46 protein-coding genes, 5 tRNA genes and 1 pseudogene (1 of these 52 running past the window's edge) are annotated in these 57,671 nt (G+C 72.9%); 39 read left to right on the top strand and 13 right to left on the bottom strand.

All coding sequences use genetic code 11. The features are described 5' to 3' along the window. On the bottom strand, positions 1 to 3,351 hold the 5' portion of the coding sequence (locus ACFYOU_RS32495; RefSeq protein WP_391310778.1) for a nitrate- and nitrite sensing domain-containing protein. The gene continues 759 nt to the left of window position 1, outside the view; only the first 3,351 of its 4,110 coding nucleotides appear in the window; its start codon is at positions 3,349 to 3,351; its stop codon lies beyond the left edge, outside the window. Positions 3,352 to 3,960: 609 nt separating this feature from the next. Here ACFYOU_RS32495 and ACFYOU_RS32490 point away from each other — a divergent pair. The 9 genes from ACFYOU_RS32490 (at position 3,961) to ACFYOU_RS32450 (ending at position 7,936) form a co-directional block, all read left to right on the top strand. Continuing rightward, entirely contained in the window at positions 3,961 to 4,149 is a 189-nt protein-coding gene (locus tag ACFYOU_RS32490) for a hypothetical protein (protein WP_385491422.1), read from the top strand. Between the two features lie 166 nt (positions 4,150 to 4,315). After that, complete coding sequence (locus ACFYOU_RS32485; RefSeq protein ID WP_389766675.1) at positions 4,316 to 5,113, top strand: fumarylacetoacetate hydrolase family protein; 798 nt, start codon at positions 4,316 to 4,318, stop codon at positions 5,111 to 5,113. After that, on the top strand, positions 5,106 to 6,581 hold the full coding sequence (gene gltX, locus ACFYOU_RS32480; protein WP_391310775.1) for a glutamate--tRNA ligase: 1,476 nt from the start codon (positions 5,106 to 5,108) through the stop codon (positions 6,579 to 6,581). The genes ACFYOU_RS32485 and gltX overlap by 8 nt, the downstream gene beginning before the upstream one ends. Before the next feature lie 16 nt (positions 6,582 to 6,597). Beyond that, a complete protein-coding gene (locus ACFYOU_RS32475) occupies positions 6,598 to 7,323 on the top strand; it encodes an HAD-IA family hydrolase (protein WP_391310773.1) in 726 nt (241 codons plus the stop codon). 89 nt (positions 7,324 to 7,412) lie between these two features. Then, a tRNA-Gln gene (locus tag ACFYOU_RS32470) sits at positions 7,413 to 7,484 on the top strand. A 21-nt stretch (positions 7,485 to 7,505) separates the two neighbouring features. Further along, a tRNA-Glu gene (locus tag ACFYOU_RS32465) sits at positions 7,506 to 7,578 on the top strand. Positions 7,579 to 7,666: 88 nt separating this feature from the next. After that, positions 7,667 to 7,739: transfer RNA gene (locus ACFYOU_RS32460), tRNA-Glu, on the top strand. 31 nt (positions 7,740 to 7,770) lie between these two features. Beyond that, positions 7,771 to 7,842, top strand: a tRNA-Gln gene (locus ACFYOU_RS32455). A 21-nt stretch (positions 7,843 to 7,863) separates the two neighbouring features. Next, positions 7,864 to 7,936 (top strand) — tRNA-Glu (locus tag ACFYOU_RS32450). An 80-nt stretch (positions 7,937 to 8,016) separates the two neighbouring features. On the opposite strand, the gene ACFYOU_RS32445 is transcribed toward ACFYOU_RS32450, so the two are convergent. Continuing rightward, positions 8,017 to 8,685: a MerR family transcriptional regulator gene (locus tag ACFYOU_RS32445; RefSeq protein ID WP_391310771.1), complete on the bottom strand. Its 669-nt coding sequence runs from the start codon at positions 8,683 to 8,685 to the stop codon at positions 8,017 to 8,019. An 82-nt stretch (positions 8,686 to 8,767) separates the two neighbouring features. Between ACFYOU_RS32445 and ACFYOU_RS32440 the strand changes: the two genes are divergently transcribed. Continuing rightward, positions 8,768 to 9,253, top strand: a complete 486-nt coding sequence (locus ACFYOU_RS32440; RefSeq protein WP_389766669.1) for a DUF4188 domain-containing protein — start codon at positions 8,768 to 8,770, stop codon at positions 9,251 to 9,253. Between the two features lie 106 nt (positions 9,254 to 9,359). Here ACFYOU_RS32440 and ndgR read toward each other — a convergent pair whose 3' ends face one another. Beyond that, positions 9,360 to 10,076, bottom strand: coding sequence for an IclR family transcriptional regulator NdgR (gene ndgR / locus ACFYOU_RS32435; protein ID WP_010984119.1), 717 nt, complete (start codon positions 10,074 to 10,076; stop codon positions 9,360 to 9,362). Positions 10,077 to 10,263: 187 nt separating this feature from the next. Here ndgR and leuC point away from each other — a divergent pair, with 187 nt between their 5' ends. The 4 genes from leuC (at position 10,264) to ACFYOU_RS32415 (ending at position 13,740) form a co-directional block, all read left to right on the top strand. After that, positions 10,264 to 11,694 (top strand): 3-isopropylmalate dehydratase large subunit, encoded by a 1,431-nt coding sequence (gene leuC, locus ACFYOU_RS32430; RefSeq protein WP_391310768.1) that lies wholly within the window; start codon positions 10,264 to 10,266, stop codon positions 11,692 to 11,694. 5 nt (positions 11,695 to 11,699) lie between these two features. Beyond that, positions 11,700 to 12,293: a 3-isopropylmalate dehydratase small subunit gene (leuD, locus tag ACFYOU_RS32425; RefSeq protein WP_389766667.1), complete on the top strand. Its 594-nt coding sequence runs from the start codon at positions 11,700 to 11,702 to the stop codon at positions 12,291 to 12,293. A 370-nt stretch (positions 12,294 to 12,663) separates the two neighbouring features. Beyond that, entirely contained in the window at positions 12,664 to 12,891 is a 228-nt protein-coding gene (locus tag ACFYOU_RS32420) for a hypothetical protein (protein ID WP_389766666.1), read from the top strand. A 171-nt stretch (positions 12,892 to 13,062) separates the two neighbouring features. Then, complete coding sequence (locus ACFYOU_RS32415) at positions 13,063 to 13,740, top strand: HU family DNA-binding protein (protein WP_391310764.1); 678 nt, start codon at positions 13,063 to 13,065, stop codon at positions 13,738 to 13,740. 169 nt (positions 13,741 to 13,909) lie between these two features. On the opposite strand, the gene ACFYOU_RS32410 is transcribed toward ACFYOU_RS32415, so the two are convergent. Further along, positions 13,910 to 14,113, bottom strand: a complete 204-nt coding sequence (locus ACFYOU_RS32410; protein WP_385491448.1) for a hypothetical protein — start codon at positions 14,111 to 14,113, stop codon at positions 13,910 to 13,912. Between the two features lie 10 nt (positions 14,114 to 14,123). Then, positions 14,124 to 14,804: a 2-phospho-L-lactate guanylyltransferase gene (gene cofC, locus ACFYOU_RS32405; protein ID WP_391310762.1), complete on the bottom strand. Its 681-nt coding sequence runs from the start codon at positions 14,802 to 14,804 to the stop codon at positions 14,124 to 14,126. Between the two features lie 210 nt (positions 14,805 to 15,014). Here cofC and ACFYOU_RS32400 point away from each other — a divergent pair, with 210 nt between their 5' ends. The 3 genes from ACFYOU_RS32400 (at position 15,015) to ACFYOU_RS32390 (ending at position 18,067) form a co-directional block, all read left to right on the top strand. Next, positions 15,015 to 15,818 (top strand): 1-acyl-sn-glycerol-3-phosphate acyltransferase, encoded by an 804-nt coding sequence (locus tag ACFYOU_RS32400; protein ID WP_391310760.1) that lies wholly within the window; start codon positions 15,015 to 15,017, stop codon positions 15,816 to 15,818. Then, positions 15,815 to 16,825, top strand: a complete 1,011-nt coding sequence (locus tag ACFYOU_RS32395) for an NAD(P)H-dependent glycerol-3-phosphate dehydrogenase (protein WP_391310758.1) — start codon at positions 15,815 to 15,817, stop codon at positions 16,823 to 16,825. Before ACFYOU_RS32400 ends, ACFYOU_RS32395 begins: the two co-directional genes overlap by 4 nt. A gap of 90 nt (positions 16,826 to 16,915) precedes the next feature. Continuing rightward, positions 16,916 to 18,067, top strand: a complete 1,152-nt coding sequence (locus tag ACFYOU_RS32390; RefSeq protein ID WP_391310756.1) for a D-alanine--D-alanine ligase — start codon at positions 16,916 to 16,918, stop codon at positions 18,065 to 18,067. A 42-nt stretch (positions 18,068 to 18,109) separates the two neighbouring features. Here the strand turns inward: ACFYOU_RS32390 and ACFYOU_RS32385 are convergent, their stop codons facing one another. Both ACFYOU_RS32385 and ACFYOU_RS32380 read right to left on the bottom strand, forming a co-directional pair. Further along, positions 18,110 to 18,598, bottom strand: a complete 489-nt coding sequence (locus ACFYOU_RS32385) for a DUF3515 family protein (protein ID WP_391310754.1) — start codon at positions 18,596 to 18,598, stop codon at positions 18,110 to 18,112. Between the two features lie 20 nt (positions 18,599 to 18,618). Continuing rightward, entirely contained in the window at positions 18,619 to 18,852 is a 234-nt protein-coding gene (locus tag ACFYOU_RS32380) for an Lrp/AsnC family transcriptional regulator (protein WP_103548548.1), read from the bottom strand. A 263-nt stretch (positions 18,853 to 19,115) separates the two neighbouring features. Between ACFYOU_RS32380 and ACFYOU_RS32375 the strand changes: the two genes are divergently transcribed. Continuing rightward, positions 19,116 to 20,081, top strand: coding sequence for a thiamine-phosphate kinase (locus ACFYOU_RS32375; RefSeq protein WP_389766655.1), 966 nt, complete (start codon positions 19,116 to 19,118; stop codon positions 20,079 to 20,081). Between the two features lie 40 nt (positions 20,082 to 20,121). Then, positions 20,122 to 20,970, top strand: coding sequence for a bifunctional hydroxymethylpyrimidine kinase/phosphomethylpyrimidine kinase (thiD, locus tag ACFYOU_RS32370; protein ID WP_391310751.1), 849 nt, complete (start codon positions 20,122 to 20,124; stop codon positions 20,968 to 20,970). A 103-nt stretch (positions 20,971 to 21,073) separates the two neighbouring features. On the opposite strand, the gene rpmB is transcribed toward thiD, so the two are convergent. Continuing rightward, positions 21,074 to 21,259, bottom strand: coding sequence for a 50S ribosomal protein L28 (gene rpmB, locus ACFYOU_RS32365; protein WP_015036441.1), 186 nt, complete (start codon positions 21,257 to 21,259; stop codon positions 21,074 to 21,076). Positions 21,260 to 21,528: 269 nt separating this feature from the next. On the opposite strand from rpmB, the gene ACFYOU_RS32360 reads away from it, so the two are divergent. Next, positions 21,529 to 23,265 carry a DAK2 domain-containing protein gene (locus ACFYOU_RS32360; RefSeq protein WP_391310748.1) on the top strand — a complete coding sequence of 579 codons (1,737 nt, stop codon included), beginning with the start codon at positions 21,529 to 21,531 and terminating at the stop codon, positions 23,263 to 23,265. Between the two features lie 20 nt (positions 23,266 to 23,285). On the opposite strand, the gene ACFYOU_RS32355 is transcribed toward ACFYOU_RS32360, so the two are convergent. Continuing rightward, the gene (locus ACFYOU_RS32355; RefSeq protein WP_391310746.1) at positions 23,286 to 26,330 is read right to left on the bottom strand and encodes a tetratricopeptide repeat protein; all 3,045 of its coding nucleotides are present in this window, start codon (positions 26,328 to 26,330) and stop codon (positions 23,286 to 23,288) included. Further along, positions 26,327 to 28,177, bottom strand: coding sequence for an HSP90 family protein (locus ACFYOU_RS32350; RefSeq protein WP_389766647.1), 1,851 nt, complete (start codon positions 28,175 to 28,177; stop codon positions 26,327 to 26,329). Before ACFYOU_RS32350 ends, ACFYOU_RS32355 begins: the two co-directional genes overlap by 4 nt. Before the next feature lie 368 nt (positions 28,178 to 28,545). On the opposite strand from ACFYOU_RS32350, the gene recG reads away from it, so the two are divergent. The 8 genes from recG (at position 28,546) to mutM (ending at position 36,748) form a co-directional block, all read left to right on the top strand. Beyond that, positions 28,546 to 30,864, top strand: coding sequence for an ATP-dependent DNA helicase RecG (recG, locus tag ACFYOU_RS32345; RefSeq protein WP_391310743.1), 2,319 nt, complete (start codon positions 28,546 to 28,548; stop codon positions 30,862 to 30,864). A 94-nt stretch (positions 30,865 to 30,958) separates the two neighbouring features. Next, positions 30,959 to 31,561, top strand: coding sequence for a 16S rRNA (guanine(966)-N(2))-methyltransferase RsmD (gene rsmD / locus ACFYOU_RS32340; protein WP_389766644.1), 603 nt, complete (start codon positions 30,959 to 30,961; stop codon positions 31,559 to 31,561). 26 nt (positions 31,562 to 31,587) lie between these two features. Beyond that, positions 31,588 to 32,082, top strand: a complete 495-nt coding sequence (coaD, locus tag ACFYOU_RS32335) for a pantetheine-phosphate adenylyltransferase (protein ID WP_387002143.1) — start codon at positions 31,588 to 31,590, stop codon at positions 32,080 to 32,082. A gap of 671 nt (positions 32,083 to 32,753) precedes the next feature. Then, the gene (locus ACFYOU_RS32330; protein WP_391310739.1) at positions 32,754 to 33,920 is read left to right on the top strand and encodes an ATP synthase F0 subunit B; all 1,167 of its coding nucleotides are present in this window, start codon (positions 32,754 to 32,756) and stop codon (positions 33,918 to 33,920) included. A 188-nt stretch (positions 33,921 to 34,108) separates the two neighbouring features. Then, positions 34,109 to 34,762, top strand: a complete 654-nt coding sequence (locus tag ACFYOU_RS32325; RefSeq protein ID WP_391310737.1) for a YceD family protein — start codon at positions 34,109 to 34,111, stop codon at positions 34,760 to 34,762. A 2-nt stretch (positions 34,763 to 34,764) separates the two neighbouring features. After that, positions 34,765 to 34,938, top strand: coding sequence for a 50S ribosomal protein L32 (rpmF, locus tag ACFYOU_RS32320; RefSeq protein WP_006139588.1), 174 nt, complete (start codon positions 34,765 to 34,767; stop codon positions 34,936 to 34,938). A 19-nt stretch (positions 34,939 to 34,957) separates the two neighbouring features. Next, positions 34,958 to 35,779 (top strand): ribonuclease III, encoded by an 822-nt coding sequence (gene rnc / locus ACFYOU_RS32315; protein WP_391310736.1) that lies wholly within the window; start codon positions 34,958 to 34,960, stop codon positions 35,777 to 35,779. Between the two features lie 93 nt (positions 35,780 to 35,872). Further along, positions 35,873 to 36,748, top strand: a complete 876-nt coding sequence (gene mutM, locus ACFYOU_RS32310; RefSeq protein ID WP_391310734.1) for a bifunctional DNA-formamidopyrimidine glycosylase/DNA-(apurinic or apyrimidinic site) lyase — start codon at positions 35,873 to 35,875, stop codon at positions 36,746 to 36,748. An 18-nt stretch (positions 36,749 to 36,766) separates the two neighbouring features. Here the strand turns inward: mutM and ACFYOU_RS32305 are convergent, their stop codons facing one another. Next, the gene (locus tag ACFYOU_RS32305; protein WP_391310731.1) at positions 36,767 to 38,185 is read right to left on the bottom strand and encodes a CAP domain-containing protein; all 1,419 of its coding nucleotides are present in this window, start codon (positions 38,183 to 38,185) and stop codon (positions 36,767 to 36,769) included. Positions 38,186 to 38,321: 136 nt separating this feature from the next. Between ACFYOU_RS32305 and ACFYOU_RS32300 the strand changes: the two genes are divergently transcribed. From ACFYOU_RS32300 to ACFYOU_RS32285, 4 genes are all read left to right on the top strand, one after another. Then, entirely contained in the window at positions 38,322 to 38,603 is a 282-nt protein-coding gene (locus ACFYOU_RS32300) for an acylphosphatase (RefSeq protein WP_391310729.1), read from the top strand. Positions 38,604 to 38,985: 382 nt separating this feature from the next. Beyond that, the gene (locus ACFYOU_RS32295; RefSeq protein WP_385491498.1) at positions 38,986 to 39,195 is read left to right on the top strand and encodes a hypothetical protein; all 210 of its coding nucleotides are present in this window, start codon (positions 38,986 to 38,988) and stop codon (positions 39,193 to 39,195) included. Positions 39,196 to 39,531: 336 nt separating this feature from the next. Further along, on the top strand, positions 39,532 to 43,119 hold the full coding sequence (gene smc, locus ACFYOU_RS32290) for a chromosome segregation protein SMC (RefSeq protein WP_391310727.1): 3,588 nt from the start codon (positions 39,532 to 39,534) through the stop codon (positions 43,117 to 43,119). Positions 43,120 to 43,341: 222 nt separating this feature from the next. After that, positions 43,342 to 44,754 (top strand): sugar porter family MFS transporter, encoded by a 1,413-nt coding sequence (locus ACFYOU_RS32285; protein ID WP_389766629.1) that lies wholly within the window; start codon positions 43,342 to 43,344, stop codon positions 44,752 to 44,754. Positions 44,755 to 44,812: 58 nt separating this feature from the next. On the opposite strand, the gene ACFYOU_RS32280 is transcribed toward ACFYOU_RS32285, so the two are convergent. Beyond that, the gene (locus ACFYOU_RS32280; protein ID WP_391310724.1) at positions 44,813 to 46,048 is read right to left on the bottom strand and encodes a GNAT family N-acetyltransferase; all 1,236 of its coding nucleotides are present in this window, start codon (positions 46,046 to 46,048) and stop codon (positions 44,813 to 44,815) included. A 146-nt stretch (positions 46,049 to 46,194) separates the two neighbouring features. Between ACFYOU_RS32280 and ftsY the strand changes: the two genes are divergently transcribed. Then, entirely contained in the window at positions 46,195 to 47,403 is a 1,209-nt protein-coding gene (ftsY, locus tag ACFYOU_RS32275; protein ID WP_389766625.1) for a signal recognition particle-docking protein FtsY, read from the top strand. A 139-nt stretch (positions 47,404 to 47,542) separates the two neighbouring features. Here ftsY and ACFYOU_RS32270 read toward each other — a convergent pair whose 3' ends face one another. After that, positions 47,543 to 48,211: a bifunctional DNA primase/polymerase gene (locus ACFYOU_RS32270; RefSeq protein WP_391310722.1), complete on the bottom strand. Its 669-nt coding sequence runs from the start codon at positions 48,209 to 48,211 to the stop codon at positions 47,543 to 47,545. Positions 48,212 to 48,685: 474 nt separating this feature from the next. Between ACFYOU_RS32270 and ACFYOU_RS32265 the strand changes: the two genes are divergently transcribed. The 6 genes and pseudogenes from ACFYOU_RS32265 to ACFYOU_RS32240 all read left to right on the top strand — a co-directional run. After that, positions 48,686 to 50,158, top strand: a complete 1,473-nt coding sequence (locus tag ACFYOU_RS32265) for a hypothetical protein (RefSeq protein WP_385491791.1) — start codon at positions 48,686 to 48,688, stop codon at positions 50,156 to 50,158. Between the two features lie 279 nt (positions 50,159 to 50,437). Then, positions 50,438 to 51,787, top strand: a complete 1,350-nt coding sequence (locus ACFYOU_RS32260; protein WP_391310720.1) for an ammonium transporter — start codon at positions 50,438 to 50,440, stop codon at positions 51,785 to 51,787. Then, on the top strand, positions 51,784 to 52,122 hold the full coding sequence (locus tag ACFYOU_RS32255) for a P-II family nitrogen regulator (RefSeq protein ID WP_385491519.1): 339 nt from the start codon (positions 51,784 to 51,786) through the stop codon (positions 52,120 to 52,122). The genes ACFYOU_RS32260 and ACFYOU_RS32255 overlap by 4 nt, the downstream gene beginning before the upstream one ends. A gap of 55 nt (positions 52,123 to 52,177) precedes the next feature. Further along, on the top strand, positions 52,178 to 54,754 hold the full coding sequence (locus tag ACFYOU_RS32250) for a [protein-PII] uridylyltransferase (protein ID WP_391310717.1): 2,577 nt from the start codon (positions 52,178 to 52,180) through the stop codon (positions 54,752 to 54,754). A gap of 136 nt (positions 54,755 to 54,890) precedes the next feature. Further along, positions 54,891 to 56,429, top strand: coding sequence for a signal recognition particle protein (ffh, locus tag ACFYOU_RS32245; protein WP_389766616.1), 1,539 nt, complete (start codon positions 54,891 to 54,893; stop codon positions 56,427 to 56,429). Between the two features lie 925 nt (positions 56,430 to 57,354). Continuing rightward, positions 57,355 to 57,549 (top strand): annotated as a pseudogene (locus ACFYOU_RS32240) (hypothetical protein); the annotation flags it as partial. Positions 57,550 to 57,671: the final 122 nt, after the last annotated feature.

Below are 57,671 nucleotides of genomic sequence, written 5' to 3'. Positions count from 1 at the left end.
TTCGAACCGGCCGGTGTCCTGGGCCGGCTGCTCGTACGGGCCGGCCTCCTGAGCGGGGCGTTCGAACTGGCCGGTGTCCGCCGGGCCCCGGCCGTAACCGGGCACGCTCGGCGTGCGGTCCTCGTAGGCGGTCGGCTGGACCACCGGGAACTGACCGGTGTCGGCCGGCCCCTGCGGAGCCGGAGCGGCCGGGGCCGCCGGGGTCCCGAAGACGTCCGAGCGGACGAACTGACCGTCCTGCCCGCCGCCGGGCTGCTGGTGGCCGGGGTCCGGGCGCGGTGCGCCGAAGTCCTGCGAGGACACCCGGGCGTCGCCGTCGGGCCGGTTGAACTCCGGGGCGGGGCCGCCACGGCGCTCGTCCACCGGGGGGAAGGCCGAGGTGTCAACGGGCGAGGCGCCCGGGTACGCGTCGAACTGGGGGAACTGCGAGGTCGCGCCGGGCTCCTCGTGGCCCCGCGGGGCCTCGCCGTTCGCCCGGGGGGCGGCGGGGCGTGCGCCCTCGTCGTCCCAGCCGGGAGTCGGCTGCGGAACGCCGGTGCCCGGCAGTTCGGCCCGCGGGCCGCCGCGGGCCGGGAGCTGCGGACGGTGGCCGTCCTGCGCCGGGCCGCGCTCGGGCCGGCCGTCGCCCTGCGTCGGACGGGCACCGGTGCGGTTGCCGAACCCGTCGAACGTGGGGGCACCGCCGGGGCGGCCGGAGCCGCCACCGCCGGGGCGGCCGTCCGGTCGCGGACCGCCGGGCGCACCCGGTCCGGGCTGTCCGGGCTGTCCCTGGGGACGAGCGCCGGGGCGACCCGGCAGGCCCGTCCCGGTGGACTGGAGTCCGTGCGGACCCGCGCCCTGACCGCCCGGGGCGCCCTGGCCGAAGGGGCCGGCACCCGTGGGCGCCGGACGTCCCTGCGGAGCGCCGGGAGGCATGGCACCGCCCGGTCCACCGGGACCCTGCGGAGCTCCGTCCCGGCCCGGCAGCGCTGCGCGCGGACCGCCCTGGGGAGCACTCACCCCGGGCCGTCCGGCAGCGGGACCCTGACCGCCCCGGCGGGCGGCGGAGGCACCGGCCGACGCCTGGGCGGCGGCGGGACCGCCGGACGGGACGCCGGGAGCACCCGAGGGGCCGGGGCCGCCGGGCATGCCCGGCTTGCCGACCGGTCCCCGCTTGCCGCCCTGGGCGACGTCGACGGGGAGCATGACCAGGGCGGTGGTGCCGCCGGAGTCCGAGGGGCGCAACTGGATGCGGATGCCGTGCCGCTGGGACAGCCGGCCGACCACGAACAGGCCCATGCGGCGGGAGACCGAGACGTCCACGGTGGGCGGCGAGGCGAGGCGTTCGTTGATCGCCGCCAGGTCCTCGGGGGAGAGGCCGATGCCGGTGTCGTGGATCTCGATGAGCACCCGGCCGTCGGGCAGGGCGTGCCCGGTGACCTTGACCTTGGTCTGCGGCGAGGAGAACGAGGTGGCGTTCTCCAGCAGCTCGGCGAGGAGGTGCACGAGGTCGTTGACGACCCGGCCGGCGACCTCGGTGCCCGGCACCGACGACAGCTCGATGCGCTCGTACTGCTCCACCTCGGAGGCGGCGGCGCGCAACACGTCGACCAGCGGCACCGGACGGGTCCAGCGGCGGCCGGGCTCCTCACCCGCGAGGACGAGCAGGTTCTCACCGTTACGGCGCATGCGGGTCGCGAGGTGGTCGAGCTTGAACAGCGACGAGAGCTGGTCGGGGTCGGCCTCGCGGGACTCCAGCTCGGAGATCAGCGAGAGCTGGCGCTGGATGAGGCCCTGGGAACGGCGCGAGAGGTTGGTGAACATCGCGTTGACGTTGCCCCGCAGCAGGGCCTGCTCGGCGGCCAGCCGGACCGCTTCGCGGTGCACGTCGTCGAAGGCCGCGGCCACCTGGCCGATCTCGTCCCGGGAGTGCACGCCGACCGACTCGACGGAGGTGTCGACGTCCTGCGGGTCAGTCTCGGACAGCTGCTTGACCAGCTCGGGGAGCCGGTCCTGGGCGACCCTGGTCGCCGTGTCCTGGAGCCGTCGCAGCGAGCGGATCATGGAGCGGGCCACCACGAACGCGCCGACGAGGGAGACGCCGAGGACGATCAGGATCAGCGCACCGCTGATGATCGCTCCGCGCTCCGACTCCTTGCGCAGCTCGCGGGCCTTCTGCTCCATCTCACCGAGCAGCGTCCGCTCGATGTTCTTCATCGCTTCGATCTTGGTGGTGCTGGAGTCCAGCCAGTCCTTGTACGACCGCTTGGAGGCGGCCTGGAGCCCGCCTTCGGTCGCCAGGACGCGGCGGGTGTACTCCGCGGCCTCCTTGATCGTCGCCTGGCCCTTGTCGATGGGCTTCAGCAGCTCGCCGTCGTCACCTTCGTAGATCTGCTGGAAGGTGGTGAGCTCGGAGTCTTCCTTGTCGGCGACGCTCTTGGCGTAGCGCCGGTCCAGCTCGGTGAGCCGGCCGCGGTCCGTCTTGTTCGGGGGCAGGGCCGCGGCGATGACCGCGCGCTGGACGGACGCGTACTCCTTGGCGGACGAGAAAGCCGCGAGGGCACGGGTCCGCTGGACCATCTCCGGGTTGCTGGTGGCCTGCGCCATGTCCTGCGACAGGGAGAGCAGTTCCTCGATCAGCGAGCTGTACTGGTCGACGGTCTGCGAGTACGAGTTGCGGTCCTTGTACGCGTTCTCGCGGGTGTCCTTCAGGTCGCTCAGCTGGCTGGAGATCGTCAGGACGCTGGAGTGCACGCCTTCGAGGCCCTCGCGGTCCCGGGCCTCGTCGACGGCCTTGGTGCCCTGGAGGAAGGTGTCGCGGGCGCGGTCCGTGCGCTCGCGGGGGCCCTTGACCTCGAAGTCGGTCGGCTTGCCGCCGTGCGCCAGCGGACCGGCGGAGTTGTCCCGCTCGTCCTGGAGCGCGGCGGCCAGCTCGGTCGCCTGCTTGGTCATGTCGGTGAGCAGCTTCATGTTGTCGAGCTGCTGGATGTCGTCCATCGACTGGTTGATGCGCAGGGCGCCCAGCGAGGTCGCGGCGACCACGGGGAGGGCGAGCAGCGAGACCAGACGGGTCGAGATCCGCCAGTTGCGGAGCGCTATTCGCGATCCGGGGCCGGTCGGGGCCTTGGCCTTCGGCTTCGGGGCGGCGGGCGGCGTGCCGCCGGGGCCCTGGGGCCCCTCCTGCTGGCCGCCCGGTCCCGTCGGTCCCGGGTGTCCGCCGGGCGCGGCCGGACGGGCGGCGCCGTCGCCGCTGCTGACCACGGATACGGGTCCCGGGTTCTGGGCGTGCTGGGGCGAGGAGCCACGGTCGGTCCCGCCGCGCGGCTCCGGCTCCGCCGGACCGCTGCCATCCCTCTTGAAACGTCCCTGCACTAGCGTCGCAACCTCTGGACCAGGCGTCCCCCCACGCGGTGGCGGGACGGTGTCGGCGTCAATCAGGGGCGCCGCGCGCTGCCGCACCCCTGTGGTGGTCGTGAGTGACCGGCGCTGTTCTTCGTTCCGCCGCTCACTCGGCGCTTCGTTGCGCCCCCTGTGCGCCGGTCTGGTTCCTGCGGCGGTCCGTGGAATTCCAGCACAGTGCAGGATCTCCAACAAGAGCAGAGGGTGAGGCCGTGGTCTCGGTGACACGGTGTGCGTCGCCCGTGACAGGACGTAGAAGCCCATCCGGGGCATAACGGGCATACTGCGGTGACGCGCCAGCATTGCCCGGGTGTCCCAGTCGCCATGATCGGGAGCGGAATGAACGCTTCAGGTGATAAATGTCCGATTCATGGGTGCGAGGCCCCCCTGTGAAATGCCGGAAATGTCCAGCAACTCGTGAGCAAACTCACACCCCTGCCTCGGCGTTATCGGGCCCCCGTCGGGGAATTGCGCGTTTAGCCTGACGCTTTACAACGATTGCACAAATGACAACCCGCGCGCCGGGAGCGCCCCGTGGCGGTGAATCGGCGCCCCGAGTCCAGGACAGGGTCCGCACCCCAAATGAAGACCACGATGCCGTCGCGCACCACCGCCAACCCCCGCCGTACGACGCTGGCCCACCTCGAAGACGCCAGCGGTCTCGGCCCGGCCGAGGTCCCCACGCACTCCCTCGACCTGCCGACGCAGACGGCCAACCCGCGCCGCACGATCCTCACCGAGGTCCCCGAGCCCGCCGCCCCGACCGCCTGAGCCCGGCCCGCCCCCCGTCGAGGGGGGCGCACCGCCCCGCGGGCCACCGGCCCTTCCCCGTGCCGGGTCGATCACCCGGCAGCGAGTGGCCGCCGAGCTCCGCGGGGAAGCCGCGTTAGCCTGGACCCCCGATCTCCAGCCAGCAACAAGAGGGGCGCAAGGCACCGTGCGCATCGCCAGGTTCTCCATCGACGGCCATGTGGCCTTCGGCGCCGTCGAGGGTGACGGCCCGCCCGGCTCCACCGACGGCCTCGTCGTGAACATCATCAAGGGCATCCCGTTCGCGGACTTCGAACTGTCGGGCACCCGCGTCCCCCTGGACCAGGTGCGCCTGTTGCCCCCGGTGCTCCCGAGCAAGGTCATCGGCATCGGCCGCAACTACGCCGACCACGCCGCGGAACTCGGCAACGAGGTCCCGAGCACCCCGGTCTCCTTCCTCAAGCCGAGCACCTCCGTCGTCGGCCACCGCGACCCCGTCGCCTACCCGTCCTTCTCCCGGGACGTCCACTACGAGGCCGAGCTGGCCGTGGTGATCGGCCGACTGTGCCGGGACGTCCCCCGGGAGCGGGTCAAGGACGTGATCCTCGGCTACACCTGCGCCAACGACATCACCGCCCGTGACGTCCAGCGCAGCGACGGGCAGTGGACCCGGGCCAAGGGCTTCGACGGCGCGTGCCCCCTGGGCCCCTGGGTCGAGACCGGGATCGACCTGGCGACCGCCGGCGACCTCACCGTGCAGTGCACGGTCAACGGCCAGCAACGCCAGCTCGGCAACACCAAGGACATGGTCAGGTCCATCGAGGACCTGGTCGTGCACCTCACCGAGGCGATGACCCTGCTCCCGGGGGACGTCATCCTCACGGGCACCCCGGCCGGGGTCGGCCCCCTCAACGTCGGCGACGAGGTCGCCGTCACCATCGAAGGCATCGGCACTCTCACCAACAAGGTGATCCAGCGTGGTTAACGGCCCCGTCCGTGTACGTTTCTGTCCCTCGCCGACCGGCAACCCCCATGTGGGCCTGGTCCGCACCGCCCTGTTCAACTGGGCCTTCGCCCGGCACCACCAGGGCACCCTGGTCCTGCGCATCGAGGACACCGACGCGGCCCGCGACTCGGAGGAGTCGTACGAGCAGCTCCTCGACTCCCTGCGCTGGCTCGGGCTGGACTGGGACGAGGGCCCCGAGGTCGGCGGCCCGCACGCCCCGTACCGGCAGTCGCAGCGCATGGACGTCTACGCGGACGTGGCGGCGAAGCTGCGCGAGGCCGGCCACGCGTACCCCTGCTACTGCACCACCGAGGAGCTGGACGCCCGCCGGGAGGCCGCCCGCGCCGCCGGGAAGCCCTCCGGCTACGACGGCCACTGCCGTGACCTCACCGAGGACCAGCGGACCGCGTACGAGGCCGAGGGCCGCACCGCGATCATCCGCTTCCGGATGCCGGACGAGCCGATCACCTTCACCGACCTGGTCCGCGGCGAACTGACCTTCACCCCGGAGAACGTTCCGGACTACGGCATCGTCCGCGCCAACGGCGCCCCCCTGTACACGCTCGTCAACCCCGTCGACGACGCCCTCATGGGGATCACGCACGTGCTGCGCGGCGAGGACCTGCTCTCCTCCACCCCCCGCCAGATCGCCCTGTACCGCGCCCTCATCGGCCTGGGCCTGGCCGAGGCGATCCCCGACTTCGGCCACCTGCCGTACGTCATGGGCGAGGGCAACAAGAAGCTCTCCAAGCGCGATCCGCAGTCCTCGCTGAACCTCTACCGCGAGCGCGGCTTCCTCCCCGAGGGCCTGCTCAACTACCTCTCCCTGCTCGGCTGGTTCTTCTCGGCCGACCAGGACGTGTTCTCGCTGGCCGAGATGGTCGCCGCGTTCGAGATCTCCGACGTCAACGCCAACCCGGCCCGGTTCGACCTCAAGAAGGCCGAATCGATCAACGCCGACCACATCCGGCTGCTCGACGCGAAGACCTTCGCCGAGCGCTGCGAGCCCTGGCTGCGGGCCCCGCACGCGCCCTGGGCGCCGGAGGACTTCGACCGGGCCGTGTGGGAGGCCATCGCCCCCTACGCCCAGACCCGGCTGACCGTCCTGTCGGACATCACCGCCAACGTCGACTTCCTCTTCCTCAAGGAGCCCGTCCAGGACGAGGCGTCCTGGCAGAAGGCGATGAAGGAGGGCTCCGACGCCCTGCTGCGCACGGCCCGGGCCAAGCTCGCCGACGCCGACTGGACCAGCCCCGAGGCGCTCAAGGAAGCCGTCCTAGCGGCCGGCGAGGAGCACGGTCTGAAGCTCGGCAAGGCCCAGGCCCCGGTCCGGGTCGCCGTCACCGGCCGCACCGTGGGCCTGCCCCTGTTCGAGTCGCTGGAGGTGCTCGGCAAGGACCGCGCCCTGGCCCGCATCGACGCCGCACTGTCGAAGCTCGGAGGCTGACCGGTAGCGTGCGGGCATGAGCATTCGCGCCGTGGTGTGGGACGTCGACGACACGCTCTTCGACTACACCACGGCCGATCGCGTCGGCATGGAACAGCACCTGCGCGCCGAGGGCCTGCTGGAGCGGTACGGAACCGCCGAGCGGGCCCTCGCGCTGTGGCGGGAGGTCACCGACGTCCAGTGGGAGCGCTTCGCGGCGGGCGGGCTCACCTTCGAGGGGCAGCGCCGCGAACGGGTCCGGGTCTTCCTCGACGCCCCGCTCGACGACGACGCGGCCGACGCCTGGTTCCACCGCTACGTGGCCTACTACGAGGACGCCTGGAGCCTCTTCCCGGACGTGCTGCCCGTCCTCGACGCCCTCGCGGACAGCCACCGGCACGCGGTGCTGTCGAACTCCAGCCTCCGCAACCAGGACCGCAAGCTGCGCCTCCTCGGGGTCCGCGACCGCTTCGAGTCGGTGCTGTGCGCGGCCGACCTCGGGGTCTCCAAACCCGCCGCCGGGGCGTTCCACGCCGCCTGTGACGCTCTGCGCCTGCCCGTGCACGAAGTGGCGTACGTGGGGGACCAGCCCGAGATCGACGCGGTGGGCGCGGCTGCGGCGGGCCTCTTCGCCGTGTGGCTCGACCGCGGGGTGTGGACGCGAGAGGTGCCCGACGGGCTGTGTCGGATCTCGTCGCTCACCGAACTCCCCCCACTGCTGCACGGGGATACCCGTTTTGGAGCGCCGTCCACCTTCGGGTAATGTTCTTCCTGCGCCGCCCGAGCGGGCCGATCAGGTCCGGTGGGAAGCGCACTACCGAACAAGGTCCCCGGCAGGGGATTGCGTCACGGTGGCCTATGGTGTAATTGGCAGCACGACTGATTCTGGTTCAGTTAGTCTAGGTTCGAGTCCTGGTAGGCCAGCTCGCAGAGCTCATCTGCAACGCCCCCGTTGTGTAGCGGCCTAGCACGCTGCCCTCTCAAGGCAGTAGCGCCGGTTCGAATCCGGTCGGGGGTACTGATCCATCCCGCATGATCATCGGGTAGCTCCCGATCGATCCGGCGGTGACATCACCCGGCCCACACGGGCCGGGTGGGATCGCCAGGCCCCCGTTGTGTAGCGGCCTAGCACGCCGCCCTCTCAAGGCGGTAGCGCCGGTTCGAATCCGGTCGGGGGTACGCGTCCGATCCATGTGATCGTGACCGACTGTGGCCTATGGTGTAATTGGCAGCACGACTGATTCTGGTTCAGTTAGTTTAGGTTCGAGTCCTGGTAGGCCAGCTCGCAGAGCTCATCTGCAAGGCCCCCGTTGTGTAGCGGCCTAGCACGCCGCCCTCTCAAGGCGGTAGCGCCGGTTCGAATCCGGTCGGGGGTACAGGTACGGCAAGAGGGTTCCACCCGGTGGGTGGGACCCTCTTCCCGTGTGCCCGCCCCCGACGGGCACACGGCAGGGGCTCAGCCCTCCGTCGCGCCCGGCGCCCCGGTGAAGCGCCGGTGGGACTCCATCACGTCGGCGAGCCGCCGCAGGCCCAGCAGCACCGGCTCGTAGAGCACCGTCAGGGCCACCGCGGCCTCCATCTGTTCCTCGGGCGACCCGTAGCGCTCCACGTGGTCCAGGTCGGTCACCGCCAATTGCCGCGCCAGCCGTGCGTACGGCGCCAGGTGCTCGACGTCCCAGGGGTACCCGAAGCCGGCCAGCCGGGTCAGCGCCGCCACCAGCATCCGGTACGCGGGCAGCTCCGTCCCCTCCTCGTGGACCGGGGACCAGCCCATGCCCGCCAACAGTTCGTCGGCCACCCGGCGGGCCGCCTCCTCGGTGGCGGGGTCCGTCGCGGGCGGTTCGCCCGCGCCGTGCGGCAGGGCGCTCACCGCCACGCCCAGCCGGGTGTGGTGGTCCAGCGACTCGTCGTCCACGGTCCTCAGCACCTCGCGCACGGTCGCCACCGGCATCCGGCCCACCTGGACCATCGCCCGGACCAGCCGCAACTTGCGCAGGTGCCCCTCGTCGTACGAGGACTGCGTCGCATTGACCCGCCGGCCGGGCGGCAGCAGCCCCTCGCGCAGGTAGTACTTGATCGTCGCGGTCGACACCCCGCTGCGTGCGCTCAGCTCCGCCAGCCTCATTCCGCTTGCGCCTTCCGTTGGTGAGTGGCACTATCCAAGTGTAGATAGTGAAACTATCCAACCATCGTGCGGGGGTCGCGTCATGGGTGTCGAACTGATCAAGGGGCGGGTCACGGCCGACGTCGAGGGGGAGGTCGTCGTCTTCCTCATCGGGATGCGCATCAACGACTTCCGGGCGGTGCGCAGTTGGCTGCCCGCGGTGCGGGCGATGCCCGCCATGCTCAAGGAGCTGTCCGCGGACCCGGACTCCGGGCTGCTCGGCTTCCGGGCCCTGCTCGGCGGGCCGCGCGTCCTGTACACGGTGCAGTACTGGGAGTCGAAGGAGAAGCTGCTCGCCTACGCGAGCCGACCGGACGCCCTGCACCGGCCCGCCTGGGCCGCGTTCAACCGTCGGGTCCGGGACGGCAAGGGGAGCGTGGGGGTCTGGCACGAGACGTACGTGGCTCCGGCCGGCTCCCACGAGAGCATCTACGTGGACATGCCCGAGTTCGGTCTCGGAGCGGTCCGCGGGACGGTCCCGGTGGGTCGGCGGGGGGAACGGGCCGCGGAGCGGCTCGCTGCCGGCTGACCACCGGCGCGTCCGTCCCGGCTGACCACCGGCGGCGGACGAGGAGGGGTCCGGTGCGGACGGTCGTGACCGTCCGCACCGGACCCCGTGGTGCGGGTCGGGCCGGTCAGCCGGTGCGGCGCAGGGCCTCCGAAAGGCGGCCCGCGGCGTCGATGACGGCCTGGGCGTGCATCCGGCCCGGGTGTCGGGTCAGTCGCTCGATGGGGCCGGACACCGAGACGGCGGCGACCACGCGGTTGGACGGTCCGCGCACCGGAGCGGAGACCGAGGCCACGCCCGGCTCGCGCTCCCCGATGGACTGGGCCCAGCCGCGGCGGCGCACGCCCGAGAGCGCGGTGGCCGTGAAGCGGGCGCCCTGGAGACCGCGGTGCAGGCGCTCCGGCTCCTCCCAGGCCATCAGGATCTGGGCCGAGGAGCCCGCCTTCATGGTGAGCGTGGAACCCACCGGCACCGTGTCCCGCAGGCCGGACAGCCGCTCGGCGGCGGCCACGCAGATCCGCATGTCGCCCTGGCGGCGGTAGAGCTGGGCGCTCTCGCCCGTGACGTCCCGTAGGTGGGTGAGCACGGGCCCGGCCGTGGCCAGCAGACGGTCCTCGCCCGCCGCGGCGGCCAGCTCCGCCAGGCGCGGGCCCAGGATGAATCGTCCCTGCATGTCCCGTGCCACCATCCGGTGGTGTTCCAGGGCGACCGCGAGACGATGGGCCGTGGGCCGTGCGAGCCCGGTCGCCGCGACCAGCCCGGCGAGGGTGGCCGGACCGGACTCCAGGGCGCTCAGCACGAGAGCGGCCTTGTCGAGTACGCCGACACCACTAGAGTTGTCCATGCAACGATATTCGCGTCTCACTCTGTGAAACGCAAGTTCAATTCTCCAGGGAACTTGTCACCCTGTACGTCACACGCCGCCCGCAGACCGACGGGGCCGGCGGTCGCTGTCCGGGACGAGGGGTACCGGAGACGACGCTCACACACCTAGTTGGGTCGACCAACGACGGCCGACCGGAGGGAAAGCGATGGGTAGGACACTCGCGGAAAAGGTCTGGGACGACCACGTCGTCCGGCGCGCAGAGGGCGAGCCCGACCTCCTCTTCATCGATCTGCACCTGCTGCACGAGGTGACCAGCCCGCAGGCCTTCGACGGCCTGCGGCAGAACGACCGCCCGGTGCGCAGGCTCGACCTCACCATCGCCACCGAGGATCACAACACCCCGACCCTCGACATCGACAAGCCGATCGCGGACCCGGTCTCGCGCGCCCAGCTGGAGACGCTGCGCAAGAACTGCGCCGAGTTCGGCGTGCGGCTCCACCCGCTCGGTGACGTCGAGCAGGGCGTCGTCCACGTCGTCGGCCCGCAGCTGGGACTGACGCAGCCCGGCATGACCGTCGTCTGCGGCGACTCGCACACCTCCACGCACGGGGCCTTCGGCGGTCTGGCGTTCGGCATCGGCACCTCCCAGGTGGAGCACGTGCTGGCCACCCAGACCCTGCCGCTGGCCCGCCCGAAGACCATGGCCATCACCGTGGACGGCGAACTGCCCGACGGCGTCACCGCCAAGGACCTGATCCTCGCGATCATCGCCCGGATCGGCACCGGCGGCGGCCAGGGCTACGTCCTGGAGTACCGCGGTTCCGCCATCGAGAAGCTCTCGATGGAAGCCCGGATGACCATCTGCAACATGTCCATCGAGGCCGGTGCCCGCGCGGGCATGATCGCGCCCGACGAGACCACCTTCGCGTACCTGAAGGGCCGCCCGCACGCCCCCGAGGGCGCGGACTGGGACGCCGCCGTCGCGTACTGGGAGACCCTGCGCACCGACGACGACGCCGTCTTCGACGCCGAGGTGGTCATCGAGGCCGCCGAACTGTCGCCGTTCGTCACCTGGGGCACCAACCCGGGCCAGGGCGCCCCGTTGTCCGCGAGCGTCCCCGACCCCGCTTCGTACGAGGACGCTTCGGAGCGGCTCGCCGCCGAGAAGGCCCTGGAGTACATGGGGTTGACCGCCGGACAGCAGCTGCGCGACATCAAGGTCGACACCGTCTTCGTAGGTTCCTGCACCAACGGTCGGATCGAGGACCTGCGGGCCGCGGCCGACATCGTCCAGGGCCGCAAAGTCGCCGACGGCGTACGGATGCTGGTCGTCCCGGGCTCGGTGCGGGTCGGGCTCCAGGCCGTCGACGAGGGCCTGGACAAGGTCTTCAAGGAGGCCGGCGCCGAGTGGCGGCACGCGGGCTGTTCCATGTGTCTGGGCATGAACCCCGACCAACTCGCCCCCGGCGAGCGCTCCGCTTCCACCTCCAACCGCAACTTCGAGGGACGGCAGGGCAAGGGCGGGCGCACCCACCTGGTGTCCCCGCAGGTCGCCGCCGCCACCGCGGTCCTCGGCCATCTGGCCTCACCGGCCGACCTGGCCGGAGCCGACGTCGCCACCCCCGCAGGAGTCTGAGAGCCATGGAAGCCTTCACCACCCACACCGGCCGGGCCGTCCCGCTGCGCCGCAGCAACGTCGACACCGACCAGATCATCCCCGCCCACTGGCTGAAGAAGGTCACGCGCGACGGCTTCGAGGACGGGCTCTTCGAGGCGTGGCGCAAGGACCCCGAGTTCGTCCTCAACCGCCCCGAGCGGACGGGGGCCACCGTACTGGTCGCGGGCCCCGACTTCGGCACCGGCTCCTCCCGCGAGCACGCCGTCTGGGCGCTCCAGAACTACGGCTTCAAAGCGGTCATCTCCTCCCGCTTCGCCGACATCTTCCGGGGCAACTCACTCAAGAACGGCCTGCTCACGGTAGTTCTGGACCAGAAGGTCGTGGACGCGCTCTGGGAGCTGACCGAGGCGGACCCCCAGGCGCCCGTGACCGTCGACCTCGAAGCGCGCGAGGTGCGCGCCGAGGGCGTCACGGCCCCCTTCGAGCTGGACGAGAACTCCCGCTGGCGGCTGCTGAACGGCCTGGACGACATCAGCATCACCCTGGCCAACGAGCCGGACATCGCCGCGTACGAGGCGCGCCGCCCCTCGTACAAGCCGCGCACGCTGGCGCTCTGAACCGCCCGGCCCCGGTCCGGTCGGCCCCGCGGATTCCCGCGCAGGACCGGCCGCCGGGGCCCGGGGCGCCCGCCCCCTGAGGTCCCGGGGGGCCGCTGCGCCCCCCCGCGGGGCCCCCGGAGGCCCGCGACCCCCTTCGAACCCCCGTGATGTACCCCCATCCGTCCCACGGTTGGGGGTACATCCGTGTGTGCTCCCGCACCCCCTCCGCCGGGCGTCCCGCCGGTCGTCAACTCGCCGCATTCCAGGGCCACAAGAGGCCGAAAGTTGCCTTGCGGATGAGACCCTGAGGGTGACGGGAAATGCCCTCCGAGCTGCATAGTTGCACCCTGGGCGGGCGACAACTCGCCCTAGATGGCACAATCGGTGCATGGATCGCGATGACCAACTCCAGCTCTACGGGGTCGTCGCGGACCGATTGAAGGAGGCGCACGCCAAGGTGCGCGCACTGCAAGTCCCGGAGGGCGTACGGATGGCGCTGACCCGGAAGCTGCTGGTCATCACGGCCGTGGCCAAGCACGATCTCGCCGATGCGGCAAGGCGTCTGGAGCGATTGAGTGTGGACCTCGACGAGGGTCGTTTCCCTGAAGAGGGCTGAGTGGCACCGGCATCGGGTCGCGATGCGGGTCGACCGAGCGGGCAGCGGTCGATTTCGTTGCGGCACAAGGGTGATTAGCCCGTTTCGTGTTTGATTTGCGGTATATATCTGCCTAACGTGCGAAAAAGTCTTGAACAGATTCGTTCGAGCAATGTTTCCGAAGGGGAAGACGTGAACAAGGCGCAGCTCGTAGAAGCCATTGCCGACAAGGTCGGTGGGCGTCAGCAGGCCGCTGACGCCGTGGACGCCGTACTCGATGCCATCGTGCGGGCGGTCGTCGCGGGTGACCGGGTCTCGGTCACCGGTTTCGGCTCGTTCGAGAAGGTCGAGCGGCCGGCCCGCTACGCCCGCAACCCGCAGACGGGGGAGCGGGTCAGGGTCAAGAAGACCTCGGTGCCCCGCTTCCGTGCGGGTCAGGGCTTCAAGGACCTGGTGAGCGGCTCGAAGAAGCTCCCCAAGGGCGGCGAGGTCTCCGTCAAGAAGGCGCCCAAGGGCAGCCTGTCCGGCGGCACCAAGACCACCGCCAAGGCCGCGACCAAGAAGGCCGCCGCCAAGAAGACCACGGCCCGCAAGACCACGGCCACGGCGAAGAAGACCACGGCCGCCAGGAAGACGACCGCCACGGCCAAGAAGACCACGGCCACGGCCCGCAAGACCACGGCCGCCGCCAAGAAGGCGACCGCGACGAAGAGCACGGCGGCCAAGAAGACCACGGCCGCGGCGAAGAAGACCACGGCGGCGGCCAAGAAGACCGCTCCGGCGAAGAAGGCGGTGGCCAAGAAGGCACCGGCCAAGAAGTCGACCGCGCGCAAGACCACGGCCAAGAAGACCACCGCCCGCAAGCGGTAGGACGGGGCCGCAACGGTCACTCACGCGCCGGGCCGGACTCCCCCCGGGGAGTCCGGCCCGCGGGCCGTCCCGGGCCCCGTCGGCGCGCGTGAGCGGCCGCTGACGCGTGTCAAGGGAGCCGGCGGGACGTTCCGGCCGGACGGGTCGGAGGAGGGCGTCAGGTCCGGCGCTAGAAGGTCTGGAGGGTCACCAGCGTGACGCGCCGGTCGTTCCCGTCGCCGGTGACCTCGATCCGCACGCGCTGGCCCGGCCGCAACAGGCGCAGACCCCCCGCGTCGAACGCCGGGCCGTCGAACGGGACCGGAGTCCCGTCGTCCAGGAGGACGCTGCCGCTGCGGGAGTCCGGGTCGTACGTGTAAGCGGTGGCTTGCATGGGGGAAAGCCTAACGGCGCGGCTGCCGGCAGACCGCTCGCCGGGTGCCCTGCCCGTCCGCGGCGGGCGGCCGCGGCGCCGCCCGCCGGGTGTGCGGGCCGACACCCAGCGCCAAAGCGGTCCACAGGTCCGGACCGGTGTCGACGTCCTGGCGCACCGAATCGGTGTCCGGGAGCAGGATCTCCACCGCGCCCGAGGCCCGGTGCCGGGCGCGCGACGCCCCGCCGAAGAGGGGGCACAATTCCGTGCCGGGCAATGCCGTCAACAGGGTCGTGCCGATTCCCGAGACATCCGGTACGAATGCGCGCGGGAATTGTGCGGCCCGGTCGAGAACGCGGGTCAATTCCCCGGGCCGCAATGCGGGGAGATCGGCGTTCAGTGCGGCGAGAGGGGCTCCGGGCCGGTCGTGGCGCACCGTCGCCGCCCCGTGCGCCAGCGCGGCGTTCAGCCCGCCGCCCCGGACCGCGTCCGGGACGGTCCGGGCCCCCAGCCGCGTCAGCTCCCGGTCCGCCAGCGCGTCGTCCGTGACGACCACCACATCCCGTACCGCCCGACTGGTCAGCGCCGCGGCCACGGTGTCCTGGGCGAAGGCGAGCACCAGACCGGGACGAACCGTGTCCGATGCCGTGTCCGAGAGTCGGCTCTTGGCCTGCGCCAAGGGCTTCAGCGGGACCACCAAGGTCCACTGCACGCGCGCTCCGTCCCCACACATCGTGCCCATTGTCACCCGCGCCCCACCCCTCCCGTCCGTCAGGGGGCCCCGCTCGCCCGTGTCGCCGGGGTCCGGGGCGCGCGCTCCCGGGCGTACCGTGTGCTCGACAGAGAGGCGGCTCGGAGCCACACTTGGGCGCCTGACCAGGTCCGGACCGGGGCCGGGCGAAGCTAGAGGGAAGGTGTCCGCGTGTCCCGCCGAAAAGTCGGCTTCTGGTACCGCCTCGCGGCGGTCCTGTGCAAACCGCCGTTGGTGGTGCTGTTCAAGCGGGACTGGCGCGGAATGGAGAACATCCCGACTTCGGGCGGATTCATCACGGTGGTGAACCACAATTCCCACGTGGACCCGGTCGCTTATGGTCATTTCCAGTACAACTCCGGACGGGTGCCGCGTTTCCTCGCCAAGCACAGCCTCTTCCGCAAGGGGTTCGTCGGTGCCGCGATGCGCGGTACCGGGCAGATCCCCGTCTACCGCGAGAGCACGGACGCGCTGAGCGCGTTCCGGGCCGCCATCGAGGCCGTGGAGCGCGGCGAGTGCGTCGCCTTCTACCCCGAGGGCACCCTCACCCGCGATCCCGACCAGTGGCCCATGAGCGGCAAGACGGGCGCCGCCCGGGTCGCCCTGAGCACCCGCTGCCCGGTCATCCCGGTCGCGCAGTGGGGCGCGAACCTGCTGTTGCCGCCGTACGCGAAGAAGCCGCACCTGTGGCCCCGCAAGACCCACCGGGTGCTCGCCGGGCCGCCCGTGGACCTGTCCCGGTTCTACGACCGGGAGCCGACGCCCGAACTGCTCAAGGAGGTCACGGAGGTCATCATGGCCGCCATCACGGCCCAGCTGGAGCAGTTGCGCGGCGAGAAGGCACCGGACACCCCCTACGACCCGCGCCGGGCGCGGGTCCAACAGCGCAGCCGGAGCACGGCCGGGCGCAGCGAACCGAACGAACGGCCCGCACGGGCCGGACAGCACGAGAACGACGTGGAGGACGGCAAGTGACCAGCACCGTGAAGGCGGCCGTCTTCGGCACCGGTTCCTGGGGCACGGCCTTCGGCATGGTGCTCGCCGACGCCGGCTGCGACGTCACCCTGTGGGCCCGCCGCGGCGCACTCGCCGAGGCCGTCAACTCCACCCGCACCAACCCGGACTACCTCCCCGGCGTCGAACTGCCCGCGAACCTGCGGGCCACCACCGACCCGGCCGAGGCGGCGGCGGGCGCCGACCTCACCGTCCTCGCGGTCCCCTCGCAGACCCTGCGCGGCAACCTCGCCGCCTGGCGGCCCCTGCTGGCGCCCGGCACGGTCCTGGTGTCCCTGATGAAGGGCGTCGAACTCGGCTCCGCGATGCGGATGAGCGAGGTCATCGAGGACGTGGCGGGAGTCGGCGCGGAGCGGGTCGCCGTCGTCACCGGCCCCAACCTGGCGCGGGAGATCGCCGCCCGGATGCCCGCCGCCGCCGTCGTCGCCTGCGCCGACGAGGCCGTCGCCCAGCGCCTCCAGGCCGCGTGCCACACCGCGTACTTCCGCCCGTACACCAACACCGACGTCGTCGGCTGCGAACTGGGCGGCGCGGTGAAGAACGTGATCGGCCTCGCGGTCGGCATCGCCGACGGCATGGGCCTCGGGGACAACGCCAAGGGTTCCCTCATCACCCGGGGACTGGCGGAGACCACCCGGCTCGGCCTCGCCATGGGCGCCGACCCGCTGACCTTCTCCGGTCTCGCCGGGCTCGGGGACCTGGTGGCCACCTGCTCCTCGCCGCTGTCCCGCAACCACACCTTCGGCACCAACCTGGGCAAGGGCATGACCCTCCAGGAGACCATCGCCGTCACCAAGCAGACCGCCGAGGGCGTCAAGTCCTGTGAGTCCGTGTTGGATCTGGCCCGCCGGCACGGCGTCGACATGCCCATCACCGAGACGGTCGTCGACATCGTCCACGAGGGGAAGCCGCCGGTCGTCGCCCTGAAGGAACTCATGTCCCGCAGCGCCAAACCCGAACGCCGCTGACCTGCTCCCCGGCGGTCGGCCGGACGCCGGGCGGCACGCGGCGCCGGGGGCGCTGACCCACGACGGGGCAGCGGGTACGCTCAGTCCGTTATGAGCAGCGAGACCTCACCCCAGAGCTTCAGGCTCCGCAAGCCGCGCGTGGCCGTCGTGTTCGGCGGTCGCAGTTCCGAGCACGGCATCTCCGTCGTCACGGCGGGCGCCGTCATGCGCGCCATCGACCGCGACAAGTACGACGTGCTGCCCATCGGCATCACCCGGGACGGGCGCTGGGCGCTCACCGCGGACGAGCCCGACCGGATGGCGATCACCGACCGCACGGTCCCGAACGTGGACCAGTTGGCCGAATCGCCCGAGGGCACCGTCGTGCTCCCGGTCGACCCGTCGAGCCGCGAGGCCGTCTACCACGAACCCGGCGCCGTGCCCAAGGCCCTCGGCGACGTGGACGTGGTCTTCCCCGTCCTGCACGGCCCGTACGGCGAGGACGGCACCCTCCAGGGGCTCCTGGAACTGTCCGGGACGCCGTACGTGGGCTCCGGCGTGCTCGCCTCGGCCGTCGGCCAGGACAAGGAGTACATGAAGCGCGTCTTCGTCTCCTTCGGGTTGCCGGTCGGGCCGTACCTGGTCGTCCGGCCCCGCGAGTGGGAACGCGACGAACAGGGCGCCCGGCAGCGGATCGCCGAGTTCGCCGGCGAGCACGGCTGGCCGCTGTTCATCAAGCCGGCCCGTGCCGGTTCCTCGATGGGCATCACCAAGGTCGACTCCTTCGAGGGCCTGGACGAGGCGATCGAGGAGGCCCGGCGCCACGACCCCAAGTTCCTGGTCGAGTCGCTGCTGCGGGGCCGGGAGATCGAGTGCGGGGTGCTGGAGTTCGAGGACGGGCCGCGGGCCAGCCTGCCCGCCGAGATCCCGCCCGTGCAGTCCCACGACTTCTACGACTTCGAGGCGAAGTACATCGACTCCGCCGCCGGGATCGTGCCCGCCCCGCTGAGCGCCGAGGAGACCGCCGAGATCCAGCGGCTGGCCGTCGCCGCGTTCGAGGCCGTGGGCTGCGAGGGACTCGTCCGCGCCGACTTCTTCCTCACCGAGGACGGGAGCTTCGTGATCAACGAGATCAACACGATGCCCGGCTTCACGCCCATCTCCATGTACCCGCGGATGTGGGAGGCCAGCGGGGTCTCCTATCCGGAACTGGTGGACCGACTGGTGCAGGCCGCGCTGCGGCGGTCCACCGGACTGCGCTAGCGGACCCGTCCCGACGCCCCGGGCGTCGGGACGCCCGCCGTCTCAGTCCGCTATGCCCTCGGGGACCTCGGCGATGACGGGCTCCGCGAGATCGGTCAGCGGGGCCAGCCCGCGGTCCTTGCGGGACCCGGGCAGGGTCACCTCGACGTACGCGCGGCGCAGCGCCGTGGTGAACCGGAAGGTGCCGTCGTCCTGCGGCTCCATCAGCCAACCGACGCCGTTCACCTCGACGCTGTCGGCCTTCGGATCGTTCATCTTCGCGGGTCGGGGCACCCCGCAGCGCAGTATGATCGCCGGATCGCCCCAGGCCGCGGTCAACTCGGACGCGGGCGTCGGGTCACCCCGGTCGAGCCCGTCCACCCGTTCCGGCAGCGCCCCGTGCAGGTTCCGGCACAGCCGGTCGGCCGAGTCGGCGGGGGAGGGGACGGCCGCCGTCACCGAACCGCCCGCCGGGGAACAACCGGCGACGGCACACAGCAGGGCGAGGGCGGACGGCCCGAACAGACGGCGCCGGCGACGGGGAGAGCTCACCGGCCAAGGGTAGACGGGGACTACAGATGGACGACCGGGCAGGTCAGGGTGCGGGTGATGCCGTCCACTTGTTGGACCTTGGCGACCACCATGCGGCCCAGTGCATCGACGGTGTCGGCCTGGGCGCGCACGATCACGTCGTACGGTCCGGTCACGTCCTCGGCCTGGATCACCCCCGGGATCTTGCTGATGGTCTCAGCGACGGTCGACGCCTTGCCGACCTCCGTCTGGATCAGGATGTACGCCTGTACCACGGAACCTCCAGGGCGGCCACGAGGATCATGTGGGGAGAAGAGACGCCACGTTATCGCGTCGCCGTGCGCCGCGGGGAGACCCGCGGACGCCGTGGCGCGCACGGGGTGCACGCGCGGTACGGGTTGACGGCCTCGCCGACCCCGCGCAACGCACCCATCACCAGCACAGCGCCGACCGTGCCGACCGGGCCCACGACACCCGCGCGTGCGGGGGCGGCCGTCGGACCGGTCGGTCGCACCGGCGCGGAAGGGGCAGGACGAGGATGAAGGGCACCGTGGGCGAGCTGGGGGAGTTCGGGCTCATCAGGGAACTGACGGCCCGGCTCACCACCACCCCGGCGGTACGGCTGGGGCCCGGGGACGACGCCGCGGTGGTGACCGCCCCGGACCGGCGGGTCGTCGCCAGCACCGACGTCCTGCTGGAGGGCCGCCACTTCCGCCGCGACTGGTCCACCGCGTACGACGTGGGCCGCAAGGCCGCCGCCCAGAACCTCGCGGACATCGCCGCCATGGGCGCCGTGCCCACCGCGCTGCTGCTGGGCCTGGTGGTCCCCGCCGAACTGCCGGTGACCTGGCCGACCGAGCTGATGGACGGACTGCGCGACGAGTGCCAGGTCGCGGGCGCCGCCGTGGTCGGCGGGGACGTCGTGCGCGGGGAGACGATCACCCTGTCGATCACCGCGCTCGGGGATCTGCGCAACCACGAGCCGGTGACCCGCTCCGGCGCCCAGCCCGGTGACGTGGTCGCCGTGACGGGCTGGCTGGGCTGGTCCGCCGCCGGACACGCGGTCCTCTCCCGCGGCTTCCGCTCGCCGCGCGCCTTCGTGGAGGCCCACCGACGGCCGGAGCCGCCCTACCACGCGGGTCCGGCCGCCGCCGGGCTCGGCGCGACCGCCATGACCGACGTCAGCGACGGACTGATCGCCGACCTCGGCCACATCGCCGAGTCCAGCAAGGTCCGCATCGACGTCCGCTCCGGCGCGGTCGACGTGCCCTCCCAGATGAACGACATCGCGACCGCCGTCGGCATCGACCCGCTGTTGTGGGTGCTCACCGGCGGCGAGGACCACGCGATCGTGGCGACCTTCCCGCCGGACGTGAAGCTGCCCGCCCGCTGGCGGATCATCGGCGAGGTGCTGCACCCCTCCGCGCTGCCCCAGGTCACCGTGGACGGGGCGCCCTGGACCCGGGCCAGCGGCTGGGACCACTTCGGCGACATCGAGGACTGAGACCCCGCGCCCCGACCGGACCGAGAAACGGACGACCGCCATGACACCCCAGCCCCCGCCGTCCCCGACTCCCGTCCCGCCGCCCCGCGCCGCGCCGCCCCGGGTGCTCACCGTCGCCGGATCGGACTCGGGCGGCGGAGCCGGCATCCAGGCCGACCTGAAGACGATGCTGACCCTGGGCACCCACGGGATGAGCGTGCTGACCGCGGTCACCGCCCAGAACTCGCGCGGCGTCCAGGGCGCCTGGGAACTGCCGGTGGCAGCCGTCCGCGCCCAGTACCGCAGCGTGGTGGACGACATCGGGGTGCAGGCCGTGAAGACCGGCATGCTGGCCTCCGCGGAACTGGTGGAGACGGTCGCGGCCCTGCTCGCGGCCACCGACGCCCCGGTGGTCGTCGACCCGGTCGGGGTCTCCAAGCACGGTGACGCCCTGCTCGCGGCCTCCGCGCTGGACGCCGTACGCCACGAACTCCTGCCGACGGCGACCGTGGCCACGCCCAACCTGGACGAGGTGACCCAACTCACGGGGATCACGGTGCGCTCCGAGGACGGGATGCGCCGGGCGGCCGACGCCGTGCTCGGGTTCGGACCGCGCTGGGCCCTCGTCAAGGGCGGGCACCTCGCCGGGGACGCCGTGGACCTGCTCACGGACGGCGCCGAGGAGCACTGGCTGCGCGCGCCCCGCCTCGACAACCGGCACACCCACGGCACGGGCTGCACCCTCGCCAGCGCGATCGCCGCCCGGCTCGCCCACGGGGACCCCGTGCCGGTCGCCGTGACGGCGGCCAAGGAGTACGTGACCGGGGCGATAGCCGCCGGGTTCGCCCTCGGGGCGGGCATCGGGCCGGTGGACCACGCCTGGTGCACACGGAACGTCACGCAGGACTGACCGGGCGCCCCGAGGAGCCCGCCCGGGACACGAAGAAGCCGGCCCACCCGAGGGTGGACCGGCTTCCCAGCAACCAGCAAGTGGCCGCGCTAAAAGCTATACGTCAGCGCGAGACCTTGCCGGCCTTGATGCACGAGGTGCAGACGTTGAGCCGCTTCGGCGTCCGACCGACCACGGCACGCACGCGCTGGATGTTGGGGTTCCAGCGACGGGGCGTACGGCGGTGCGAGTGGGAGATGTTGTTGCCGAAGCCCGGCCCCTTGCCGCAGACGTCGCAGTTGGCAGCCACGGGTCACTCCAAAGACTTCAGATGCACTTACGGTTGAACCCGGCATGCCGGGACCAGTGCAGTGATCGGGTGGCGTTGCCAGGGGAAAGGCCCGATGTGGATCGGGCAACCGGAGCAGCATACTACGGCCGCTTCGGTAGAACGAAACTACCACGCTCCGCCCCGAGACCTCCCCGCCCGCCGCTGCCGGTGCCCTTCCCCCGGGTCCGTCGAGCGGGGTCGGGCGCTACGCTGCCTCGCAGTCCGGATGCCCGAAGGAAGGCCAGCAGGTGCCCCAGATCCTCGACTCCGTCACGGTGCGTGCCTGGTGCGCACGGTCCCTGGAGGCGCTGGGCAGGGCCCGCGAGGAGATCGACGCGATCAACGTCTACCCGGTGGCCGACGGCGACACCGGGACCAACCTCTACCTGACGCTGGAATCCGCCGCCCAGGCCGTGGAAGCGGTGTTCGCCGGGCACGAGCCGCAGCTTCCGGCACCGTCCGAAGTGATGCGCGCGATGGCGCACGGGGCGCTCATCGGGGCGCGCGGCAACTCGGGCACGATCCTCGCCCAGCTGCTGCGCGGCATGGCCCAGGTGCTCGCCGCCGAAGCATCCGAAGAAGCCGCAGCATCCGAAGCCGGGGACGCAGGAGCCGCCGAACGGCTGCGGCGGGCGCTGCGCCGGGCCGCGGAGTCGGCGTACGAGGCGGTCGCGCACCCCGTGGAGGGCACCGTCCTGACCGTGGCGACGGCGGCGGCCGACGCGGCCGCCGCCGCCGACGGCGACTGCTCAGCCGTGGTCAGGGCCGCCTACCGGGGCGCCGTGACGGCCCTGGACGCCACCCCCGGGCAGCTGGCGGTCCTGGAGCGGGCGGGGGTCGTGGACGCCGGCGGACGGGGCCTGGTCACCGTTCTCGGCGCCCTGGTGGAGGCACTGACGGGGGAGCGCCCGCCGACCGTCGCCGCGGGCCGCGCACGGACCGCCCGCGAGCCCCGGCCGCCGACCGCCCCCGGCGACTGCGAGGAACACCGGGACGCGGCGGCGGGCGGGCCCGCGTACGAGGTGATCTACCTGCTGGAGGCCACCGACGCGGCCGTGGAGCGGCTGCGCGGCCGGCTCGACGCCCTCGGGGACTCCCTGGTGGTCGTCGGCGGCGACGGGCTGTGGAACGTCCACGTGCACGTGGACGACGCGGGGGCCGCCGTGGAGGCCGGGGTCGAGGCGGGGCGCCCGCACCGCATCCGCATCACCCACTTCGGCGCCGGGGACGCGCACGCCGCCCGCCCGGGCGACTTCCGTGAGGCCGCCGAACCGGTGCAGCGGGCCGTCGTGGCCGTCGTCCCCGGCGAGGGCCTGGCCGAGCTGTACGCCGGGGCCGGGGCGGTACCCGTGCTGGCCCGCCCCGGGGAGCCCCCGGCCAGCGGCGAACTGGTCCAGGTGATCCGCCGGGCCCACGCCCGTGAAGTGGTGCTGCTGCCGAACGACGCCGGGCTGCGGCACACCGCCGCCGCGGCCGCCGAACAGGCCCGCGCCGACGGGGTGCGGGTCGCCCTGATCCCCACCCGGTCCGCCGTCCAGGGCATCGCGGCGCTCGCCGTCCACGCACCGGAGCGCCGCTTCGACGAGGACGTGGTGGCGATGACCTCCGCCGCCGGTGCCACCCGGTACGGGGAGCTCGCCGTCGCGGAACGGCAGTTCTGGACCATGGCGGGCATCTGCCAGGCCGGTGACGTGCTCGGACTGATCGACGGCGACGTCGCGGTCATCGGGGAGACACCCGACGACGGCCCCGCCGGGCCCAGCGGCGAGGTCCCCGGCGACGTCCTCGCGCACACCGCCGTCACCGTCCTGGACCGGATGCTCGCGGCCGGCGGCGAACTGGTCACCCTGGTGCTCGGCGAGGACGCACCGGACGGCGTCGCGGACCTGCTGGAACGCCATGTGCGCGAGGCCCACCTCGCGGTCGACACGGTGGTCTACCGGGGTGGGCGGCACTCCGCGCTGCTGCTCATCGGCGTCGAGTAGCCCGGGACCACCGGCCCCGCTCAGTCCCGCCCGGCCAGGTGCGCCAACAACTCCTCGGCGGCGGCCGTACGGGCGCTCCCGGTCTCGTCCGAGGCGCCCCGGTGGGCGAGGAGCACCGACCGGGCCCGCGCCTCGGCCCGGTCGCGGCGCCCCAGGTACGACAGCAGCCACCCGGCGTGCAGTTCCGCCGCCGTCCGGCTGTCCAGCGCCGCGGGCCCCAACGAGGCGTAGTCGTCCACCGCGCGGCCCACGTGTTCCAGGGCCTCCTCGTACGCCGCACGGACCGCGGGATCGCCCTCCGGGGTGCCGTCCTGCGAGCGGACCAGCAGCTCGCCGAACTGCCGCCGGGTCTGCGCCGATTCGGAGACCAACCGTTCCCGGGCCCCCTCGCCGACCTCCTCGGGAGCGGCGTTCCGGGCGGCGGCGAGGGCCCGTTCGCACTCGAACAGGGCGGCCTCCATCAACTCCCGCGCCTCGTCGAGCCCGGCCCCGGCGAGGTGCCCCGCGTCCTCGTCCACCATCAGCCACGCCCGCGAGCGCAGCGAACGCACCAACCCGTGCGGATTGCCGAGCGGCCGCCACAGCTCACCGGCCCGCTCGTACGCCCGGTCCGCCTCGGCCGCCAGGCCCGCGTGCCCCAGCGACTCCGCGGCCATGTGGGCGAGCATCGCGTGGTCCCGCTGCTCGGGCCAGGTCCGGGCGGTCTCGGCGGCGAGCAGCCACTGTTCGGCGGCGTCCCGGTGGTTGCCCAACTCCCGCAGGCAGTCGCCCAGCCACCACCGGGTCTGCACCAGGGTGCCGTCCCCGTGGGCCTCCTCGGTCAGGTCCAGGAGCGCGGCCTCCAGGACCTCGGCGGCCTCGGCGTACCGTCCGAGCTGGAGCAGCAGCCCGCCGAGCTGGTGCCGCGCCCAGGCACCGAGGGCCGGCCCCGCACCGGACTCGTCGGACCAGTGGGCGGCCTCCAACGCGTGTTCGCACGCCCCCGGCAGGTCCCCCGACCTGGCCAGGCCCTCGGCGAGCTGGAGGTGCAGCTGCGCCTGGTGCACCGGCGGCAGCAGCGGCCCCCCGTGTTCGAGGGCGGCCCGTGCCGCCCGGTGGGCGAGGTCCAGGTCGTCCAGGTGCCGGGCGAGCGCGGCGAGCCGGGACGCCGGCTCCGCCGCGAACCAGGGGGTGCCGGCGGCGACGTACCCCTGCCAGGCACCGGTGAAGAGGTCCACGGCCGCCTCGGCGTCGCCCCGGTGCGCGGCGAGTTCGCCGAGCATCGCCCGGGCGGCGGCGGCGCGTGACACCAACCGGGGGTCGTCCGGATGGCGTTCGGCCAGTTCCAGGAGGCGTTGCGCGGCGTTGCGGGCGGCCCGTTCCGCCGCCGCCGGGTCCCCGGCGGCGGACGGGGGCGCCGCGTCCGGGTCGGCCGCCCGCTGCTCCTCGCGGCCGACGGCGACCAACAGGGTCCGCGCCTGGTACAGCAGCATCGACGCCGCGTGCCGGGCGCCCTCCCCGGACTCCTCGTACCGGGCGACCGCCCGCCGGGTGGGTTCCGCGAGGTCATCGGCCGACCCGTCCGGCGCGGCACCGGACGCCCGCAGCGCCCGGGTGTAGACCCCCCGCGCCCGGGCCTGAACCGCCTCGTCAGGGGCGCCGGCCGCCTCGTACAGTTCGGCCGCCCGCTCGAAGAGCGCCGGGTCCCCGCCGCCCATCGCCGCGTGGTCGGCGATCTCCGCACGGTCCCGGTCGGGCAGGACGACGCCCTGCGCCCCGGCGGCCTCGGCCACCGCGGCCCAGGCGTCCTGGGCGGTCGGGTGCCGGTCCTGGGTGCGCTGCCTGGCTTCGGCCAACAGCGCGTCCAGCGTCCCGCCCAGGCCGGCGCCACCGGCGTCCGGCGCCCGGGCGGTCGTCGGGTCCGGCGCGGCGCGCGGCCCGGGCACCGGGGGCAGCCGCCCGGCGCGCACCCCGAGCGGCAGCCGGGCCACCAGGGGCCGCCGGGCCATCCGCTCGCGCAACTCGTCCCCGATGTGGGAGGTGCGGTTGCGCGCGTCGAACCGTGCGCCGATCGCCAGGGCCTGGGCCCGGGCGTGGCCGGCGAGTTCCCGCGCCGTCCAGCCCCGCCCGGCCGGTCCGGGCACCGACCGGTCGCCCAGCCCCAGCTCGGTCAGGCGCCCCATCAGCTGGGCCACCACCCCGAGGAAGCCCAGGTGGCTCCGCGGGTGCCCGCTGTCGGTGAAGTACGCGGGACGTTCGGCCAACAGCTCCAGGGCGCGCGCCTCGTTGCCGGTCAGCGTGCAGAACTCCACGTGCTGCGCGTACGCCTCGCGCATGCTCTCCGTCTCGCGCACCAGCCGCAGCCCCCGCAGGTGGTTCGCCCGGGCCTCGTCGAAACGGCCGAGGCGCACCAGCGACATCAGGCTCGCCGCCAGCGAGGCGTGCGGCTCGTGGGCGCAGGTGTACTCCCCGTCCAGCACCGGCCGCCACAGCTCCAGGGCCTGGGCGTCCTGACGCCGGTACGCCTTGAACCACGCCTGGTCGTGGAGTTCGCAGGCGTGACAGTCGCTCATCCGGTCCCGGTCGGCGGCCCGCCAGGCGCGGTGGGCGCGTTCGGCCCGCTCCAGGTCGCCGATGTGCAGGGCGACGCTGTGCTCGCCGGCCCGCACCGCCCGCTCCGAGAACCCCGCCACCCGGTAGCGGTGCTCCATCTCGCCCAGCCACTGCTCGATCGAGTCGAGCGGCACGTGCGGTTGGTCGAGCATGCCCGAGGACATCCACTTGAACGCCCAGTGCAGCGAGTGGGTCTCGTAGGCGTCGAAGTCCTCGGGGCGTTCGTCCCACATGCGCAGCAGCCGCGCGAAGGGCACGAACATCCGGTCCTTCTCGGAGCTGTAGCAGTACACCTGCAACTGGTGCCCCAGGGCCTCGATCACCGCGAGCGGCAGGCCCAGCTTCTCCGCCTCCACGAGCAGCGCCTCCGCGCGCGCGTTGCGGGCGGGACCCTCCGGCCGGGCGTCGTTCTCGGCGATCGCGGCCCGCAGCGCGGCCAGGTCCATCGCGGGGGCGGTGTCGGGGTCGGTCATGACGTCTGCTCCCCGTGCTCGGTGTGGGTGGCCCACTCCAGCAGGCCGAGGAACGCCCGGTTCAGCAGCGCGGAGTCGCCGGGCCGCAGCGGGCGCTGCGCCATCAGCAGGGCCTGCCCGTACAACGACTCGGTCGCGGTGCCGATCAGGTCCGGATCGCGCAGGGCGCTGATCCGCCGGATCAACGCGTTGCGGTGGTTGAGCACCAGCCGGGCCCGGGGGGCGCTGCCGCGCAGCGAGCCCAGGATGCCCGCCCACAGGTCGTCGGCCTGCTCCTCGGCGTCGGCGCGGGCCTGTTCGTGGCGGGCCCGCCGGTCGTCGAGGTGCAGCGCGGGCACGGACACCGGGTGGAAGGCGCGCAGCGCCACGTCGCAGCCCAGCGGGTCGAGCCGGGCGCGCGCGGCGGCCAGGAAGGCGCCGAGGGCCAGTTCCTCGGCGGGGTCGACGGTGTCGAGGTGCGCGGTCACCGTCTCCCCGTCGAGTTCCGCCACCGAGGTGTCCGGGCGGACCGAGGGCAGCGCCTCCACCAGTTCCGTGTCGTACGTGTAGCCGCCGTTGACGACGCCGATGCCCTGCGCCGAGGCGATGGGCGCGACCTGGCGGAACTCCTCCACCGTGCGGGTGAAGTGGACCACCCGGTGGCGCCGGGCGAACTCCTCCAGCGACAGCCGTCCGTCGGTGGTCTCGAAGGGCAGCCACGGCAGCATCGTGCGCAGCATGTCCCGGTCGTGCCGGGCCAGCGACTTGACGCCCAGGTGGTGCACCGAGACGAACGCCGACAGCCGGTCCGGGTCGCCCGCCGCGAGTTCGGACAGCCAACTGCGGATGCGTTCGCCGAGCGCCTCCCGGACCGCGGCCAGCGTCTCGTCCTCGTACAGCGCCTCGCGCGACGCGGTGGGCCGCAGGCTGTCCGTGTCGAGGACGCAGCGCACGAAGAACGCCCAGTCCGGCAGCAGTTGTTCGGCCCGGTCGGTCAGCAGCATGCCCTTGAGGTGCACCCGGTGGCCGGCGCGCTGGGCGGGACTCACCGCCTGCGGCAGCACGTACGCGACGCCCCGGACGCCGGCGAGCGGCACGTCCAGGTCGATGGCGTCCAGCGGGCTGAACCCGAACGTCTCGTGACAGTGCCGGGCCAGCGCCACGCGCCGTGCGCCCGGGCTCGGGTGGCGTCGCTCCCACGGCGCCGGCAGGTCCGTCACGGGGCGTTCCCCGACCCGGACGTCGTAGGGGAGCAGCGCACCGAAGTCCCGCGCCAGGCTGAGGACCCGCTCCTCGTCGAGCCACTCCTGCGAGCCGGCGCGCGCCTGGAGGTACACCGTGGTGCCCGGTTCGGTGCGCGCGTCGTCCGGCAGGGCGCGCACGGTGTACGAGCCGTCGTCGCGCGCCGTCCACTCCACGGGGGGCGCCCCGAGGTGGCGCGCCGAACGGCTCACCACCCGGATGCGTTCGGCGACCACGAAGCAGGCGAGCAGACCGATCCCGAACTGTCCGAGGAACTCCGAGCGCGCCGATTCGAGACCCGTCACGGCGTCCGCCGGGACCGACGGGTCCACCGGGCCCGGGGAGCCCGGACGGCCGGACCGCTTGGAGCTGCGGCCGATGGTGGCCAACAGGGAGTGGACGTCCGACTCGGTCAGCCCGATCCCGGAGTCCTCGATGCGCAGGGTCCTGCCGCGGCCGGTCCCGCCCTCTTCGACGGCCAGCCGCACCAGGGCCGGTGCGTCGGGCTGTTCCGCGCGGCGCGCGGTGATGGCGTCGACCGCGTTCTGGAGCAGTTCGCGCAGATAGACCTTGGGGCTGGAGTAGAGGTGGTGGGAGAGGAGGTCCACCAGGCCCCGCAGGTCCACCTGGAAGGTGTGGGGGGCCTGCGCCGGAGGTGGGGCCCCGCCCGTGTCGCCCGGCTCCGGTGCACGGTCCGTCGGACCCGTCGGGGCTGCCGGTGCTGGTGGAAGGGGCTCGGGGGAGGGCTGCGCGCTCGGGAGCGCGTCGGTGTCCTGGGGCCCGTGAGGCGTCTGAGGTGTCTGGGAGTCCATCGTCGCTGCGCCGGTGGGGGGACGGACGACGGCGCGGGTCGGGCGGTCCCGGCGAGCGGTGACCGCGGCAGGCAAGGGACAGACCATCCTAGGCCCCGAACGAACCGGCTGACCAGCGGATTTCCCGGACGAATGGGGCCGATGTCGGCGTCGATGTCAGTGCGGTGGTGTGCAATGGTCGGGTGCCCGTGCTCGAAGAACCGTTGAAGAAGGTCCTCGGCCCCGCCACCGCCAAGGTGATGGCCGAGGCCCTTGACCTGCACACCGTAGGCGACCTCCTCCACCACTACCCCCGCCGGTACGCCGAGCGCGGCGAGCTGACCAGACTCGCCGACCTCCCCCTGGACGAACACGTCACCGTGGTCGCCCAGGTCGAGACCGCCCGGGTCCTGAAGTTCAACGGAGGCAGCGGACAACGCCTCGAAGTCGTCATCACCGACGGCAGCGGACGCCTGCAACTCGTCTTCTTCGGCCGGGGCGTCCACAAACCGCACAAGGACCTGCTGCCCGGCACCCGGGCGATGTTCGCTGGCAAGGTCTCGCTCTTCAACCGCAAGCTCCAACTGGCCCACCCCGCGTACGAACTGCTGCGCCGCACCCCGGACCCCGCGGCGGGGCCGGACGGGGCGGAGGAGGGCAGCGCCGTCGACTCCTGGGCCGGCGCCCTGATCCCGATCTACCCGGCCACCGCCAAGATGGAGTCCTGGAAGATCGCCAAGGCCGTGGACGCGGTCCTCCCCAGCGCCCCCGAGGCGGTGGACCCGCTGCCGCCCGCGCTGCGCGAGGGTCGCGGCCTGGTCCCCCTGCCCGAGGCCCTGCTGAAGGTCCACCGCCCGCACACCAAGGCCGACATCGCCGATGCCCGGGACCGCCTCAAGTGGGACGAGGCGTTCGTCCTCCAGGTCGCCCTGGCCCGCCGCCGCTCCAGCGACGCCCAACTGCCCGCCACGGCCCGCCGTCCCGGCCCCGACGGCATCCTCGCCGCGTTCGACGCGCGGCTCCCGTTCACCCTGACCGACGGGCAACGGAAGGTCACCGCCGAGATCTTCGACGACCTCGCCACCGAGCACCCCATGCACCGACTGCTCCAGGGCGAGGTCGGGTCCGGCAAGACCCTGGTGGCGCTGCGGGCCATGCTCGCCGTGGTCGACGCGGGCGGGCAGACGGCGATGCTGGCGCCCACCGAGGTGCTGGCCCAACAGCACCACCGCTCCATCACGGAGATGATGGGCGAGCTCGCCGAGGGCGGCATGCTCGGCGGCGCCGACCACGGCACCAAGGTCGTGCTGCTCACCGGCTCCATGGGGGTGGCGGCCCGCCGACAGGCCCTGTTGGACCTGGTCAGCGGCGATGCGGGCCTCGTCATCGGCACCCACGCGCTGATCGAGGACAAGGTCCAGTTCCACGATCTGGGTCTGGTGGTCGTGGACGAGCAGCACCGGTTCGGCGTCGAGCAGCGGGACGCCCTGCGCGGCAAGGGGCCCCGGGGGGAGGGCGGTGAGCGGCGCACCCCGCACCTGCTGGTCATGACCGCGACCCCCATCCCGCGCACGGTGGCGATGACCGTCTTCGGCGATCTGGAGACCTCCGTCCTCGACCAGTTGCCGGCCGGACGCTCGCCGATCGCCAGCCACGTCGTGCCCGCCGCCGACAAGCCCCACTTCCTGACGCGCACATGGCAGCGCGTCCGGGAGGAGGTCGCCAAGGGGCACCAGGCGTACGTGGTCTGCCCCCGCATCGGTGACGACCCGGAGACGACCGGGCCCGGCACCGCCGCCGACACCCAGACCGGCTCGGGGGCCGACGCGAAGGCCGCGGCCAAGGCCCGCGCCAAGGCGGAGGCCAAGGCCGCGGCGAAGGAGGAGGCGGCGGCCACCGCGGACAAGCGCCCCCCGCTGGCCGTCCTGGACGTCGCGGAGGAACTGGCCCGCGGCCCCTTGCAGGGGCTCGCCGTCGAGGTGCTGCACGGACGGATGGCGCCCGAGGACAAGGACGCGGTGATGCGGAGGTTCGCCGCCGGGGAGACGGACGTCCTGGTGGCGACCACCGTCATCGAGGTCGGGGTCAACGTGCCCAACGCCACCGCGATGGTGATCATGGACGCGGACCGCTTCGGCGTCTCCCAGCTCCACCAGCTGCGGGGGCGGGTGGGCCGGGGCTCGGCCCCCGGCCTGTGCCTGCTGGTGACCGAGATGCCCGAGGCGAGCACCGCCCGGGCCCGGCTGGAGGCGGTCGCGGACACCCTGGACGGGTTCGCCCTGTCCCGCATCGACCTGGAACAGCGACGGGAGGGCGACGTCCTCGGGCAGGCGCAGTCGGGGGTGCGCTCCTCGCTGCGGGTCCTCACCGTCCTGGGGGACGAGGACGTCATCGCCGAAGCCCGGGAAGAGGCCACGGCGGTGGTCGCGGCCGACCCGGAGCTACGGGAGCTGCCGGGCCTGCGGGTGGCCCTGGACGCCCTGGTCGACGCCGAGCGGGAGGCGTACCTGGAGAAGGGCTGAGCCCGCCCGGTCGGGTGCGCGCGACCGCATCCCGCTCCGGACGCCTATCGTGGGGGTGTTCGCACCGACCGCACCGTGAAGGACCCGAGCGCACATGACCCGCGTGATCGCCGGACTCGCCGGTGGACGGCGACTGGCCGTCCCCCCGGGCAACGGCACCCGCCCCACCTCGGACCGTGCGCGAGAAGGGCTCTTCTCGACCTGGGAGTCCCTGCTCGGCACCCTGAGCGGCCTGCGGGTCGCCGACCTGTACGCGGGGTCCGGCGCGGTGGCCCTGGAGGCGCTGTCCCGGGGAGCCGCCCACGCCCTGCTGGTCGAGGCCGACGCCCGGGCCGCCAAGGTGATCAGGGAGAACGTCCGGACGCTCGGCCTGGCCGGCGCCGAGGTGCGGGCCGGCCGAGCGGAACAGGTGGTCACCGGACCCCCACCGGCCGCACCGTACGACGTCGTCTTCCTCGATCCGCCCTACGCCGTCGAGAACGGCGATCTTGAAGAGATCCTGCTCACACTCCGTGCTGAGGGGTGGCTCACCGTCGACGCGCTCGTCACCGTGGAGCGCAGTACCCGGGGCGGCGCGTTCCCCTGGCCCGCCGGCTTCGAGTCCGTTCGGTCCCGGCGCTACGGCGAGGGAACGTTTTGGTACGGTCGCGCCGCCGCCACCAGCGACACCGCCCCCACGTGCGACAACGCACCGTGACCGGACCGGAGAGCGAGGAACCACAGTTGCGCCGCGCCGTCTGTCCGGGGTCCTTCGACCCCATCACCAATGGCCACATCGACATCATCGCCCGTGCCTCGAAGCTGTACGACGAGGTCTACGTCGCCGTGATGATCAACCAGTCCAAGAAGGGACTGTTCGAGATCGAGGAGCGGATCGACCTGATCCGCGAGGTCACCGCCGAGTACGGCAACGTACGGGTGGAGTCGTTCCACGGGCTCCTCGTCGACTTCTGCAAGCAGCGTGACATCCCCGCGATCGTCAAGGGGCTGCGGGCCGTCAGCGACTTCGACTACGAACTCCAGATGGCCCAGATGAACATCGGACTCTCCGGTGTGGAGACGCTGTTCGTGCCGACCAACCCCACGTACAGCTTCCTCTCGTCCTCCCTGGTCAAGGAGGTCGCCGCGTGGGGCGGGGACGTCTCCCACTTGGTTCCCCCGACCGTGCTCGGGGCGCTGTCCGGACGGCTCCGCGAACGCCGCGAAGCGGGCCACTGAGCCCCTCGCGGGGCTCCCTCCCGGGGGTACGTCCACGGCTTCCGGCCAGCGGTCGGTTGCTCGCGCAGTTCCCCGCGCCCCTTCGGTGCGATCCGCTGCACGTGCGCTGTTCGCTCGCCGTCCGCCCCGGCTTCGCGCAGTTCCCCGCACCCCTCAACAGGTGCGCCCCACTCACCGTGCGCTACCCCCGCCCCCCCAGGGGCGCGGGGAACGGCGCGGGCAACCGAAGCGGTCCCGCACCCGACGACGCACCGCCAGAGGCCCCTCGGGGGCGCGGGGAACGGCGCGGGCAACCGAAGCGGACCCGCACCCGACGACGCACCGCCGTAGGCACCCCCGGGGGCGCGGGGAACGGCGCGAGCAACGGGAGGCGTCCCCGCACCCAACGACGCACCGCCAGAGGCACCCCGGGGGCGCGGGGAACTGCGCGAGCAGGTACGACGCACCCGCGCCGAACCACGCACCCCGGCCGAAGAAAAGGGGCGCGAGGAACGGCGCGGGCAACCGAAGCGGACCCGCACCCGACGACGCACCGCCGTAGGCACCCCCGGGGGCGCGGGGAACGGCGCGGGCGAGCACCACGTACCCCCGCAACCGATGCCGGACGGCACAAAGTGGCCGTACAGTCACCTTGTCCGTCCCAACGAGGCACAGAGAGTGGCGAACACACGGTGGACGTGCAGAAGAAGCTGGATGAGATCGTCGCGGCCGTCGGCAACGCCCGCTCCATGCCCATGTCCGCCTCCTGCGTGGTCAACCGGGCCGAACTGCTCGCCCTGCTCGCCGAGGTGCGCGAAGCCCTGCCCGGCTCCCTCGCGCAGGCCCGCGAACTGCTCGGCGACCGCGAGGGCATGGTCGCCGACGCCCGCGCGGAGGCGGAACGGATCGTCAGTGCCGCCCACCAGGAACGCGGCTCGCTGATCGCCGACACCGAAGTGGCCCGCAGGTCCCAGGGCGAGGCCGACCGCATCCTCGTCGAGGCCCGCCAGGAGGCCGAGGAGATCCGCGCCGAGGCCGACGACTACGTGGACTCCAAGCTCGCCAACTTCGAGGTCGTCCTCACCAAGACCCTCGGATCGGTCGGCCGGGGGCGGGACAAACTGCTCGGCACGGGTCCCGGCCCCGCCCTCGACGGCCACGTGGACCCCGACTACGCGGAGGCGCCGGAGCGCAGCCACGACCCGGAGACCCTGCGGCGCCGGGCCGACGAGTACGTCGACGTCAAGCTCGGGGCCTTCGAGGCGGTGCTCGCCAAGACCCTGGAGGCGGTGGGCCGGGGCCGCCAGAAGCTGCACGGCCGGGTCGCCGCGGACGAACTGGGCCTGCTCGCCGACGGGGCCGACGGCCCCCGCCCCACCAGCGACGCCGACTACCTCGCCGACCTCGCGGCCATGTCGGACCCCGCGACCGGCCGGGCCGTCCCCGGCGGCCCCGCACCGGCCGCGCCGGGAACGCCCCCCGCCGCACCGCCCCTGCCGCCCGCCGTGCCCGTCCCCGTTGTCGCGCAGACCCCGCCCCCGGCCCAGGACGCGTACGGTCAGCAGGACGCCTACGGCTACGGCCAGGACACCTACGGCTACCCACAGGGGTACGAACAGCAGCAGCAGGGCTACGGGTACCCGGAGAGGTACGGGTACGGTCAGCAGGACTACGCCGCGCAGGGCGGCGGCTACGAGACGTACGACGCCCAGCAGCAGGGCGGCGGTGGCTACGGGTCTCCCGGGGGCTACGGGACGCAGCCCCCGGCGCCGCAGCCCACGGCGCTCGACGAGACGAGCCTGTTCGACACCGCGATGATCACCCCGGAGCAACTGCGCCGGTACGAGGAGGGCCGCTAGCGGCTCCGCGCCCGCGGGTGTTCCACCGGGGTCGCCGGGGTCGACCGGGGGAGCGCGGGGGGCCACGATTGGGAGCAGGGGGAAAGGTCCAGTATCCTGGCTCTTCGGTCGCGTGCGTCAAGTGCGCGATCACTCCCTTCACAGCTCGCCGGGCCCTTCCGCGTGGGCGCCGACGACCGAAAGCAGGGATGGCTCTGAACGCCCGCCTGGACCACCGCGACCCCCTCGTGTTCGACACGCACGAGCTGGGACGGCGTCCGGGTGCGCTCCAGCGGCTGACCCGCACGGTCGACGCGCCCTCCGGAGACGCCGCCCTCGGTCTCCCCGGGGTCATCAAGGTGCCCTCGGGCGCCCCGGTGCGGCTTGAAATCCGTCTTGAGTCCGTCATGGAAGGGGTGCTCGTCACAGGCACCGCCCGTGCCGTGGTCGAGGGGGAGTGCGTAAGGTGTCTGGAGCCGCTGGAGCGGGAGCTCGAAACGGACTTCCAGGAGATGTTCTCGTATGCCGAGACCGACAACCGGGGCCGTGCGAAAGCGGAACCGGAGGACGGTGACGAGGAGGACGAGGACAGGCTCTTCATCGAGGACGGCCTGATCGGCCTCGAACCCGTGCTGCGCGATGCGGTGGTGCTCGCACTGCCCATGCAGCCGGTGTGCCGGGACGACTGTCCGGGCCTGTGCTCCGAATGCGGAGTGCGGCTCGCGGACGACCCGGACCACCAGCACGGGGCCGTCGACATCCGTTGGGCGGCACTGCAAGGACTCGCTGACTCCATCCAGGACAGCGAGAAGGACGACATGAGCGGCGCCGAAGCGGGCGTCGACGAGAAGCAGGAGAAGTAGCCGTGGCTGTTCCGAAGCGGAAGATGTCGCGCAGCAACACGCGCCACCGCCGGTCGCAGTGGAAGGCTGCGGTCCCCACCCTGGTTGCGTGCGAGCGCTGCCACGAGCCCAAGCTCCAGCACATTGCGTGCCCCGCTTGCGGCACTTACAACAAGCGTCAGGTCCTCGAGGTCTGAGCGGCTGGTGAGGGGCACGATGCCAGACGCCAAGAAGAATGACCCCCGTACCAACGGGGGAGGCCCGACGGCTTCGTCCCACACGCTCCTGGAAGGGCGGCTCGGCTATCAGCTGGAGTCCGCCCTTCTTGTGCGTGCGTTGACCCATCGCTCGTACGCGTACGAGAACGGTGGTCTGCCGACCAACGAGCGACTGGAGTTCCTCGGGGACTCCGTGCTCGGCCTGGTCGTCACCGACACGCTGTACCGCAGCCATCCCGATCTGCCCGAAGGGCAGCTCGCGAAGTTGCGGGCCGCGGTGGTCAACTCGCGCGCGCTGGCGGAGGTGGGGCGCGGTCTTGACCTCGGTGCGTTCATCCGGCTCGGCCGGGGTGAAGAGGGCACCGGTGGTCGGGACAAGGCGTCGATCCTCGCCGACACCCTGGAAGCGGTGATCGGCGCGGTCTATCTCGACCAGGGGCTCGAAGCGGCGGCGGAGCTGGTGCACCGGCTCTTCGACCCGCTGATCGAGAAGTCCTCGAACCTCGGTGCCGGACTGGACTGGAAGACCAGCCTCCAGGAACTCACCGCGACCGAAGGGCTCGGCGTACCCGAGTACCTGGTCACGGAGACCGGACCGGACCACGAGAAGACCTTCACTGCTGCTGCCCGCGTCGGGGGCGTCTCGTACGGCACCGGCACCGGCCGCAGCAAGAAGGAAGCGGAACAGCAGGCCGCCGAGGCGGCCTGGCGGTCGATCCGCGCCGATGCCGATCGACGCGCGGCCGAAGCGGCCGAGGTCGCTGACGCCGCCGCGGACACCGTCGAGGAGAACGCCGACACCTCCTCGGCCACGGCCTGATCCACGCTTCCCCGTGAGCGCCCACCCCGGTCGGGGCGGGCGCTCACGACGTGTACGGACCGACGACCCGACCCCACGAGCCCAGGACAGCGCATGCCCGAACTGCCGGAAGTCGAAGTGGTGCGGCGCGGACTCGCCCGCTGGGTCGCCGAGCGGACCGTCGCCGAGGTGGAGGTGCGCCACCCGCGCGCCGTGCGCCGACACCTCGCCGGCGCCGAGGACTTCGGACGGCGCCTCGAAGGCGAACGCATCGCCGTGCCCGGCCGCCGCGGCAAGTACCTGTGGCTGCCGCTCACGGAACTGGCCGGCGACAGCACCGGCACGGCGGTCCTCGCCCACCTGGGCATGAGCGGACAGCTCCTGGTCCAGCCGGAGGACGCCCCGGACGAGAAGCACCTACGGGTCCGGATCCGCTTCGCCGACTCCACCGACACCGAACTGCGCTTCGTCGACCAGCGCACGTTCGGCGGGCTCAGCCTGCACGACACCACCCCCGACGGCCTCCCGGACGTCATCGCGCACATCGCCCGCGACCCCCTCGACCCGCTCTTCGACGACGAGGCGTTCCCCACCGCGCTGCGCCGCCGCCGCACGACGATCAAGCGGGCGCTCCTAGACCAGTCGCTGATCAGCGGGGTCGGCAACATCTACGCCGACGAGGCGCTGTGGCGGGCCCGGCTGCACTACGAACGCCCCACCGCCACCCTCACCCGCCCCCGTACCGCCGAACTGCTCGGCCACGTCCGGGACGTGATGAACGCGGCCCTCGCCGTCGGCGGCACCAGCTTCGACAGCCTCTACGTCAATGTGAACGGCGAGTCCGGCTACTTCGACCGCTCCCTGGACGCCTACGGTCGCGAGGGGCTGCCGTGCCGCCGGTGCGGTACGCCGATGCGGCGGCGGCCCTGGATGAACCGGTCCAGCTACTACTGCCCGCACTGCCAGCGTCCGCCCCGCACCACGCCGTAGCGCCCCTGCGGTTGCGGCTCAGAAGCCGAAGTTCTGCGTCCACCAGGGGCCGCCGGAGGCGAAGTGGGCGCCCACGCCCAGGGTCTTGAAGTCGCAGTTGAGGATGTTGGCCCGGTGCCCGGGGCTGTCCATCCAGGCGGCCATCACCGCTGCCGCGTCCGCCTGGCCCCGGGCGATGTTCTCGCCGCCCAGATCGGATATCCCGGCGGCCTCGGCCCGGTCCCAGGGGGTGTCCCCGTCGGGGTCGGTGTGGTCGAAGAAGCCCCGCGCGGCCATGTCCTGGCTGAAGTCCTCCGCGAGCCGCGCCAAGTCGGCGTCCGCACTGACCGGCTGACAGCCGACCTTCGCCCGCTCCCGATTGACCAGGGCGACCACCTGGGTCTCCGGCGAGCCGGTGACCGGTGCCTCGGTCGCCGGCGGTGGCGGGGGCGCGGCGGGGGTCGACGGCGCGGGCTTCGACGTGGGCGCGGAGGTGCTCGGTGTGCTCTGCGGGGCCCTCGTGGTGGGCGTCGTCTCCGTCTTCGGAGGCGGTGACGTCCGCTCCTCCTCCGGGGCGGCGGGGGCCGCCGCCGACTGCGACGGGGACGGTTTCGCCGGAGCGGTGCTGCGGTCACCGCCCTTCTTCCCGGCGCCGGTCGACGGCGAGGCGGGCGTGGCGGCCGAGGGGGTGGGCGCACTGCTCCTCCCCCCGTTGCTGTCGACCCCGCCGGGCACCTCACTGGCGCGCACCCGATCGGAGGCGCCGTTGCCCACGGTGGTGGAGTCGCCGCCCGGCAGCACGCCGGCCGCCACCGCCACCGCGCCCAGCGCCATCGCGGCGGACACCCCGAGCAGCCCGGTGCGCACCGGAGTGGACACCCGCCGGCGGGACTTCCTGCGCGGGCCGGAGCCCTTCGCGGCGGCCGCTGCGGACCGCCCGCCCCCGGCGCCCGGTGCGACGACCGGCAGGGCGGTGGTCACCGCGTACGGGCCCGCCCCGCCGTCCGACGGGGCAGGAGTGTCCGCGGCCTCGTCCTCGGGGAAGGCGTCGGGTGCGGTCAGGTCCGGGAAGCCGTCGGCCGCACCGTGCCCCGCCGCTCCTGCGGTGCCGTACCCGGCCAGTCCCCGCCCGTAGGCGGAGGCCCCGCCGTACGTCGCGTCGTACCGCTGCACGGGTATCGGCGCGGTCGCGGCCTCGTAGCCGCCGTACCCGGGGTCGACGTCGTCGACGGGGCGCGGTGCGTACGGCCGGGCCACTTCGGCGTGCCCGTCGGATGCGGAGTACGGGGCGTGACCGGGGTACTCGGTGCCGCCCGACGCCGTGAAGTCCGTCGCTCCCGTCGCTCCCGTCGATTCCGGGGAAGAGTGGTCGCCGTCGGGAACCGAATGAGGCGTGTCGTGCGTATAGCCATCGGTCCCGGAGGCGCGTCCGGCGGCGGAGCGTCGGTGGCGTCCCATGTCCTGTCCCGGCCTTTCTGTTCCTTGCGGGCAATGCGACTCCCCCATTCGGGTGAGGCTCATTGCGTCGGGACGCTACCCCATGGCGCAAGGGGACGAAGTACCCATAGGGCATTTCGCCGGCTACCGTGCAGCCATGAATGAAGAGGTGCGCCTCACCGCATGGGTACGCGGCCGTGTACAGGGAGTGGGTTTCCGCTGGTACACGCGTGCCAAAGCATTGGAGATCGGCGGGCTGAGTGGCTTTGCTCTCAATTTGGACGACGGGCGCGTCCAGGTCGTGGCGGAAGGCGACCGAGAGCGGTGCACGGCGCTCCTGGAGTGGCTCGGGGAGGGCGACACGCCGGGCCGCGTCGACGGAGTGACCGAGATATGGGGCACACCGCGCGCCGGGTACGACGGTTTCGCGATCCGCTGAGGACGCTCGCCGGCGGGGGCCGCGAAGCGCTCCGCGCACCCCGGGCGCGGGGCCCCGCCACCGGGGAAAGTTCCTGGTGGTTGCCAAGAAGGGCGAGCCGTGGCAGGCTCCCGAGAGAAGGATGATCGACACGCCCCCAGGGCCCCGAAGTCGGTGCCCGGCCGGTTGGATTCCGGCCGTGAGCCCCCGGGTGACCCGCCGGTACCGGGCGTGATCGTGTTGACCGTCAAACTTTTTGGTGAGACTCTGGAAGCCCCGCGCACCTTACCTGTTTGGCATGGAAGAACGGCATTCAGAACTCAACAGTGCCAAGCATCGCGGGTGCGATTCCCTCACGACCCAACCGCTACGGTCGGTCACTCATTGTGGAGGACCATCCATCATGGCAAAGGCGCTTCTCGGTTACGTCGGCGGCTCCGATCCGCGACTCCTCGCCGAGATGCGACGGCTCCAGCAACGCGTCCAGGACCTTGAGTCCGAGCTCGTACGGATTCAGGCCGAGAACGACGCGTTGGCGGCTGCCGCTTCTCACGACAGCGATTCGCTACTGACGAGCATCGACGTTCCCCAGGCGGAGCCTGCGCTCACCTGACCACTCCTGCTGAGCCCCGCTGACACGTGGTCGGGCTGCCCTACTACCGGTACCACCGAGATCGCTCGCCCGATCTAGCAAGGGACGCTTCGGCGTCCCTTCTGTCATTGCGCCCGTCCCTGCCCCCTCGACCGTCCGTTCCCGCGCGCCCTCGCCCCGTCCGGCCCGCCGGACGGTCCCGCCCCCGGCCCCCCTTCCTTTACCGTCTGATGTGCCCTGCGCATTCCTCGGTGAAACCGCAACGTCACCCGGGGGCCCGGTGGACCTTCGGCACGCCCGAATCGTGACCCCCGGCCTCACCGGGCGGCGAGAAGCAGAGAGGTAGAGTCCGGCGGCGTGCACCTCAAGGCCCTGACCCTGCGCGGATTCAAATCCTTCGCGTCCGCCACGACCCTGCGATTCGAACCGGGCATCACCTGCGTCGTCGGACCGAACGGCTCGGGAAAGTCCAATGTCGTCGACGCCTTGAGCTGGGTCATGGGCGAACAGGGCGCGAAATCCCTGCGCGGCGGCAAGATGGAGGACGTCATCTTCGCCGGGACCACCGGACGCCCCCCGCTCGGGCGGGCCGAGGTCTCCCTCACCATCGACAACTCCGACGGCGCCCTGCCCATCGCTTACGCCGAAGTGACCATCACGCGGATCATGTTCCGCAACGGCGGTAGCGAATACCAGATCAACGGCGACACCTGTCGGCTCCTCGACATTCAGGAATTGCTGTCCGACTCCGGAATCGGCCGCGAAATGCACGTCATCGTCGGCCAGGGCCAACTCGACTCCGTCCTGCACGCCGACCCCTCCGGCCGCCGCGCCTTCATCGAGGAGGCCGCGGGCGTCCTCAAGCACCGCAAGCGCAAGGAGAAGGCGCTACGGAAGCTCGACGCCATGCGGGCCAACCTCGCCCGGGTGCAGGACCTCACCGACGAACTCCGGCGCCAGCTCAAACCGCTGGGCCGACAGGCCGCCGTCGCCCGGCGTGCCGCCGTCATCCAGGCCGACCTGCGGGACGCACGGCTGCGGCTGCTCGCCGACGACCTGGTGACCCTGCGGCGGGCCCTCGCCACCGAGGTCGCCGACGAGGCCGAGCTGAAGCGCCGCAAGGACGCCGCCGAGACCGAACTGCGGGCCCAGCTCACCCGCGAGGGCCGGCTGGAGGACGAGGTGCGCCAGCTCACCCCCCGGCTCCGGAGCGCCCAACAGACCGTCTTCGACCTGTCCCGGCTCGCCGAACGCGTCCGGGGCACCGTCTCCCTCGCCGACGCCCGGGTCACCAGCGCCACCGCCGCCCCGCCCGAGGAACGCCGGGGCCAGGACCCCGACGCCCCCGAGCGGATGGAACGCGAGGCCGCCCGCATCCGCGAACAGGAAGCCGAACTGACGGCCGCCCTCGAAGCCGCCGAACGCGCCCTGGAGGACACCGTCGCCCACCGGGCCGACCTCGAACGCGCCCTGCTGGACGAGGAACGCCGCCTCAAGGACGCGGCCCGGGCCCTCGCCGACCGCCGCGAAGGGCTCGCCCGGCTGGGCGGGCAGGTGGGCGCCGCCCGCAGCCGCGCCGCCGCCGCCGAGGCCGAGATCGACCGGCTCGCCCTCGCCCGCGACGCCGCGCAGGAACGTGCCGCCAGCGCCCGGGAGGAGTACGAACACCTGCACGCCGAGGTCGACGGGCTCGACGCGGACGACGCCGACCTCGCCGCACGGCACGAAGCGGCCCGCACCCGGCTCACGGCCGCCGAAACCGCCCTCACCGAGGCCCGCGAGGCGGCCACCGACGCCGACCGACGCCGCGCCGCGGTCTCCGCCCGCCATGACGCCCTCGCCCTCGGACTGCGCCGCAAGGACGGTACGGGCGCCCTGCTCGCCGCCGGGGACGCCCTCACCGGACTGCTCGGCCCCGCCGCCGCACTGCTGACCGTCGCACAGGGGTACGAGGTGCCCGTCGCCGCGGCCTTCGGGGCGGCAGCCGACGCGCTGGCCGTCACCTCGCCCGCCCAGGCCGCCGAAGCCATCCGCCTGCTGCGCAAACAGGACGGCGGCCGGGCCGCGCTGCTGCTCGCGGGCGCCCCCGAACCGTCCCCCGGACCGACGCCCGGCCCCGTACTGCGGGGCAATCCGCCCCCCGCGGCCGAGCTGGTGCGCGGTCCCGCGGAACTGCTGCCCGCGGTACGCCGACTGCTCGCCGGGTACGTCGTCGTGGGCACCCTGGAGGACGCCGAGGACCTGGTCCGCGCCCACCCGGAGCTGACCGCCGTCACCGCGGAGGGCGACCTCCTCGGCGCGCACTTCGCCCACGGCGGGTCGGCCGGCGCACCCAGCCTCCTCGAAGTACAGGCGTCCGTCGACGAGGCGGCGACCGAACGCGCCGCGCTCGACGAGCGCTGCGCCCGGCTCGCCGCCGTGCAGCGCACCGCCGAGGAGGACCGCGCCGCCCGCGCCGCACTGGTGGACGAACTGGCCGAGCGCCGCCGCACCGCCGACCGCGCCAAGTCGTCGGTCGCCCAGCAGCTCGGGCGGCTCGCCGGCCAGGCCCGCGGCGCCGCGGAGGAGGCCGAACGGGCGGCGGGCGCCGCCGCGAAGGCCGGGGAGGCCCTGGAGCGGGCCCGCACCGAGGTCGAGGAACTGGCGGAACGGCTCGCCGTCGCCGAGGAGAGCGCCGCCGTCGCCGACGAGGGCGAGGAGCCCGACACCCACGCCCGTGACCGGTTGGCCGCCGACGGGGCGAACGCCCGGCAGACCGAGATGGAGGCCCGGCTCCAGGTCCGCACCCACGAGGAGCGCGTCAAGGCGCTCGCCGGACGGGCCGACGGCCTGGACCGGGCGGCCAGGGCCGAACGGGAGGCCCGCGCCCGGGCCGAGCGGCGGGCGGCCCGGCTGCGCCACGAGGCGACCGTCGCCGCGGCGGTCGCCGCCGGCGCGCGTCAGCTCCTCGCCCACGTCGAGGTGTCGACGGCGCGGGCCGAGGCGGACCGGACGGCCGCCGAAGGAGCCCGCGCGGACCGGGAACGCGAACTGGCCGCGGTCCGGGAGACCGGCCGCGGGCTCAAGGTCGAACTGGACAAGCTGACCGACTCGGTCCACCGGGGCGAGGTGCTGGGCGCCGAGAAGCGGCTGCGTGCGGAGCAGTTGGAGACCCGGTCGCTGGAGGAACTGGGCGTGGAGCCCGCCGCGCTCGTCGACGAGTACGGCCCCGACCGGCCGGTGCCGCCCCCGCCGCCCGCCGACGGCGAGGAACTGCCCGAGGACCCCGGGCACCCGCGCAACCTCCCGCGTCCGTTCGTCCGGGCGGAGCAGGAGAAGCGGCTGCGGACCGCCGAACGCGCCCACCAGCAGCTCGGGAAGGTCAACCCCCTGGCACTGGAGGAGTTCGCGGCGCTGGAGGAACGCCACCAGTTCCTCAGCGAACAGCTCACCGACCTGAAGAAGACCCGGGCGGACCTGCTCCAGGTGATCAAGGAGGTCGACGAGCGGGTCGAGCAGGTCTTCACCGAGGCGTACCGGGACACGGCACGGGAGTTCGAGGGCGTCTTCGCACGACTGTTCCCCGGCGGCGAGGGGCGGTTGGTCCTCACCGACCCGGACGACATGCTGGCCACCGGCGTGGACGTGGAGGCCAGGCCCCCCGGCAAGAAGGTCAAGCGGCTGTCGCTGCTCTCCGGCGGGGAGCGGTCGCTGACGGCGGTGGCCCTGCTGGTGTCGATCTTCAAGGCGCGACCGAGCCCGTTCTACGTGATGGACGAGGTCGAGGCCGCCCTCGACGACACCAACCTCCAGCGGCTCATCCGGATCATGCGGGAGCTCCAGGAGGCGTCCCAACTCATCGTCATCACCCACCAGAAGCGGACCATGGAGGTCGCGGACGCGCTGTACGGGGTGTCGATGCAGGGCGACGGCGTGTCCAAGGTGATCAGCCAGCGGCTGCGCTGAACCGCGGGGGAACCGCGCACGGGCGGCGGGTGTGCCGGGACGGCCCCGGGGTACCCGGAGACCCGATCCACCCGATCCCGATCGACCCGATCCCGATTCACCCGTTGGGGGGAGGTGGCGTCACCGCACCGCGGCACGCGGGTGTTCCCGGTGGTGAGCGGTGTCGACCTGTGCGCCACTGGAAGGGCCCATCAGCCCCCCCCGAGGCCCGAGGAGTGATGCGTGACCAGTGCAGCGACCCCGTCCGGCGCCCGCGAGGAACACCCCGAACACCTCGGGCACGTCATCTTCATCGCGGCGTCGGCGGCGATGGGCGGCTTCCTGTTCGGGTACGACAGCTCCGTCATCAACGGGGCCGTCGAGGCGATCAGGGACCGCTACGACATCGGCTCGGTGGCGCTCGCCCAGGTCATCGCCATCGCCCTGATCGGCTGCGCGATCGGCGCGGCCACCGCGGGCCGGATCGCCGACCGGATCGGACGCATCCGCTGCATGCAGATCGCGGCGGTCCTCTTCATGGTCAGCGCCGTCGGTTCGGCGCTGCCGTTCGCCCTCTACGACCTGGCGTTCTGGCGGATCATCGGCGGCTTCGCCATCGGCATGGCGTCGGTGATCGGCCCCGCGTACATCGCGGAGGTGTCCCCGCCCGCGTACCGGGGGCGGCTGGGCTCGTTCCAACAGGCCGCGATCGTCATCGGCATCGCCACCTCCCAACTGGTCAACTGGGGCATCCTCCAGGCCGCCGACGGCGATCAGCGCGGCCGACTGCTGGGCGTGGAGGCCTGGCAGGTGATGCTCGGCGTGATGGTCATCCCGGCCGCCCTGTACGGGCTGCTGTCCTTCGCCATCCCCGAATCGCCGCGCTACCTCATCTCGGTCGGCAAGAACGACCGGGCCCGCGAGGTGCTGCGCGAGGTCGAGGGCGACGAGGCCCACCTCGACGCCCGGCTGGCGGAGATCCAGGAGAAGGTGCACCGGGAGCACAAGCCGACGTTCAAGGACCTGCTCGGCGGACGGTTCTGGTTCCTGCCGATCGTCTGGGTCGGCATCGGCCTCTCCGCGTTCCAGCAACTCGTCGGCATCAACGTGGCGTTCTACTACTCGTCCACGCTGTGGCAGTCGGTCGGCGTCGACCCGACGGACTCGTTCTTCTACTCGTTCACCACGTCGATCATCAACATCATCGGCACGGTCATCGCGATGATCTTCGTGGACCGGGTCGGCCGCCGGCCGCTCGCGCTGATCGGCTCGGTGGGCATGGCCATCGGGCTCGCCCTGGAGGCGTGGGCCTTCAGCTACGACCTGGTGGACGGGAAACTGCCCGAGACCCAGGGCTGGGTGGCGCTGGTGGCCGCCCACTGGTTCGTCTTCTTCTTCGCGATGTCCTGGGGCGTGGTCGTCTGGGTCTTCCTCGGCGAGATGTTCCCCAACCGCATCCGAGCGGCGGCCCTCGGCGTCGCCGCCTCCGCCCAGTGGATCGCCAACTGGCTCATCACCGCGACCTTCCCGTCCCTCGCGGACTGGAACCTGTCGGCCACGTACATCATCTACGCCTGCTTCGCGACGCTCTCGATCCCCTTCGTCCTGAAGTTCGTGAAGGAGACCAAGGGCAAGACGCTGGAGGAGATGGGCTGACCCTCCCGCTGCCCCGGGTTCCCCCCCGCCGCCGGCTCCCGGCAGCGGGGGGCCGGGATCAGAACTCGTCCACGGTGTGCGGCAGCAGCTCCGTCCGGGCGGCCAGCCCGAACAGGGCCGCCGCGCCCGCCCGGTGCTCCGTGAACAGGCCCGCCCGCACCAGGTCGACGGGCGAGGTCCCGCCCAGGTAGCAGGCGGCCAGCTCCCGCACGTCGAGCGTCAGGTCGGGGGCCTCCTCGGTGCGGGTCACCCGGGCCCGGTGGACGTCCCCGTCCGGCTTCGCCGTCACCCGGTAGCGGCCCGCGTTGCCCGGCACCCCCCGGTCGGACACCTCCAGGACCAGGTCCAGCGGCGCCGACCAGGTCCGGCCCTCCAGCGCGGCCGGCACGTCGGCGAGCCGCACCCACAGCGCCGGGAACTCCCGGGTCACGTCGACCTGGTCGCGGTCGGCCGCGAAGAGGAGCAGCGGATCGTCCAGCGGCCGGCCCCAGGCCCGTACCTTGTCGACCAGGTCGATCGAGACCAGGTAGCGCCACAGGGCGGCGGCCACCTGCGGCGACTCGGCCTCCAGTTCGATGACGTACAGCGTGCCGCGGCCCTCGTCGTCGGACTTGGTCCGGTACGCCACGTACCCCGCGGGCGGCTCCCCCGGATCGCCCAGGGTCACCACCCGGGGCTCCGACATGTCCTCGTCCTCCTCGAACGTCTCCGGCAGGACGAGGTGGCGCCACCACCAGTCGTCGCGCCGCACCCGCCCGGCCCGCTCCCCGCGGGCCGTCTCGTGCAGGGCGCCGATCACCTCGGGCGCGCCGGCGAACGGGACCAGTCGCAACGGACGCCCGTCGGGTTCGATCCGCAGGTCCAGGGGGTAGGTGGCGTCGACGGTCACCGTGTACGCGTGGGTCGCCGGGTCGAAGCCGAAGCGGCCGTAGATCGTCGCCTCCGACACCCACAGCGCCGCGAGCGGCTTGCGCTGCTCGGCGCAGCGCCGCCACAGCTCGTCGACCATGCCGGTGAGGACGCCCCGGCGGCGGTGGGTCGGTGCCACCGAGACGAAGGTCACCCCCGCGGTGGGCAGCGAGCCGCCGGGCACGGACAGGTCGAGGTCGTGGGCGGCCAACAGCCCCACGAGGTCCTCGCCCTCGTAGGCGCCGATGCGGTCGGAGCGGGCGAGGACCTCCTTGTGCTTGGCACGGGTCTCGTCCTCGGGTGACTTCTCCAGGAAGACGAGGTAGTGCAGGTCCAAGGCATGGTCGAGCTCGGCCTCGGGAATCGTGCGGTACTCCAAGGTCATGCCGGTGACGCTAACCCGCACCCCCGGAACGGGGCATCCGAGTTTCCCGGGCGGGCACCGCGCGACCGTCGCGGACGGCGGGGCGCGGAGGCGTTCGGTCCTGCTTCTCGTCCGGGCCGGCGGGGGTGGTCGATACTGGGTGCGTTATGGACATCGTCATTCTTGCTGTAGTCATCGCCGTGGTGCTGCTCGGGACCACCGGCGCGCTGGTGGTCGGCAGTCGCCGCAAGCGGCAGCTGCCCCCGCCGCCGCCCGCCGCGCCCGACCTCACCGCCCCTCCGGCCGAGCCCCATGTCGGCGAGGAGGCCGAGCCGCCCCGGGAGGAGCCCCGCCGCACCGTCGAGGAGGTCGACCTCCCCGGCGCCCCGGCACCGGCCACCGCCCCGGCCGAGGTCGAGGAGGCGCCCGCCGCGCCCCCGATCGAGGTGCCGGAACCGACCGCGGGACGGCTGGTGCGGCTGCGGGCCCGCCTCTCCCGTTCGCAGAACGCACTGGGCAAGGGCCTGCTCACCCTGCTGTCCCGGGAGCGCCTGGACGAGGACACCTGGGAGGAGGTCGAGGACATCCTCCTCACCGCCGACGTGGGCGTGCAGCCCACCCAGGAACTCGTCGAGCGGCTGCGCGAGCGCGTCAAGGTGCTCGGCACCCGCACCCCGGAGGAACTGCGCGCGCTGCTCCGCGAGGAGCTGCTGACGCTCCTCGTGCCCGACTTCGACCGCAAGGTGAACGCCGAGTCCGGGCTCGACACCCCCGGTGTCGTGATGGTCGTCGGGGTCAACGGCACCGGCAAGACGACCACCACCGGCAAGCTCGCGCGGGTCCTCGTCGCCGACGGCAAGAACGTCGTGCTCGGCGCCGCCGACACCTTCCGGGCCGCCGCCGCCGACCAGCTCCAGACCTGGGGCGAGCGGGTGGGCGCCCGGACCGTGCGGGGCCCCGAGGGCGGGGACCCGGCGTCCATCGCCTTCGACGCGGTCAAGGAGGGCATCAAGGAGGGCGCCGACGTCGTCCTCATCGACACCGCGGGGCGGCTGCACACCAAGACCGGCCTCATGGACGAGCTGGGCAAGGTCAAGCGGGTCGTCGAGAAGCAGGCCCCGCTGGACGAGGTGCTGCTGGTGCTCGACGCGACCACCGGACAGAACGGGCTGGTGCAGGCCCGGGTGTTCGCGGAGGTCGTGGACGTCACCGGCATCGTGCTCACCAAGCTCGACGGGACCGCGAAGGGCGGCATCGTGATCGCGGTCCAGCGCGAGCTGGGCGTCCCGGTGAAGCTGGTGGGCCTCGGCGAGGGCGCGGACGACCTCGCGCCCTTCGAGCCCGAGGCGTTCGTGGATGCGCTTATCGGGGAGTAGCCCGGGCGGGGTGCGGTCCACCGCGCCCGCGCCGGGTGTGCGCCGCGTCATCGGGCCCGGCGGGATCCAGGGGTGGTCGACCGACCCCCCGGTCCCGCCGGGCCCTCGTCATGCGGCCCGACGTCGGGCGCCCGAGGGGTCAGCGGTCGGAGCGGTGGGCCGCGTAGGCGAGGGTGCCGAGCAGCAGGTGGGCCTGCGGCGGGCGGGCCGGGTCGAGGCCGGGGGCCCGCAGCCAACGCACCGGGCCGAGCCCGCCGCGGTCGGACGGCGGTGCGGTGACGTGGTCGCCGGGCCCCAGCGCGCGCAGGTCGAGCGCGGCGCCGTCCCAGCCCATCCGGTACAGCAGCCGGGGGAGTCCCTCGGCTGCTCCGGGTGCGACGAGGAACTGGGCGCGGTGGTCGGGCGTCAGGGTCACCGGCCCCAGCGGCAGGCCCATCCGCTCCAGCCGGACCAGGGCGCGACGGCCCGCCGTCGCGCCGACCTCCAACACGTCGAAGGACCGGCCCACCGGCAGCATCACCGTGGCCCCGGGGAACCGCGCCCAGGCCCGGGCGACCTCGTCGAGGGTGGACCCCGCGGGGATGACCGGGGCGCCCTCCAGCGGATGGGCGCCGCGGGCCCCGCAGCGCCCGCGGCCGTCCGCGCCCGTCCGCCCGCAGGAGCAGCAGCCGCCCGTCGCCCGGGCGCCGGGCACCACGTCCCAGCCCCACAGTCCGGTGAACTCCGCCGCAGCGGTGCACTCGTCGGTGCGTCCGCGGCGACGCGAACCCGACCGGATGTCACGGATGCCGCCGATCGTGAAGTCCATGCCTCCTCCAACAGGTTCCGCGCGCCGGTGGTTACGAAGTCACGGTGCGAGCTTCGGTCACGATATGGATGCGCGCGATGACCGTCCGTTTGCGTCATGCCCCGTCAACGCGGGTATCCGGACGGCGCTCGGAAGCACTTCCCGTGGCGTGCGCGGTATTCCGCGCTCCGCTGTGCGTCACTCCGCCCTTGCCGCCGCATCTGCGTCAAGTCAAGCGCGCAGAAAGGCAGTCGGGTTCATTCGAAGGGGTGGCGAATGGTGGCGTTTCCGTGATCCGCCTCGCCGAATGCGTGATCGTCAGATTACTTTCAGTGCACGGATCCCGCGGGCCATTCCCCTTCGTGGCAGGCCAGCGGCGGCTCGGTCCCCCGTTCGAAGGGTGACAAGCGCCGGACAAAGCACTGTGACGCACGGCATGCTGATAGGGCTTGACCAGAAGTGTGGACAAATGGCGTGACGGATGGGGGCGTTCCGGTGGGCGGCAACGGTGAGGGCGGTTCGAACGCTGAGAAGCGCCCGAACGAGATGCTGGGCTCGTGGTTCACCCGGAGCGGGTGGTCCAAGGGCGAGTTGGCGCGTCAGGTGAACCGCAGAGCCCGGCAGTTGGGCGCCAACCACATCTCCACCGACACCTCCCGGGTCCGCCGCTGGTTGGACGGGGAGAATCCGCGCGAACCGATTCCGCGCATCCTGTCCGAGCTGTTCTCCGAACGTTTCGGCTGCGTGGTCGCCGTCGAGGACCTCGGGCTGCGCGCCCCCCACCGGGCGCCCTCGGTCGCCGGGGTGGACCTGCCCTGGACCGGGCCCCAAACGGTCGCCCTGATCGGCGAGTTCTCCCGGAGCGACCTGATGCTGGCCCGCCGCGGCTTCCTCGGCACCTCCCTCGGACTGGCCGCCGGCCCCGCGCTCATCGAACCCATGCAACGCTGGCTGGTCCCCACCCCCGGCGCGCCGCGTCCCGAACCCGACGACGCCGCCCTGCGCCGCGGGAACCGCCTCTCCCAGCCCGAGTTGGACCTGCTGGAGTCCACCACCCAGATGTTCCGGCAGTGGGACGCCCAGTGCGGCGGCGGACTGCGGCGCAAGGCCGTCGTCGGACAGCTCCACGAGGTCACCGACCTGCTCCAGGAACCCCAGCCGGCCGCCACCAGTCAGCGACTGTTCAAGGTCGCGGCCGAACTCGCCGAACTGGCCGGCTGGATGAGCTACGACGTGGGGCTCCAGCCCACCGCGCAGAAGTACTTCGTGCTCGCGCTGCACGCCGCGAAGGAAGCGGGGGACAAACCGCTGGGTTCGTACGTCCTGTCCAGCATGAGCCGCCAGATGATCCACCTGGGGCGCCCCGACGACGCCCTGGAACTCATCCACCTCGCCCAGTACGGCAGTCGGGACTGCGCCAGCGCCCGCACCCAGGCGATGCTGTATGCGATGGAGGCCCGCGCGTACGCCAACATGGGCCAGCCCAGCAAGGTGAAGCGGGCCGTGCGGATGGCCGAGGACACCTTCGGGGACGCCCTGGAGTGCGACGAGCCCGAGCCGGACTGGATCGGCTTCTTCACCGAGGCCGAGCTGAACGGCGAGAACGCGCACTCCTTCCGCGACCTGGCCTACGTCGCCGGACGCAGCCCCACCTACGCGGCGCTCGCCGAGCCCGTGATGAACAAAGCCGTCGAGCTCTTCGCGAAGGACGAGGACCACCAGAGGTCGTACGCGCTGAACCTCATCGGCATGGCGACCGTCCACCTCCTCCAGAAGGAGCCGGAGGAGAGCGCACGGCTCGCCCACGAAGCCCTGGCGGTGGCCAAGCGGGTCCGTTCCGAGCGGGTGAACACCCGCATCCGCAAGACGGTGGACAACGCCGCCCGGGAGTACGGCCACCTCAACGACGTCGTCGAGCTGACCGAGCGGCTGGCCGCACAGCTGCCGGAGAGCGCCGAGGCGGTCTGACGGCGACCCCTCCGCCCGGCCCCCAGGAACGGCTCCCGCTCCCGCGCGGGCCCGCCCCGGGCGGCCCCCCGAGTTCCCGGGGTGTTCACCCGTGCGTAACACCCCCGGTCTCTTCGTCACTGGCGTGAAACAACCGGCGGCATCCGTGGAAACGGCGCCGCGCGAGTCTCTGGCCCACAAGGAGGGCGACCGAGCCACCCGGCGCCCCCGGCCACCCCTCACGCCACCCTCAGCCCCGGCCCCACCCGCTCGGGCCCGTTCCACGACGAGGAGACGCCGATGCCCCCAGGCATCACGTTCGCCGCAGACGCCCCGGCGCTGTCTGCCGCCAACACCGGATTCATGCTCATCTGCTCCGCACTGGTCATGCTGATGACCCCGGCCCTCGCCTTCTTCTACGGAGGCATGGTCCGCGTCAAGTCCACCCTCAACATGCTGATGATGAGCTTCATCAGTCTGGGCATCGTCACCGTCCTGTGGGTGCTGTACGGCTTCTCCCTCGCCTTCGGCACCGACAGCGCCGGCCTGATCGGCTGGTCCTCCGACTACGTCGGCCTCAGCGGGATCGGACTCACCGAGCTCTGGGACGGCTACACCGTCCCCGTCTACGTCTTCGCGGTCTTCCAGCTGATGTTCGCGGTCCTCACCCCCGCCCTGATCAGCGGTGCCCTCGCCGACCGGGTCAAGTTCAGCGCCTGGGCCCTGTTCGTGGCCCTGTGGGCGACCGTCGTCTACTTCCCCGTCGCCCACTGGGTGTGGGGCACCGGCGGCTGGGCCTTCGAACTGGGCGTCATCGACTTCGCGGGCGGCACCGCCGTCCACATCAACGCGGGCGCCGCCGCGCTCGGCGTGATCCTGGTGCTCGGCAAGCGCGTCGGCTTCAAGAAGGACCCGATGCGCCCGCACTCCCTGCCGCTGGTCATGCTCGGCGCCGGACTGCTCTGGTTCGGCTGGTTCGGCTTCAACGCGGGCTCCTGGCTCGGCAACGACGACGGCGTCGGCGCGCTGATGTTCCTCAACACCCAGGTCGCCACCGCCGCCGCCATGCTCGCCTGGCTCGGCTACGAGAAGCTCCGGCACGGCGCGTGCACCACCCTCGGTGCCGCCTCCGGTGCCGTCGCCGGACTCGTCGCCATCACCCCGGCCGGCGGCTCCAGCTCCCCGCTCGGTTCGCTCGCCATCGGTGCGATCGCCGGCGTGCTGTGCGCCATGGCCGTCGGCCTCAAGTACCGCTTCGGGTACGACGACTCGCTCGACGTCGTCGGCGTCCACCTCGTCGGCGGGATCGCCGGCTCCGTCCTCGTCGGCTTCTTCGCCACCGGCGGCGGCCAGTCCGAGGCCAAGGGCCTCTTCTACGGCGGCGGACCCGACCAGCTCGTCAAGCAGCTCGCCGGGGTCGGCGGGGTCCTGCTGTACTCCTTCGTCGCCTCCGCGCTCCTCGCCCTGGTCATCGACAAGACCCTCGGCATGCGGGTCAGCGAAGAGGTCGAGGTGTCCGGCATCGACCGCACCGAACACGCCGAGACCGCCTACGACTTCAGCGGCGCCGGCGGCGGCACCACCACCCGCACCTCCGCCCTGGTCCGCGAGTCCGCACCCGCCGAGTCCCACGAGAAGGTGGACGCATGAAGCTCATCACCGCCGTCGTCAAGCCGCACCGGCTCGACGAGGTCAAGGAAGCCCTCCACGCCTTCGGCGTCCACGGGCTGACCGTCACCGAAGCCAGCGGATACGGCCGCCAGCGCGGCCACACCGAGGTCTACCGGGGCGCCGAGTACACCGTCGACCTCGTCCCCAAGATCCGCATCGAGGTGCTGGCCGAGGACGACGACGCCGAACAGCTCATCGACGTCATCGTCGAGGCCGCCCGCACCGGCAAGATCGGCGACGGCAAGGTCTGGTCCGTCCCGGTCGACACCACGGTCCGGGTCAGAACCGGCGAACGCGGCCCGGACGCCCTCTGAGCCGGCGCCGACCGCACCGATGACCCACGGGGGAACGAGAGAACGGAGTCGCCGGGTGACCACCGTCGACCAGCACCGCAGCACCCCGGAACCCGAGGGACCCGACGGGCCCGACGGGCCCGACGGGCCCGTGCAGGGTCCTTCGCCCAGCGGCTACGCGGCGGCCAGGGTGCGCCTCCTGCACGGGCGCTCCCGCACCGGCCCCGAACGCCGCGCCGCCCTCTCCGCCCTCACCGACGACTGGCTCGCCGCCCTGTTCCAAGCCGCCGACGCACCGCGGGGCGTCAGCCTCGTCGCCGTCGGCGGCTACGGGCGGGGCGAACTCTCCCCGCGCAGCGACCTCGACCTGCTGCTCCTGCACGACGGCGGGGACCGGGCCCGGACCGCCGCCCTGGCCGACCGGCTCTGGTACCCCGTCTGGGACCTCGGCCTCGCCCTCGACCACTCCGTGCGCACCCCCGCCGAAACGCGCCGCGCCGCCACCGACGACCTCAAGGTCCAACTCGGCCTCCTCGACGCCCGACACCTCGCCGGCGACCCGGCCCTCACCGCCGCGCTGCGCGCCACCGCCCTCGCCGACTGGCGCAACCACGCCCCCAAGCGGCTGCCCGCACTGCGCGACCTGTGCGCCGAACGCGCCGCGCGCCACGGCGAACTCGCCCACCTCCTCGAACCCGACCTCAAGGAGGCCCGCGGCGGACTGCGCGACGCCACCGCCCTGGCCGCCGTCGCCGCCTCCTGGCTCGCCGACGCCCCCCGGCACGGCCTCGCCGACGCCCGCCGGCGCCTCCTCGACACCCGCGACGCCCTCCACCTCACCACCGGCCGCGCCACCGACCGCCTCGCCCTCCAGGAACAGGACCAGGTCGCCGCCGCCCTCGGCCTCCTCGACGCCGACGCCCTGCTCCGCCAGGTCTACGAAGCCGGCCGCGTCCTCGCCTACGCCACCGAGGTCACCTGGCGCGAGGTCGGCCGGGTGCTGCGCGCCCGCGCCGCCCGACCCCGGCTGCGGGCCGTCCTCGGCGGCCGGGGCCGCGGCACCGACCCCACCCCCCGCACCCCGCTCGCCGAAGGCGTCGTCGAACACGACGGCGAGGTGTCCCTGGCCCGCAGCGCCCGCCCCGAACGCGACCCGGTGCTCCCGCTGCGCGCCGCCGCCGCTGCCGCCCAGGCCGGACTGCCGCTCTCCCCGCACGCGGTGCGCCACCTCGCCCGCTCCACCGGGCCGCTGCCCGTGCCCTGGCCCGCCGAGGCCCGCGAACAGTTCGTCACCCTCCTCGGCGCCGGTCACCCCACCGTCCAGGTGTGGGAGGCGCTGGAGGCCGGGGGACTGATCAGCCGGCTGCTGCCCGACTGGGAACGGGTGCGCTGCCGCCCCCAGCGCAACGCGGTCCACACCTGGACCGTCGACCGGCACCTGGTGGAGACCGCCGTCCGGGCCGCCGCCCTCACCCGCCGGGTCGCCCGCCCCGACCTGCTGTTGGTCGCCGCCCTGCTGCACGACATCGGCAAGGGCTGGCCCGGCGACCACGCGGTCACCGGCGCCACCATCGCCCGGGACACCGCCGCCCGCATCGGCTTCGACCCGGCCGACACGGCGGTCCTCGCCACCCTGGTCCGCCACCACCTGCTGCTCGTGGACACCGCCACCCGACGCGACCTGGACGACCCCGCCACCGTGGCGACCGTCGCCGGGGCCGTCCGCACCACCGGCACCCTGGAACTGCTGCACGCCCTCACCGAGGCCGACGCCCTGGCCACCGGCCCGGCCGCCTGGTCCACCTGGCGCGGCACCCTCGTCGCCGAACTGGTCCGCAGGGTCGCCGACCGCCTCACCGGCACGCCCCCCGCCGCACCGACCGTCCCGTCGGCATCGGCATCGGCATCGGCGTCGGGGTCGGGGTCGGGGTCTTCGGGGGAGTGCGTCGATCACGAACGGCTCGCCGTCGAGGCCCACCGCACCGGTGGCCCGGTCCTCGCCCTGCGGGCCCACCGACCGACGCCCACGCCCGGTCCCGGCGACGGCGACCACCCCGAACCCCTCGGCGTCGAACTGCTCGTCGCCGTCCCCGACCGGCCCGGGGTGCTGCCCGCCGTCGCCGGGGTCCTCGCCACCCACCGGCTCACCGTGCGCGCCGCCGAACTCCGCGAGCAGACCCTCCCCGCCGGGCTCGGCGCCGCGTCCGCCGACGGCCAGGGCGGCGCGGTGCTCCTCCTCGACTGGCGGGTGGCCGCCCAGTACGGCTCCCTGCCGCAGGCCGCCCGGCTCCGCGCCGACCTGGTCCGGGCCCTCGACGGCTCCCTCGACATCGCCGCGCGCCTCGCCGAGCGGGACGCCGCGCACCCCCGGCGCCGGGGCATCGAACCGCCCCCGCCGCAGGTCACCGTGGCCGGCTCCGCCTCCCGGCAGGCCACCGTCATCGAGGTCCGCGCCCAGGACGCCCCCGGACTGCTGCACCGCATCGGACAGGCCCTGGAACGTGCAGGGGTACGGGTCCGCAGCGCGCACGTGAGCACCCTGGGTGCCAATGCCGTGGACGCCTTCTACGTCACCGACCCGGCCGGTGCGCCCCTGGCCGCCGACCGGGCCGCCGCACTCGCCCGGGACCTGGAGTCCGCCTTGCGGGGGTGAGCACCCCCGCGCCGGGACCACGGGCCCGTCACCACACCGGTACGGGACCCGTCGCGGAGGGTCCTACGGCTGGCGGGACCGATTACCCTGGGGGACGACCCGTCCGCCCCCTTCGACCCGAGGATTCGCGACCGCCGTGTTCGACACTCTCCAGGATCGCCTCGCAGCGACATTCAAGAACCTCCGCGGCAAGGGTCGCCTGAGCGAGGCGGACATCGACGCCACCGCGCGGGAGATCCGTATCGCCCTCCTTGAGGCGGACGTCGCGCTCCCCGTCGTCCGGGCCTTCATCAAGCAGGTCAAGGAGCGGGCGACCGGCGCCGAGGTGTCGCAGGCGCTCAACCCCGCGCAGCAGGTCATCAAGATCGTCAACGAGGAACTGGTCGGCATCCTCGGCGGTGAGACCCGCCGACTGCGGTTCGCGAAGACCGCGCCGACCGTGATCATGCTCGCCGGTCTCCAGGGCGCGGGCAAGACCACCCTCGCCGGCAAGCTCGGCCGCTGGCTCAAGGGCCAGGGCCACTCGCCGCTGCTCGTCGCGTGCGACCTCCAGCGCCCCAACGCCGTCAACCAGCTCAGCGTGGTCGCCGAGCGGGCCGGGGTCGGCGTGTACGCCCCCCAGCCGGGCAACGGGGTGGGCGACCCGGTCCAGGTCGCCAAGGACTCCATCGAGTACGCGCGCTCCAAGCAGTACGACATCGTCATCGTCGACACCGCCGGACGCCTCGGCATCGACCAGGAACTGATGCAGCAGGCGGCCGACATCCGGGACGCGGTCTCCCCGGACGAGGTGCTGTTCGTCGTCGACGCGATGATCGGTCAGGACGCCGTCAACACCGCGGAGGCGTTCCGCGACGGCGTCGGCTTCGACGGCGTGGTGCTGTCCAAGCTCGACGGCGACGCCCGCGGTGGCGCCGCGCTGTCGATCGCGCACGTGACCGGCCGTCAGATCATGTTCGCGTCCAACGGCGAGAAGCTGGACGACTTCGACGCGTTCCACCCGGACCGGATGGCCTCGCGCATCCTGGGCATGGGTGACGTCCTCACCCTGATCGAGAAGGCCGAGCAGACCTTCTCGAAGCAGGAGGCCGAGGAGATGGCCTCCAAGCTCGCCTCCAGCAAGGGCAAGGACTTCACGCTCGACGACTTCCTCGCCCAGATGGAACAGGTCCGCAAGATGGGCTCCATCAGCAAGCTGCTCGGCATGCTGCCGGGCATGGGGCAGATCAAGGACCAGATCAACAACCTGGACGAGCGGGACGTGGACCGCACCGCGGCGATCATCAAGTCGATGACGCCCGCGGAGCGGCAGGACCCGACGATCATCAACGGATCGCGTCGGGCCCGGGTCGCCCGGGGCTCCGGCGTCGAGGTCAGCGCGGTCAAGAACCTGGTGGAGCGGTTCTTCGAGGCCCGCAAGATGATGTCCCGGATGGCCCAGGGCGGCGGGATGCCCGGCATGCCCGGCATCCCGGGCATGGGCGGCGGCCCCGGTCGCCAGAAGAAGAAGCAGAAGATCGCCAAGGGCAAGCAGCGGTCGGGCAACCCGATGAAGCGCAAGCAGCAGGAGGAGGAGGCCGCCACCCGCCGTGAGCAGGGCGCGGCCTTCGGACTGCCCGACCAGCCGGCGCAGAACTTCGAACTGCCCGACGAGTTCAAGAAGTTCATGGGCTGATCCACCCACGGCAGGGGGCGGCCCGGAGCCGCCCCCGCCACCCGCACCGCGACGCATTTCCCGACGCACCGTCAACTCCGTTGCTACGGGCGCCCGATCGAGTTCCCGGCACCCGGGCACCCCGTCGTACCATGCCCGGCATGGCACGGGCGCGCTGGCACCAAGACCTCATGGCCGAGGCGGAGTTGGACGACAGCGAGCCGGTGCGCCCCGCCGTGGCCGGCCGGCCGACCGTACGGGTACGACACCGCCCGCATCCGCCGGCAGGGGCGCGCCGACTCCACGGAGCACGTCCTCGCGGTCGAACGGGGCGTCCCGCTGCGTAGGGCGAGCGGACCCCGGCACGTCGACAGCCGCACCCGGGTCCGCGTGCCTCGCGGCCCCGGCGGCAAGAAACCCGTGACGGGGAACGCGCCCGCGGCGGTGGTGCCGGATATCCTGGCCCGTGACCAGGCGCTCCTGCTCACCCAGGCCCGCGAGCGCCGCCTCTCCCGCACCGCGGACGCCACCAGCGTCGCGGACGCCGTGGAAGCCGTGGAGGCCGCCGTCGTGGGCGGCCGGGCCCGCATCCCCGCGGCCGAGGGCCTGTCGGGGGAACCCCGCCGTCGTGGCCCGCCTCTACTACATCGTGGCGATCCCGACGTACGCGACGCCGAGCACCGCCCCGTGGCACGTGCCGGTGCCATACGCCGATCGGCCGAAACGCGTCGGTCGTACCGGACCGTCCCAGGTACGGCGCCCAGCGGGGCGACGCTCCGCCCGTGCACCTCTTCTCCCTACATATCCGCAGATCAGCGCACCCGGACCCATCCCTGGGGGTGCGCCACGGATGAGGTGCAGAACAACGCAAACTGACGGGTACGTGCAAAATATTTGGGATGCCCCGGAATAGGAACACAGAGGCACTCCGGCTCGTTGTCACGACGTGAGCACGACACCACCAGTTCTCGCCGCAGAGCTGGCAGCCGCGTGGGCCGACATTCAAAGGCACCACCCCGAGCTGCCGGACCTGGCCGCGCCCGAATCACTGATCGGAGAGTCGTCGTCCGCGTGTGGGCACGAACTCTCCTTCGAGCGACTCCTCCATGAGGCAGTCCACGGCATCGCCGCCGCGGGGGGGGGGGGGGCCCCCCCCCCCCCCCGGCCCCCCCCCCAACCCCCCCCAAACAACGCCGGGCGCCCGGGGGGTTGGGCCCGGCCCAACCGCGGGACCACACCCCCCCCCGGGGTTTTGACAGGGGA

This window comes from Streptomyces sp. NPDC005955, assembly GCF_042871255.1.
Lineage (GTDB): Bacteria > Actinomycetota > Actinomycetes > Streptomycetales > Streptomycetaceae > Streptomyces.
This window is presented reverse-complemented; position numbering and strand designations above follow the sequence as displayed.

Bases quoted from the DNA above. Each gene is read 5' to 3' on its own strand.
- ACFYOU_RS32490 (WP_385491422.1), top strand. From the start codon at position 3,961: ATGAAGACCACGATGCCGTCGCGCACCACCGCCAACCCCCGCCGTACG.
- ACFYOU_RS32475 (WP_391310773.1), top strand. From the start codon at position 6,598: ATGAGCATTCGCGCCGTGGTGTGGGACGTCGACGACACGCTCTTCGAC.
- ACFYOU_RS32445 (WP_391310771.1), bottom strand. From the start codon at position 8,685: ATGAGGCTGGCGGAGCTGAGCGCACGCAGCGGGGTGTCGACCGCGACG.
- ACFYOU_RS32440 (WP_389766669.1), top strand. From the start codon at position 8,768: ATGGGTGTCGAACTGATCAAGGGGCGGGTCACGGCCGACGTCGAGGGG.
- ndgR (WP_010984119.1), bottom strand. From the start codon at position 10,076: ATGGACAACTCTAGTGGTGTCGGCGTACTCGACAAGGCCGCTCTCGTG.
- leuC (WP_391310768.1), top strand. From the start codon at position 10,264: ATGGGTAGGACACTCGCGGAAAAGGTCTGGGACGACCACGTCGTCCGG.
- leuD (WP_389766667.1), top strand. From the start codon at position 11,700: ATGGAAGCCTTCACCACCCACACCGGCCGGGCCGTCCCGCTGCGCCGC.
- ACFYOU_RS32420 (WP_389766666.1), top strand. From the start codon at position 12,664: ATGGATCGCGATGACCAACTCCAGCTCTACGGGGTCGTCGCGGACCGA.
- ACFYOU_RS32410 (WP_385491448.1), bottom strand. From the start codon at position 14,113: ATGCAAGCCACCGCTTACACGTACGACCCGGACTCCCGCAGCGGCAGC.
- ACFYOU_RS32390 (WP_391310756.1), top strand. From the start codon at position 16,916: ATGAGCAGCGAGACCTCACCCCAGAGCTTCAGGCTCCGCAAGCCGCGC.
- ACFYOU_RS32375 (WP_389766655.1), top strand. From the start codon at position 19,116: ATGAAGGGCACCGTGGGCGAGCTGGGGGAGTTCGGGCTCATCAGGGAA.
- thiD (WP_391310751.1), top strand. From the start codon at position 20,122: ATGACACCCCAGCCCCCGCCGTCCCCGACTCCCGTCCCGCCGCCCCGC.
- ACFYOU_RS32355 (WP_391310746.1), bottom strand. From the start codon at position 26,330: ATGACCGACCCCGACACCGCCCCCGCGATGGACCTGGCCGCGCTGCGG.
- rsmD (WP_389766644.1), top strand. From the start codon at position 30,959: ATGACCCGCGTGATCGCCGGACTCGCCGGTGGACGGCGACTGGCCGTC.
- ACFYOU_RS32325 (WP_391310737.1), top strand. From the start codon at position 34,109: ATGGCTCTGAACGCCCGCCTGGACCACCGCGACCCCCTCGTGTTCGAC.
- rnc (WP_391310736.1), top strand. From the start codon at position 34,958: ATGCCAGACGCCAAGAAGAATGACCCCCGTACCAACGGGGGAGGCCCG.
- mutM (WP_391310734.1), top strand. From the start codon at position 35,873: ATGCCCGAACTGCCGGAAGTCGAAGTGGTGCGGCGCGGACTCGCCCGC.
- ACFYOU_RS32305 (WP_391310731.1), bottom strand. From the start codon at position 38,185: ATGGGACGCCACCGACGCTCCGCCGCCGGACGCGCCTCCGGGACCGAT.
- ACFYOU_RS32300 (WP_391310729.1), top strand. From the start codon at position 38,322: ATGAATGAAGAGGTGCGCCTCACCGCATGGGTACGCGGCCGTGTACAG.
- ACFYOU_RS32295 (WP_385491498.1), top strand. From the start codon at position 38,986: ATGGCAAAGGCGCTTCTCGGTTACGTCGGCGGCTCCGATCCGCGACTC.
- ACFYOU_RS32280 (WP_391310724.1), bottom strand. From the start codon at position 46,048: ATGACCTTGGAGTACCGCACGATTCCCGAGGCCGAGCTCGACCATGCC.
- ftsY (WP_389766625.1), top strand. From the start codon at position 46,195: ATGGACATCGTCATTCTTGCTGTAGTCATCGCCGTGGTGCTGCTCGGG.
- ACFYOU_RS32270 (WP_391310722.1), bottom strand. From the start codon at position 48,211: ATGGACTTCACGATCGGCGGCATCCGTGACATCCGGTCGGGTTCGCGT.
- ACFYOU_RS32260 (WP_391310720.1), top strand. From the start codon at position 50,438: ATGCCCCCAGGCATCACGTTCGCCGCAGACGCCCCGGCGCTGTCTGCC.
- ACFYOU_RS32255 (WP_385491519.1), top strand. From the start codon at position 51,784: ATGAAGCTCATCACCGCCGTCGTCAAGCCGCACCGGCTCGACGAGGTC.